Genomic DNA, 53422 nt, shown 5'->3' with positions numbered 1-53422 from the left:
CGATGACACCGTCACCGACTTCAACCCGAACGCCAGCGGCGAGCGTATCGACCTGGATGCGGCCACCGGCATCAGCAGCTTCAGCGACCTGATGAACAACCACACCAGCCAGACCTCCAAGGGCCTGCTGATTTCCGACAGCGACGGCGACACCCTGCTGCTCAGCGGCCTCACCGCGCAGGATCTGAGTTCAGGCGACTTCCTGTTCTGAACACCCCACCGGGCAAACGGAAAAGGGCGCGCCATCCGGCGCGCCCTTTTTCCGTCACCGGCACAGCCTCAATAGACCTTCGGCACATACAGCTCATCCGGCAGCACCTGGCGCTCATAGTCGGGCTTGTACTCCCGGTCAGGCAGCTCCACCTTTTCGCTTGGCACTTCCTCATAGGGGATCTTGGTCAAAAGATGCTCGATGCAGTTCAGCCGCTCCCGCTTCTTGTCGTTGCCCTCGACAATGAACCAGGGCGCCTCGGAGATATTGGTGCGCTCCAGCATCTCCTCCTTGGCCTTGGTGTACTGCTCCCAGCGGATCCGGCTCTCCAGGTCCATCGGTGACAGCTTCCACTGCTTCATCGGGTCATGGATGCGCATCATGAACCGCAGCTGCTGCTCCTCGTCGGTGATCGAGAACCAGTATTTCAGCAGGATGATGCCTGAGCGCACCAGCATCCGTTCAAATTCCGGAACGTCCTGAAAGAACTGCTCGACCTGATCCTCGGAAGCAAACTCCATCACCCGCTCGACGCCCGCGCGGTTGTACCAGGAGCGGTCGAACAGCACGATCTCGCCCCCTGCCGGCAGATGCGGCACATAGCGCTGGAAATACCACTGGCTCTGCTCGCGGCGGTTGGGTGCGGGCAGCGCCACCACCCGCGCCACCCGCGGGTCCAGCCGCTGGGTGATCCGCTTGATCACCCCGCCCTTGCCAGCAGCATCGCGGCCCTCGAACAGGATGCAGACCTTGGCGCCGGTATGCTGCACCCAGTCCTGCACCTTGATCAGCTCTGCCTGCAGCCGCAACAGATTGCGGAAATAGACCTGCCGGTCGAGCATCTCAGGGTGCTGCTCACGGTAGATCTTGCGGATCTCCTGGCTCAGCATCGGCTCGGAAAACTCGATTTCGATATCCTCGTCCAGCGTGTCCTGCAGCTCCGCTTCCAGCCAGTCGAGGGATGCGGTTTCAAATTCGCGGGTCACGGGCGGGCTCCTTCCGGTCAAGTTGTGCAATTGCTGCCTTCCAGCGGTGCCATGCGACGGTGTTATGCCACCCGCCCGCCTGCAGCTTTCTTTCAGGCAAGCGGAATTCCCGGGCGGGTTCAAGCGCAAAAGCCGCAAGGCCCCTGCACAACCGGCTGGAAACCCGGAGGAGGAGCGGATTATGTGCAAGCCATGAGCTTTGTTTTGACCACCCTGCCCCAGACCTGGCCCTGGCTGATCCTGATGGCGGCGCTTGCTGCCGGCTGGGCCGGGCGGCGCGGGCTGGGTTTTGCCCTGCTCGCAGTCTTTGCCGGAGCGGCAGTTGCGCTTGGGCATCTGGAGCCGCTGGCGCTGATGGCGCTGGCCACCGGCCTGCTGTTTGCCGCCTTCATCCCCCGCACCCGCGGCCCTGCGGGGCTGATCGGCCATGCGGTGCTGGTGCTGTGGTCTCTGGCGCTCGGTGCGCATCTGCTGCCGGGAGTGCAGAATCTGCTGATCCTCAGCCAGGTGCAGGCCGGCCCCGCCAGCGCGCCATATTCCCTGCATCTGAACCTGGACAAGCCGCTGGTGTTCTTCGCCCTGCTGCTGGCCTGGCCGGCGCTGTTGATGCGCAATGACCCGGCAGGCAGGCGCGCCTTGATCTCCGGCCTGCTCCTGCTCGCCGCCCCATTCCCGCTGGCCCTGCTGGCCGGTGCACTGCAACTGGAACCCAGCCTGCCGGACTGGACCCTGCTGTGGATGGCGTCAAACCTGCTGCTCACCTGCCTGGCCGAGGAAGCCTTCTTCCGCGGCTATATCCAGCAAGGCCTCAGCCGCCGCTTCGGGCCTGCCGCGGGTATCGCCTCCGCCAGCCTGCTGTTCGGCCTTGCCCACATCGGCGCCGGCCCCGCGGTGGCCGCATTCGCCGGCTTGCTGGGCCTTGCCTGCGGGCTGGGCTATTGGGGAACCGGCCGGTTCTACGTGCCTGTGCTGATGCACTTCGCCTTCAACCTCACCCACCTAGTGCTGTTCACCTACCCCGGTCCGGCCTGAATATGCGCCTCCCCGGTGCACAGGGGGTGCACAGGGGGTGCACGCAGGACACCCCCTGTGCAGGCTCAAACCGGCAGCGCCGTCGTCTTGAACACGGTGCGCAGCGCAAAGCTCGACTGCATCTGCGCCACCCCCGGCAGCCGCGCCAGATACTGGCGGTGGATGCGGGCGAAATCCTCGGTGTTCTCCGCCACCACCTTGAGGATGTAATCCGCCGTTCCCGCCATCAGGTGGCACTCCAGAACATCCGGGATCCGCGACACTGCCTTCTCGAAGGCATCCAGCACTTCATCTGCCTGGCCGGACAGGGTAATCTCCACAAAGACCGTTGTCGGAACCGCCATCTTGCGCGCATCCAGAAGCGCCACATAGTCGCGGATATACCCCTCCGCCTCCAGCCGTTGCACCCGCCGGTGGCAGGCCGAGGCGGACAGGTTCACCCGCTCTGACAGATCGGCGTTAGAGATGCGCCCTTGCTTTTGCAGTACCGATAGAATGCGACGATCTGTTTCGTCCAGCGACATTTTGCGAAGATCCTTGCTGTGTTCTGCCTGTATAGACGAAGAATCTTCGAAAGCCATGTTTTAATTCTGCTCAAAAAAGAAGCACATTTTGTCGCACCTCCCCCAAACTCGCAGGCAGAGAGTTTGGAGGAGATACTCACATGAAAATCGGCTGCCCCACCGAAATCAAACCCCAGGAATTCCGCGTCGGCATGACCCCGGATGCGGCACGCGAAGCCGTCAACAACGGCCATGACGTCGTCATCCAGAAAGGCGCCGGCCTGGGCGCCGGCTTCACCGACGAAGACTATGCGTCCGCCGGCGCCGTCATTCTGGACACCGCCGAGGAAATCTTTGCCACCGCCGACATGATCGTTAAGGTGAAGGAACCCCAGGCGGTTGAGCGCAAGATGCTGCGTGAAAACCAGCTGCTGTTCACCTATCTGCACCTGGCACCCGACCCGGAGCAGACCCACGACCTGCTGGAATCTGGTTGTACTGCAATTGCTTACGAGACCGTCACCGACGACCGCGGCGGCCTGCCGCTGCTGGCGCCGATGTCGGAAGTGGCCGGCCGCCTGGCCCCGCAGGTTGGCGCCTACACCCTGCAGAAGGCCAACGGCGGCCGCGGCGTTCTGATGGGCGGCGTGCCGGGCGTGGCCCCGGCCAAAGTGGTTGTGATCGGCGGCGGTGTTGTCGGCACCCACGCAGCCAAAGTGGCTGCAGGCATGGGCGCAGACGTCACCATTCTCGACCGTTCGCTGACCCGCCTGAAGTACCTGGACGACGTCTTTGGCCGCGAGTTCAAGAACCAGTACTCCACCGCCGGCGCCACGGCTGAGCTGGTGCGCGACGCCGACATGGTGATCGGCGCGGTTCTGATCCCGGGCGCCGCAGCGCCGAAGCTGGTGTCCCGCGCACAACTGTCCGAAATGAAGCCGGGCGCGGTGCTGGTGGACGTCGCCATCGACCAGGGCGGCTGCTTCGAGACCTCCCGCGCCACCACCCACGCCGAGCCGATCTATGAGGTCGACGGCATCATGCACTACTGCGTGGCCAACATGCCGGGCGCCGTGGCGCGCACCTCGACCCAGGCTCTGGGCAACGCCACCCTGCCCTTCATGCTGAACCTGGCCAACAAAGGCTGGCGCCAGGCCTGCGAGGACGACGCGCACCTGCTGAACGGCCTGAACGTGCACGCCGGCAAGCTGACCTACTACGCGGTTGGCGAAGCCCTGGGCCTCGACGTGCTGTCGCCGAAACTGGCACTGAAGCAGTAAACAACTGTTTTTAGAACAAAAAAGAAGCCCCGCCAAACGGCGGGGCTTTTTGGTTTTCAGGACCGGAACCGGGCCGGAACAGGCCGGTCAGGCCACCCCCAGATCCTCGGCCGGGCCAAAGAACTCATAGTGGATCCTGCCGATCTCGACCTGCGCATCCAGCAGCCCCTGGATCGCCATCGCCATGAAGCCCTTCGGCCCGCAGATGTAGTATTCCGAGACCGCGGTATTGGTATTGGCCGCCAGCCAGTCCGGGGTGATCCGCCCTTCCACATCAAAACTGCCGGCCTGGCGGTCCGCGTCGCTTGGCGTCTCGAAGAACACCACACTGCGTTTCGACAGGGACTTGCTGACACTGCCCATCGCAAGGGTGCTGCCGTTCTGCGTCGCATGCAGGTAGGTTGCGCTTTGGCCGTTGGCCGCCAGGGTTTCGAGCATGGCAACCATCGGTGTCAGCCCGACACCGGCAGATAGCAGCACAACCTCGGAACCCGCGGTGTCCTTGAGGAAAAACTCCCCGGCCGGTGCTGCCACCCGCAGAACCGTTCCGGCACCTGCCGTCTCATGCAGCCAGCCGCTGACCGCGCCGCCCGGCTCGCGCTTCACCGAAATCCGGTAATAGGCGCCGTTGGGCGCGCAGGAGATCGAGTAATTGCGCCGCGCCTTGCCGCTCTCCGGCAGATCGAAGTCGAACGAGAGATACTGCCCCGGCTTGTGCCGCAGCACCGGGCCGCCATCCGCCGGGCGCAGAACAAAGGACTTCACCGCGGCGCTTTCCTGGATGACCTCGGCGATCACGAAGTCGCGCCAGCCGTCCCAGCCGCCCTCTGCGGCAGCGATCTCCTGGTACATCCTGCTTTCCGCCGCGATCAGCAGATCGGCGAGGAACCAATAGGCCGCGCCCCAGGCGTCCAGCACCTCCTGGCTGGCAGCCCCGCCCAGAACCGCCTTGATGGCACCCAGCAGCGAAGTCGCCACATGGCTGTAATGCTCCGGCTTGATCTGCAGGCTCACGTGCTTGTTGACGATACGCTCCACCGCGCCGTTCAGCGCGTCCAGGTTATCAATGTTGCGGGCATAGGCGAGGATGGCATTGGCAAGGGCTGCATGCTGCGGAGAGCTGCCGCCCTGATGCGACTGGTTGAACAGCACGCGTATGTCTTCATCCGCCAGCAGCCGGTTGTACATCTCAGCAACAATCGCCGCACCGTGCTGCTCCAGCACCGGAACGGTTGCCGTCACCACAGCCTTGGTCTGATCCGACAGGGTTTGTGCCATTTTTGGTCGTCCTTTCAGGGTCTGCCTGCGCCGGAATCGGCGCTTAAACATTCATTTTAAGTGAATGTATTTCCTTTCCGCAGAAACATTCAATAGAAATGAATGTTAAATGCTGCTGCCGGGAGGCCGTGATGAAGCTCAACCTGAAGACCGACTATGCGCTCAGGGTTCTTATTTTGCTGGGCAGCCGCCCCGGCCGCCTGTTCGATATTGAGACATTGAGCCGCACCTATCAGCTGCCTGCCAGTTCGCTCATGAAAATCGTCAGCGAGCTGGTGCATCACGGGTTTATCCGCAGCACCCGCGGCCGCACCGGCGGTGTTGAGATCGGCAGGGACCCGTCGGACATCCGGGTTGGCGACGTGGTCCGGGCCATGGGCGAGCCGATGGAGATCGTGGACTGCTCAAGCTGCCTGATCGCCGGCCACTGCCGCCTGCAGGGCGTCTTGTGCGAAGCCGCCGAAGCCTTTGTTGCGGTCTTGATGAAATACCGGCTCAGCGACCTGATAGCCGCCCCGGCCCCGGTGCTGGCACCGGTTCTGGACGCAGACCCCGGCCTCAAGGCCCCCTGACCCGCAGCGCCAGGCCCGGGCCCCTCCTCCGGGAGTTGAGCCGCTGAGGTCCGATCTTTCCCCGCTGCGCCCTATTGCCACAGCCCGCGCTTTCCGGGACATTCGGGCGCATAGAAGAAATGGAGAGGGACAGCGGACATGGAACAGATGATGGAACAGGCAGGCGCCTATTGGCCCCTGATGGTGAGCGGCGCCAAGGCGCTGGCGGTCTTGATCCTGGGCTGGATCGCCACCGGCTGGATCAGCGGCATGGTGCGCAGCCGCATCAACAAGACACCGCAGATCGACCCGACGCTGGGCAATTTCGCCGCCAGTGTCATCCGCTGGGTGCTGCTGGCGGTGGTGCTGGTCGCGGTGCTGGGCATCTTCGGGATCGAGGCCACCAGCCTTGTGGCGATGCTGGGCGCCGCCACCCTGGCGATCGGCCTGGCGCTGCAGGGCACGCTCAGCGATCTGGCAGCGGGCTTCATGCTGATCCTGTTCCGCCCCTACAAGATCGGCCAGTATGTGGACATCGGCGGCACTGCCGGCACCGTGAAGGACCTGAACCTCTTTGTGACCGAGCTGGCGACGCCGGACAATGTGCAGATCATCGTGCCCAACGGTCAGGCCTGGGGCTCGATCATCACCAATTTCTCGCACCATACGACCCGCCGCGTCGATATGGTGTTCGGCATCGACTATGGCGACAGCGCCGATGCCGCCAAAGAGATCATCCTGGCCCAGGCCGCTGCCGATGCACGGGTGCTCAAGGATCCGGAGCCCTGGGTGCGGGTCACCAACCTGGGCGACAGCTCGGTCGATCTGACCGCCCGCGTCTGGTGCGATGCGGCGGATTACTGGGAAGTGAAATTCGCCCTGACCCAAGGCGTGAAAGAGGCGTTTGACGCCAAGGGTATTTCGATCCCCTACCCGCATGCGGTGGAGATCAAGAAAGAGGGCTGAGGCCCTCCCGCCCGTCTTCGGCCCTGGCAGGCCTCATCCCGTTGGGCCCGGCGCCCCGCCTGCGGCGGGGCGTTTCGGCTTGCCGCAGATGGGCCGTCAACGGGTCCGGGCGGCCTGCATTGCCCGCACCGCCGCATTGCGCGCCCTGGCCTCCCGCGCGCGGTCCTGCACCCGGTTCTCCTGCCGCTCCGGCGGGCGGCCTGACAGCACGGTCATCCCATCCAGATCGGTAAAGGCCCATTGCGCGGCCAGCAGCTGATAGGTCTTGAGATCCCAGCCCGATTCATCGGCAACAAAGCGCAGGCGCCAGGTGCCGCGGACCTTGACCGGCAGCCGCAGGCGCCGGATTTGCGCCATTGTGTCCCGGCCCGCCGCAGTCCGCACCCCTTGCGCATGGAGCTGCTTCATCCGCTCCACCAGCGCGGCCGCCTCCCGGGTGCGGCGGCCGGCAAAGACCACCTCGACCTCGGCCTCCGGCTTGACGATTCCCTTGACCACCAGGTCGCCGCGGCCGTTGCGGCTGAAAGCGGGCATCAGCTCCACCTCCACATCCCGCACCTCGCGCTTGAACAGCCCGGAATCCTCGTAGACCGGGGTGATTTGCGTTGCAGGTCTGCGCCGGTTTGCCATGTGAATTTCCAGGCCCGCTGCCGGAAACAGGGGCCATTGCCTTTTGTCGTGCGTTATCAGTTTTGGTAGCCCGCGCGCCGTTAACGAAGGGTTGAATTCAGCCCCGTCCGCAAAATTGCTGCAAAAATTCCTCCGCCCGCAGCCGGCGGGCTGCGGCCTTCCGCGGCGCCTGCCGCAGCCGGGCCCGCGCCGCGCGCCAGCGCGGCGCCACGCCCAACGCTGCACTGCGCTTCGCAAGAAGCGTCTTCAGGGGCGGGAGCACTTCCCCGCCGCCTTATCATCCGCCAACCGGGCGCACATGCACGGCTGAGGCGCCGCCCCGGTACTGCACCTCCTGGCGGAATACATAGCCCGCCTTCCCGGCCAGCTTCAGCGAGGCCGCGTTCTCCGGGTTGAGCAGGCAAAGCGTTTCCGGCCAGAGCCGCGCGTCATCCGCCCAGGCATGCGTCCGCAGCACCGCCTCTGCCGCGTATCCTTGCCCCTGCGCCCATGGCGCCAAGACCCAGCTGGCCTCCACCGCATCACCCAGCGCCGGTGCGCATTGCCGCGGTGTCACAAAGAACCCGGTCTCGCCCAGATACCGCCCGCTCTGCCGCTCGGTGATCACCCAGACGCCAAACCCCAGGGCCTGCCAATGGCCATGATGGAACAGCAGCTTGGCCCAGGCGCCCTCCGGCGTTTCCACCGAGGGCTGGATGTAGCGCACCGTCGCAGGCTCCGCCCACAGCGCCGCCACATCGGCAAAATCCTGCACCCGGTGCGGGCGCAGGATCAGCCGGTCCGTCTCCAGAACCGGAGGCGTCATCCCGGCAGCCTGCCGGTCAGCACGTAGTTGAGGATTTCCACCACCTGGCGCGGCTCCTCTGCCACCGCCAGCGCCGCCGCATGCACCTCTTTCAGGGCATGCTGGTGCTCCGGCGGGCTGAGGACGATGATCGACTTGCCCAGGGCGGCCGCATAACCCGCGTCAAAGGCCGCGTTCCACTGCTTGTATTTGTCGCCAAAGCGCACCACCACCACATCGGCATCGGCAATGCCTTTGCGGGTGCGGATCGCATTGACCATCGCGCCCTTGTGGTCGTGCCAGTACTTGTTCGCTTCCGCGCCCAGCACCGCCACACCGCAATCGTCGGACGCGTCATGATCGGTGACCGGCGCGTCAAAGCTCACCTCCAGCCCCTTGGACCTTTCGATGATCTGTTCCCGCCAATCGGTGTGAATCTCGCCCGAGAGATATACTTTCAATGCCACGTCGTGTCCTTTCCTGCGCCAGCCTCCGGGGCAGCCGCCAGGGCGGCGGCAACCTCTTCGTCGCTGGTTTGCGTAAAATCCCTGTAATGCGCGCCGACCGCCCAGAACTCGCTGGGGCTCAGCAGGCAGACCAGAGTATCTACCAGCGGGCGCAATTCGTCCACCGCTTCCGGCGGCGCCACCGGCACCGCCAGCACCACCTGCGCGGGCTTGCGCTCTTTCAGCCAGAAATGCGCCGCCATGAAGGTGGCGCCAGTGGCAATCCCGTCATCCACCACAATCACGGTGCGCCCCGTCAGTTCCACCTGCGGCCGCCCGCGCAGATAAAGCGCGCGGCGGGCGGCGTTTTCCTCCTGCGCCTGCCGCACCAGGGAGGCAAAATCCCCGGGCTTCATACCCGCCGCCTGCAACAGGGCGCCATTGAAAATGGGATTGCTGCCCTCGGCCAGGGCGCCTGCCGCCAGTTCGGGATTGGAGGGCATGCCGATCTTGCGCACCAGCAGCAGATCCATCGGCGCCTGCAGGGCCTGGGCAACCGGCAGCGCCACAGGTGCCCCGCCGCGCGGCAGCGCCAGCACCACGGGGTCATTCAGCGGCATCTCAGCCAGTTCCTTGGCCAGCTGAAGCCCGGCGCTGATCCGGTCTTCGAACATGTCAGCCTCCACCCCGTTACCTAGCGCAGACGGGGCAAAGGCAAAGGATCAAACCCGCCGCGCCACCAGATAGCGGCCGGGTGTGGAGGCCGGAAAATTACCGGCCTCGATGATCTCAAAGCCGGCCTTCTGCACTGCCGTCTCCAGCCTGCGGATGCCGATGAAGTCCACATAACTAGGCGCCTTGCCCGCCAGCCGCATCAGCGGGATGGCCGCCGAAAACACCCAGTATTTCCAGCTGCCCCGCATCTCGCCCAGGCAGGGCGTCTTGGAAATGAACAGCCCGCCGGGCTTCACCCGTTCTGCGGCACCGTCCAGAACTTCTGCCAAATCCGGCAGCAAATGCAGCAGGTTATGCGCCAGCAACACATCATACGGCCCCTCCGGCGCCGCGCTGGCGCTGCAACAGCGGAACTCGATATTGTTTGCACCCGCGTCCCAGGCGCGTTCGCGGCCAACCTCCAGCATCCTCTCCGACAGATCGGTCGCAGTTATCCTGGCCACGCTGCGCGCCAGTTCGATCGCGGTGGAGCCGGTGCCGCAGCCCAGTTCCAGCACGCTGTCTTCCGCGCCCAGGTATGAGCGGGTCCGCTCCAGCGTGTAGCGGTAGGCCTCCTCGTCGCGGATCTTCGACCTGGCGTATTTCGGGGCGATTTTGTTCCAGAAACGGGCGTCAGCACTCATCACGGCTCTCCTTGCTCGGGGCGACCCTATCCATGCAGGAACCACGGATAAATTGCCGAAATTCGCAAGAATGTTATACGTATTTGCATGAATAGCCCCGATTGGAACCACATCCGCGCCTTTCTCGCCACCGCTGAAACCGGCTCCCTGTCTGCCGCGGCGCGGCAGCTTGGCCTGACACAGCCAACGCTGTCGCGCCAGGTGGCAGCGCTCGAGGGCCAGCTCGGCGTGCTGCTGTTCGAACGCCTCGGCCGCGCCCTGGCGCTGACCGAGGCGGGGCATGAGCTGCTGGCCCACAGCCGCAGGATGGGCGAGGCGGCCGACGGGCTGGCCCTTGCGGCGACCGGCCAGGCGCAGACCATCGACGGGCTGGTGCGCATCACCGCCAGCGATGGCATCTCAGCCCATATCCTGCCCGGGGTGCTAGGCCGGCTGCGCCAGCAGGCGCCGCGGCTGCGGATTGAGATTGTTGCCGCGGACGACATCCGCGACCTGCAACGGCGCGAGGCTGACATCGCTGTCCGCCATGTCCGCCCGGAACAGCCGGACCTGATCGCCCGCAAGATGCAGGACACCACTGCCCGCTTCTATGCCGCCCGCAGCTATCTGGAGCGCCGCGGCACCCCCCGCTGCCGCGCCGACCTCAGCGCCCATGACTTCGTATCCTTCGGCGATATTCCCCAGTTCCTGGCCTACATGGAGCCGCTCGGCATCCGGCTGAGCGAAGAGAACTTCCCCGTCGGCTCAACCAGCGGCCTGGCGGCCTGGGAGCTGGTGCGGCAAGGGTTCGGCATCGTACCGATGCTGGACGCCATTGCCCGCAAAAACCCGGACGTGGAGCCGCTGGACCTCGAGGACCTGCCTGCGCTGGAGTTCCCCTTGTGGCTGGCCACCCACCGCGAGCTGCACACCAGCCGCCGCATCCGCCTGGTGTTCGACATTCTGGCAGACTACCTGACCGGGCTGAAGATGCGGTTCTAAACCGCCGCCGCAAACGATAATGGGCGGCCCCGGAACCGGGAGCCGCCCAAAAGTTTTCCTCAAAACTTTTGCCAAGGCTTTTCAAAAAGCCTTGGGCCAGCCGTTACCCGCGCAGAGTGCCGCCGGTTGCCTTGGTCACTTTGGCAATGATCTTCTCGCTCACCGCTTCGATGTCCTTTTCCTTCAGCGTCTTGTCGCTGGGCTGCAGCCGCACGGTGATCGCCAGCGATTTCTTGCCCTCGCCCAGGCTGCCGCCGATGAATTCGTCAAAGACGCGTACGTCTTCGATCAGCGCCTTGTCGGCACCGGCCGCGGCGTTGACCAGGGTCAGCGCTTCGACGCTGTCGTCAACCACAAAGGCAAAGTCCCGCTCCACCGCCTGCAGGTCGCTGATCGCCAGCGCCGGACGGGTGGCACCGGATTTGCGCGGCATCGGAATTTCATCCGGCCAGATGGTAAAGGCGACAGCGGCGCCCTTGATGCCCATCTCTTTCAGAACCTTCGGGTGCAGTTCGCCAAAGACACCGAGGGTCTTCTTCGGGCCCAGACAGATGCGGCCATGACGGCCCGGGTGCCACCAGGCAGCACCTTCGCGCAGCACCTGCACCTTGGCCGGCGCGCCGATGGCGGCCAGCACCGCCTCGATATCCGCCTTGGCGTCGTAAAGATCCACCGCGCGCGAAGCACCATGCACATCTTTCGGCCCGGTGCGCCCCACCAAGAGGCCCGCGATCTGGTTGACCTGCTCGCCCGGCTCTCCGCCGGTGAAGGCAGGGCCTGCCTCAAACAGCGCCAGGTCCATATAGCCACGCGCCTGGTTGCGGGCCGCAGCCTGCAACAGGCCTGCCAGCAGATCGGGGCGCATATGAGACATTTCCGAGGAAATCGGGTTGGCCAGCATGGTGGCATCATCGCCGCCGCCAAACAGCGCCGCCGAGGCCTTGTCGATGAAGCTGTAGCTCACCACCTCATTGTAGCCGAGGCTGGCGCAGGTGCGGCGGGCCATTTGCTGGCGGCGCTGCTGCGGCGTCATCACCGGCTTGGGGATGCCATCGGTCAGGCGCGGCAGCGGCTTGCCCTGCAGCTTGGTCAGCGAGGCGATCCGCGCGACCTCTTCTACCAGATCAGCCTCGCCCTGCACGTCCGGGCGCCAGCTCGGCACATGCGCCATATTGCCCTCCAGGCGGAAGCCCAGGCGGGTCAGGGTCTGGCGCTGGTCGCTTTCCGGGATCTCCATCCCCACCAGCGACTGCACCCGGTCGGCGTCCAGCTTGTAAGCGCGCGAATGATCCGGCACGTCGCCCGCAATCACCACTTCGGACGGCTCGCCGCCGCACAGATCCAGGATCATCTGGGTTGCCCGGTGCAGGCCCTCGATAGTGTACTCCGGATCCACACCGCGCTCAAACCGGTAGCGTGCATCCGAGTTGATCTTGAGAGCGCGGCCCGCCATGGCAATCTGCACGTGATCCCAGAACGCGCTCTCCAGGAACACATCCACGGTTTCCTCGGTGCAGCCGGTCTCTTCGCCGCCCATGATGCCGCCGATGCTCTCGGGGCCGTTGGCGTCGGAAATCACCATCTGGCCCGCGCCAAAGGTGTATTCCTTCTCGTCCAGCGCCTTCAGGGTCTCGCCGCCAGCCGCACGATGCACCCGCAGATCGCCGGACACCTTGGCCGCGTCAAACACATGCAGCGGCCGGTTCTGGTCGAAGGTGAAGAAGTTGGTGACATCCACCAGCGCCGAGATCGGGCGCAAGCCGATCGCCTTCAGCCGGTCCTGCAGCCACTGCGGGCTGGGGCCGTTTTTCACCCCCTTGATCAGGCGGCCTGCAAACAGCGGGCAGCCGTCCAGCGTGTCCGCGTCGATCGAAACCTTGATAGGGCTTTCGAAACCGCCCGGAATGGCTTCAAAGGCGCGGGTCTTGAGGGTGCCCAGGCCGCGCGCCGCCAGATCGCGGGCAATGCCGTAGACGCCCAGCGCATCGGGGCGGTTCGGGGTGATTGCGATTTCGATCACCGGATCGACCTTGGCCGGATCGTTCTCCGCCAGCCAATCCACGAAACTGTCGCCGACATTGCCCGAGGGCAGCTCGATGATGCCGTCATGCTCTTCGCTGAGCTCCAGCTCGCGCTCGGACGCCATCATGCCAAAGCTTTCCACGCCGCGGATCTTGCCGACGCCGATGGTGATGTCGAGGCCGGGGATATACATGCCCGGCTTGCAGACCACCACGGTGATGCCCTCACGCGCGTTCGGCGCGCCGCAGATGATCTGCAGCTCACCCTCGTCGGTGTCCACCTTGCAGACCCGCAGCTTGTCGGCATCCGGGTGCTTTTCGGCGTGTTTCACATAGCCGAGCTTGAAATCCTTCAGCGCATCCGCAGGGTTCACGACCCCTTCAACCTCAAGGCCCAGGTCGGTCAGGGCATCGGTGATTTCCTCGACGCTGGCGTTGGTGTCGAGGTGGTCTTTCAGCCAGGAAAGCGTGAATTTCATCGGTCAGAATCCGCCTGTAATCTCGGGTCCATTGGCGTGTAGCGGATTATCCCGCGGGGTGGAAGAGGCCGCTTGGCCAGCGCCGCCCCCGGCGTCAGCCGGAGGCCAGCAGGCCGGCCCAGTTTGCCAGTTCCCTGAGCCGGTTTTCCGGCGCCAGTTCCTGCGGCGAGGTCCCCAGCCGCACCGCAGCAGCCGCATCACGGTCCGCCACAGCGCAATCCTCGGCCATCCCGGCGTGGCCTGCAAAAATCCCGCGCGCCGACACATAGCCGCCAACGTCGCTGAGTTTGAGTTCCGGGTGGTATTGCGTGCCCCAGAACCGCACCCCGCCCTGCTCATAGGCCATCGCTTGCACCGGCGAATGCGCATTGCCTGCCAGCAGCACGGCCCCCTCGGGCAGCCGCTGCACCTCATCGCGGTGAACGCAGGGAACCGCCCAGCCATCCTGCCGCCCGGCCAGCATCGGATGGCCGCGGCCTGTATCTGTCATCTGCAAATTCCGCGCCATGCCCACTTCCATCCCGTTGGGCGAAGCCCCGACACCGCCGCCCAGCACCGTGCAGGCCAGCTGCAACCCGTTGCACGAGCCCCAGACCGGGCGGCCGCCCTCCAATGCCAGCGCCATCGCCGCCTGCAGCGGCGCGGCCTCCGGCGCATCGGCGGACCAGCTGACGCCAGAGCCGGTGAACACCATACCGTCGGCTGCGGCAAAAGCCTCCTTGGAAACAGCTCCGCCGTAGGGCGCAACCAGCCGGATCTCCGCCTGCGGCGCCAGCGCGGCAAAGCTGCGGACAAACCCGGCCGCAGCCGACTGCCCCGCCGACACCATTTCCGGCGTGTTGCTCTCAACGATCAGAATGACTGTCATGGCGCTCTGCCCCCTTGTTCCCTTCCAAAGGCCATGCAGCGCCAGCGCGGGCAGAAAAACGCGCCCAAAAGCGACATCCCTCAGGGATAAGAGGGCGCCAGCCCCAAAAGCTCATCCAGCTGCCGCCCGATCCAGCCATGCGGGATGAAATGGCCGCCGGGATGCGTGTCCAGCACCACCTGCCCGGCCGCACAATCGCGCCATTCCACCCGGCTGAGTTTCAGGAACTCCACCACCTGCCAGTCGCCTGCCCCCTGCCCCGCGCCGCAATCCAGCCGGGCGCGCCACAGCCCCATCGGCACGCTGTCCGCGCCCAAGGCATCGTTTGGAAACGGCATCACGGTGTCGCTCACCCCATGCACATGGCGCACCTCGCGCGGCGCCTCGGGACAGGTCTCCCCCGGCGGGAACGCCCCGGCAATCCCCAGCAGCGCCGCCACATGATTGCCGCTCTGGCAGGCATAACGCCAGGCCATGGCCGAGCCATAGGAATAGCCCGAGACGTAAATCTTCCCTGTATCAACCGGATAGCGCCTGGCCACATCCTCCAGCACCCGGTTGGTGAACGCCACATCCTGCGTGTCCGAGGTCCAGAAATCCCAGCTCTTGCGCCGCCCGTTCGGCGTCACCAGCAGCACCCCGCGCCGCCTGGTCGAGGCCCCCACCCGGTCGCTCCGCTGCGCATTGACCCCGGTCCGCGCCCAGCCATGGAAATGCAAGAGCACCGGAAGGGGCGTCACCCCGTCCCACCCCTCCGGCTCCATCACATGGTAGGAACGGCCCTCCAGCTCGCAGGGCGTCTCGCCATGGCAGTCAGAGGCCTGCCACGGCCCCATAGCGGCGGCGGAGGTGGCCCACAGAAGGGCGGCGGAAAGGGAAAGGACTGCTCGGATCATCTGCCCGAGACTAGCCAAGGAAGCCTGCGTGTCACGTCACATGTTTGTGGGGCAAAAGCCCCGCCATCGCCTGCCCGTGCGGGCGGTCTCTCGTGCAATGCACTGCCGACAGGCGATTGCGAGCAAGCGCCAAGAGGCAAGCGATGGCGCGGCGGCCTATCGGCCTTGTTCCGCGCTAGGGCCAATTTGGAAGGAAGTACTAATCCCCACGTGGCGCAACCGTTGTGTCCAATCACGGAGCATCGCGCCGGACCCGAGGGTGGGCGTATCGCGCCCGCCCTGGGGGGCGGGTCGGGCGCGATGCGGGGCTGCACCCCGCGGTTACTTTGCAATCAGTGCGGCCTCGCCAAGACTTAGTCCGCTTAGCCAGTTATCGCGTTCCCTAGCTTGGGAAATCAGAAAACATTCACACTCACATGCGCTTAGCCCAAACCTTCTGATGAGCATGCAGAAACATTGAAGCCAAAGGAGCTGCAATCAGAATGTAAGCAGCTCCGATCAACGCCGGTGCGTGCACAATCAGCAACCAGAATGGCACAACTGCACAAACCGGGATGGCGAAACCAATCCACCACGGGTTCCTTTCACAAAACGCAGTACACCAGTCATAGTACCGCGCCAGCCAGATCCCGATCAGGTACATTTACCGCGACAAACCGCCATGCAGCGCCGGCATGTCCAGGCTCTGGAAGCCGTAGTGGCGCAGCCAGCGCAGGTCGCTGTCGAAGAAGGCGCGCAGGTCGGGGATGCCGTATTTCAGCATGGCCAGACGGTCGATGCCGATGCCGAAGGCAAAGCCCTGATAGATCTCCGGGTCGATGCCCCCGGCCGCGATCACCTTGGGGTGCACCATGCCGGAGCCGAGGATTTCCATCCAGTCGTCGCCCTCGCCGATCTTCAGCGTGCCGCCTTCCCAGGAGCAGCGGATGTCCACCTCAGCCGACGGCTCGGTGAAGGGGAAATGCGAGGCGCGGAAGCGCAGCTCGACGTCGTCCACCTCAAAGAAGGATTTGACGAATTCCTCCAGCACCCACTTCAGGTTCGCCATCGAGATGTCCTTGTCCAGCGCCAGGCCTTCGACCTGGTGGAACATCGGCGTGTGGGTCTGGTCATAGTCGGCGCGGTAGACCCCGCCCGGACAGATAATGCGCAGCGGCGCGCCCATCTTCTCCATCGAGCGGATCTGCACCGGCGAGGTATGGGTGCGCAGCACATGCGGCGGCCGGTCGTCGCCTTCGGCACGGTGCATATAGAACGTGTCCATCTCGGCGCGCGCCGGGTGGTGGCCGGGGATGTTCAACGCATCGAAGTTGTACCAGTCGGTATCGATCCGCGGCCCTTCGGCAACCGAGAAGCCCAGCTCGGCAAAGATCGCGGTGATCTCTTCCTGCACCTGGCTGATCGGATGCAGCGAACCCTGGCGGGTGGGGCGCGACGGCAGAGTCACGTCCAGCCATTCGGTGCGCAGGCGCTCGTCCAGCGCGGCATCTTCCAGACCTGCCTTCTTGGCCGCCAGCGCTGAGTTGATCTCATCCTTCAGCCCGTTCAGCGCCGGGCCCGCCACCTGGCGCTCTTCCGGGGTCATCTTGCCCAGCTCGCGCATCTTCAGCGCCACTTCGCCCTTTTTGCCCACGGCAGCCACACGGATCGCCTCCAGCGCGGCTTCATCCGCAGCCTCCGCAATCTGACCCAGGTATTTGGCTTTAAGATCGTCCATGACGGCCCCTCGAATTGTGCTGACGCCCTGCTATCACAAGGGCCGCTGAAAGCAAGAGGGCCAAGGCGGATGCGCTGCTGGGTGTGTTGCAGGCGGCAAAGGAGTTTCGGCAAGCATAGTCTTGGGCAAAGACAGGACTTGGCCATGCTTGCCTAAACCAGCATTGCCTCCCAGTCTGAAGACACGGAACGGCTGAAGAATCCCGGAACGCTAACCCCAGATTCAATGGGTGGCATGCAGCGCTCCATAAGCGGAGTCCAGGCCCATTGCCCCTCCGTTTTCCCGATCAACCCTGCGTTCTTGCAAAGCTGCGCAAAGCCAGGGTCCAGCTCAACCACCGAAGACGCCACCGGCCCGTCCGGCCCCTCCAAACTGGCTGCGCCCCATTCATCCTGGGTTTCGCACCCAAAGAAGGCGTAGACCATGTATTCAAACTCTTCCGCTCCGAGAGTGCGGCTTTCCAGCAAGTGCTGCCGGATTTTGCCACACGGCACAGCCGCTTTGAAAAAAGCGGTTTCTCTGTGCCTGATGACTATCCCCAACTGCTCCAGCACCCAGGCCGCGCGGCTGTATGCTGCAACATTTGCCCAAATGAGCGCGCCAGCAAGGCCGCTGAACTGCGCGACGCCATCATACGCCCCGCTCTCGTTTTTCGCGCCCTCCTCGCCGGACACAATGTCCTTCCAGTCGTCAAAATCGAGCTGCGAGAAAAACCGCGTGAGCCTGAGCAACACATAACCTGCCATTTCAGCGGCAAGTTCAAACTGCGGTTCAGAAACCTGGTCTTTGTACATTTTCAGAGCCACCCGGAATTGAAATCTTCATCAGCTTGATACGCTGCCTGTCTTCAACTTCCTGATACCTGAGTATTTATCCGCTGCCCACAAAAGGCTCTGCGAATTCACCCCCGTGCCGGCGCAAACCGCTTGCGGTATTCACTCGGCGACAAGCCGACAATCCGCTGAAACAGCTTGCGGAAGGCGGAGACGTCCAAATACCCCGCCTCCATTGCTATGCTCTCTATGCTGGCGGTCGAGAGTTCCAGCCGCTCCCGCGCCTTGGCGACGCGCAACTGCTGCAGGTATTCCGAGGGCTTGTGACCCGACGCCGCCTGAAACCGGCGCAGAAAGGTGCGCTCCTCCAGCCCGGCGGCGGCGGCCATCTGCGGCACTGTCACCGGTTCAGGGTAATGCGCCTGCAGCCAGTGCTGCGCCTTCAGTACCTGGGCGTCGCCGTGGCCCAGGTCTGGGGCGAACAGGTTGTAATAGCTCTGCTCGCGCCCGCCCGGGTCGATCAGGAAGAACCGGGCCGTCTCCAGCATCACCGCCAGCCCCAGGAACCGCGCCACCAGCCGCAAGCCAAGGTCGGTCCAGGCCATCAGCCCGCCCGCGGTGATCACATCGCCATCGTCGATCAGCAGCCGTTCGGCCTGCAAGCGCACCTGCGGATAGGCCTGGGCAAAGGCCGGCGCCAAGGCCCAATGGGTGGTCGCCTGGCGCCCATCCAGCAATCCCGTCTCTGCCAGCGGAAAGGCCCCGGCGCAGATCGAGCAGACCAGCGCCCCGCCCCCGTGCTGGCGCGCCACCCAGGCTGAGACCGCGGCCAGCGCCGCCCCCTCCGGCCGCGGCCCCAGGCAGGGCGGCAGGATCACCGCGTCAAACCTGTCATCACCCTCGAAATCCTCGACAATCTCCACCCGCAGCCCACGCGCCGCCTGCGCCATCCCGCCGGCCGCCTGCAGCAGGTCCTGCAGCCCCAGCACCGCCGCCCGCTGCGCGCAAGGGTAGGCCGCCAGCCCGATCCGTATCTCTGTGCCCGATGCCATTTGTCCGATCCAACCCGCTTTATGTCATTTCCGCCAATCACATCTGGGCATGCCCCGGGCCTATACCAACCCCATGCTTACGGAAACGGAGACTCAAATGACCAAATCCGCATTGATCCTGATCGACATCCAGAACGACTATTTCCCCGGCGGCAAATGGGAACTGCACGGCATCGAGACCTCTGCCGCCAATGCCCGCCGCCTGCTGGACCAGGCCCGCGCCGACGGCCGGCTGGTGGTGCATGTGCATCACGAGTTCGCGTCACAAGACGCGCCTTTCTTTACCCCCGGCAGCGATGGCGCGCAGATCCACGCCTCGATGCAGCCCGCAGACGGCGAGCCCACCGTGCTGAAGCACCATGTGAATGCCTTCCGCGAAACCAGCCTGAAGCAGCTGCTGGACGAAAACGGCATCACCGATGTCACCATTGCTGGCGACATGAGCCACATGTGCATCGACGCCGCCGCCCGTGCCGCCGCCGACCATGGCTATGCGGTCACCGTGGTCGAGGATGCCTGCTCCTCCCGCGATCTGGAGTTCAACGGTGACACCATCGCCGCCGCAGACGTGCACAAGGCCTATATGTCGGCGCTTGGTTTCGCCTATGCCGCCATTGTGACCACCGATACCTATCTTGCCGCCTGATCCTGAACGAGACTGCCTGAATGACCACGCTTTACCACGCCCCGCTCACCTGCTCCCTCGCTGCCCGCTTTGCCGCCGCCGAGGGCGGGGTGCCGCTGAACATCACCTATCTGAACCTGCGCACCAAGGAGCTTGAGGCCGGCGGCTCGCTCTATGACGTGAACCCGCTGGGCCAGGTCTCGGTGCTGGAGCTGGAGGACGGCAGCCGCATCACCGAAACCGCCGCCGTGCTGATGTGGATCCAGTCGCAATCGCAGAACCCGGAGTTCCGGGTGGATCCGCAGCACCCGGACTATTTCCAGCTGCTGCGCTGGGCCAATTTCTGCGCCACGGAACTGCACAAGGGGCTGTTCCGGGTGGTGTTCTACCAAGAGGCCACCGACGACGTGAAGGACCGCGTCCGCGATCTCGCTCCGCTGCGCTTTCAGGTGCTGGAGGACCATCTGGCCGCCCGCCCCTACCTGCTGGGGGACCGTTTCACCGCGGCGGACGCCTATCTGGCCTGGTTCTTCGTGCTCTCCGGCAACGCCCGCCTGGACCACAGCACCTATCCCAGCCTCGAGGCCTACCGCCAGCGCGTCCTCTCCCGCCCGGCGCTGCAGGCGCTGATCGAAAGCGACCGCCGGAAGGACAAGCAGCTGGATCAGCAGATCATCCCTGACTGATGCGGCCCGTCCGGCCGCCGCCTCTTTGGCGGCCGGGCGCCTCCCAGGGCATTTGTGCCGCTAGTGCTGCTACCCGGCTTGAGCTTTTTGCAGCCCGCCTTCCGCACAGGAGGCGCGGCCGGGTTCAGGCCAAGCTGCAAATGCGCAAGGCGTCAAGAATTGCAGCGTGCATGTTGCGGCCTGCGACGGCATCGCCAATGCGGGCCAGATGAAACTGCCCGGACGGCTCAGTGTCCTTGAACGGGAACTTTCCCTGTATCAGCGCCGTGTGGTCGAGCTGCCCAAGGTTCCGCGAGTGCGGCTTCAGCGCGTGATAAAGCTCGTCTGCCGGGGTCAGGCCATGCTCGGCGACCACGTGATCGGCAACCCGTTCGGTGATTTCACCCGTCAGCACATGGCGCAGGCGGGCGCGCACCCGGTTCCCTTCCCGGGCAAGGGAGTGGAGTTCCTGCAAGCAGGTGAAGGTGACGCCTTTGGCCGCCAGATCGCGCAGGGCGACGGCTGAGGTTGTCGGGCCAAGATCATGCAACAGCGCCCGGTCGGGGGTCACCAGCCCGACCTTGTGACCGGCATCCGCAAGCGCGCTGGCCGTGACCGCGGCGGGGTGGTCGCCCACCTCGTCGAACAACAGCACCTCGCCCAACACACGGGCTTCTCCGGACAGGACCTCCCAGCTGGAAAGCGCCAGATCGCCGCCGGGAATGGACAATGGCCCGGGCCAGCCGCCGGTTGCAGCTATGACCAGATCCGGGGCCTCCGCGAGCACGTCACCGGCTTCGGCATAGGTGTTCAGGCGGATGTCCACGCCAAGGGCAGCCACCTCGGAAATCAGCCAGCCGGCAACGCCCCAGACCTGCCTGCGCACCGTGCCCTTGGCAGCCAGAACCAGCTGCCCTCCCAGCCGGTCCGACGCCTCGAACAGAACGACATCGTGGCCGCGCAAGGCGCTGACCCGCGCCGCTTCCAGCCCGCCGGGGCCGCCGCCTGCGACTACCACCTTCTTCCGGGTGCCGCTGGAGCGGATGACATGCGGCAAAACCTGCTCCCGCCCGGTGGCGGCATTGTGCCCGCATACGGCGGGCTTGCCCTGATTGACCCGGTCCACGCAATAGCCAAGGCCGACACAGGGGCGGATGCGGTCTTCCTCCCCGCGGGCCAGTTTCGCCACCAGATGGGGATCAGCCATCTGGGCGCGCGTCATGCCCACCAGATCAACATGGCCGCCGGACACCGCGTGGCGGGCGGTTGCAATGTCGGCGATGCCGCCCGCGTGCAGGACCGGCAGGCTGACGGCCGCGCGGATACGCCCGGCCACAGTGATATGCGGCGCGGCAGGCAGGCCCATCGGGCGCACCCATTCAGCAAGGCCCAGATCATCATAGGGCGCCCCGGCCAGGATGTTGAGCAGGTCGGCATGGCCGCTGTCCTCCAGCATCCGGGCGGCAGCGACGCAGTCCTCAGCGCTCAGCCCGCCCTCGGCCAGCTCATCGCCGGTGATGCGCATGGACAGGATGAACTCCGGGCCGGTTTCTGCCCGCACGGCCTCCAGGACCTGCAGGGTCAGGCGCATGCGGTTTTCCAGCGAGCCCCCATAGCTGTCGTTGCGCTGGTTGGTCAGGGGCGACAGAAACTGGCCCAGCAAATGCGAGTGGGACAGAAGCTCGATCCCATCGAATCCGCCTTGCTGACAGCGCCGCGCCGCGGCGGCAAAATCGCCGATCACCCGGTCGATGTCCTCTTGCTCCATCACTTTGGGAAAGGCCCGGTGCGCGCGTTCACGGACACCGGACGGCGCCAGAACCGGCAGCCAATGCCCGTCGTCCCAGGCGGTCCGGCGGCCCATATGGGTGATCTGGCACATGACGGCGGCCCCATGCGCATGAACCCCATCCGTAAGCTTGCGGAACCAGGGAATGATACTGTCGTCCCCGGCATAAAGCTGGCCGAATACTGAGGGGCTGTCGGGGGCGATATTGGTCGACCCTCCGATCATGGTAAGGGCGACACCGCCCTTGGCCTTCTCCTCGTGGTACAGCCGGTAGCGGTCCCGCGGGTGGCCGTCCTCGACATAATTGGGCGCATGGGAGGTGCTTACAATCCGGTTGCGCAGCGTCAGATGCTTGAGCTGAAACGGATCAAGTAGTTTGGCCACGGTTACGTCCCTTCAGTCCCAGCATCAGCTTGAAATCCTCCCCGTGCCGGACCCGTTTCAAGAACGGTTGAGGCGGGGTACCGAAAGAAGGCTAGGTTTGATGCCCGAAGGAGATTTCACTGCTACCGACACGGAGACACAAAAAGACGACCTGGCCCAGAGAAACCATTGCGGAAACCCCGCTGGCCGCTGACGGCGCCCTGATGCCCGCCGCACAGTCCGCCAAAGGCGGCAAGCCTGGCCGCCGCACAGCAGGCCCTGGGGCCAGAAATGCGGATTGCGCCGAAACCCGTCCTGCCCTCTCGCCGCCCCCTCAGCACCGCCAGGCCTCCTGCGGCAGCTTCAGCAGATACTGCTGCAGCCATTGCCCGGCCTGTCCCAGCACCCGCTGCGAGGTCCAGACCACGTCGATCCCCGCCAGCGCGTCGCTCTGCTGAAAGCCAAAGCGCAGCCGCACCAGGGCGCCGCTGGCCAGATGCGCCTTGACCGCAGGCAGCGGCAGCTCGGCCCAGCCCAGCCCCTGCACCAGCAGCGCCACAATCACATCCGGATTGCCTGCACGCCAGACCGAGGCGCTGTGCGCCTCGCCGATCAGCCATTCGGCCTCCTGCGAACGGCTTTGCAGCACCAGCTGCCGGTGCGCCCGCAGATCCCGGTGCGCCAGCGGCCCCCGCCCCGCCAAAGGATGCGCCTGCCCGCAGACCGGCACCACCACCGTGTGGCCGACGCCGCGGAACTGGAAGCCTTCGGGGTAGCTTTCCTGCTCGGTCATCAGCCCCAGATCGGCGCGCCCCTCCTTCAGCAGCCTGGCCGTCTCATTGGGGCCGGCCGGCAGAATCTCCAGCGCCACATGCGGGAAGGCTTCGGCAAAGCTGTGCAAAGCCTCCACCAGCGGCGTCATATTCAAACCCTGCTCCACCGCCAGGCACAGGCTGTCCTCCACCCCTTCCGCCATCGACGCAGCCTTGGCGGCAAACTCGCGGTGCCCCAGCAGGATGCCGCGCGCATGCGGCAGCATCTCGCGGCCCGCTTTCGTCAGCACGGGCGAGCGGCCGCTGCGGTCAAACAGCTGCAGCCCGCAATCGATCTCGAGGTTGGCAACCGCGGTGGAGACCGCCGACTGCACCTTGCCCATCCGCCGCGCCGCTGCCGAAAAGGATCCCAGCTCCGCCGCCAGCACAAAGGCCTGCAGGCTGTCAGGAGACATCACACCCCACCTATCGCAAAACCAGATACATACTGACTGGAACTACCACCAAACCCCGATAGAAAAAAGCCAAACACATTGACTCACCGATGGAGGCCCCAAGTGGCAGGCAACGTTGCAATGCGCTCAGCCAAGGACCGGCTGCGCTATACCGTCAGCTTCGAGATCCTGCTGATGGCGATCCTGGTGCCGGTTGGCGCCGCCTTCTTTGACAAGCCGCTCAGCGACATCGGCCTCTTGGGCGCGTTCCTGTCGGTCAAGGCGATGCTGCTGAACCTCCTCTACAACTGGATCTTCGACAAGGCGGATGCCAAGGCAGGCCGGGTCAGCAGCGAGCGCTCAACCCTTGGCCGGCTGCTGCATGCCACGGGGTTTGAGGCCACGCTGCTGGTCACCTCGCTGCCGGTCTATATCTGGTGGCTTGGCCTCAGCCTCTGGCAGGCGCTGGCAACCGATCTGACGGTCACCTCCTTTGTGGTGCTCTACACCTATGGTTTCACCCTTGCCTATGACCGGATGTTCCCGGTCCAGCACGCTCCGGCCTGACCGAAACAGGCGCGGCTGCCGGTTCTGTGCTATACTGGCGCTGCGCGGTTCAGCGCATCCCATACAGCAGCAAAACCGGAGGTGACAGCCATGGCACATGTGGATTGGTATATCGAAGGGCGAAGCTTCGGGAACTGCAATTGCAACTACGGCTGCCCCTGCCAGTTCGAGGATCTGCCCACACACGGCAACTGCACCGGGTTCGAGGTGATCCATATCGACAAGGGGCATTTCGGCGAAACCGATCTGGCCGGCACCCGCGCCGCTCTGCTTTATGCCTGGCCCGGCCCGATCTTCGAAGGCAAGGGTGCGCTGCAGGCGATCATCGGCGACCGCGCCACCGAAGCCCAGCGCGCGGCGCTGGAAACCGTGATGCTTGGCGGCGAAACCGATGAGGAAGCCACCCACTGGTGGGTGTTCCGCGCCATGTGCGACACCGTGCACGAGACTCTGGTCAAGCGGATCGACTATGAGGTCGACATCGAAAACCGCACCGCCAGGCTGGATATCGAAGGTCTGGTCACCTCAACCGGCCGCCCGATCCAGGCCCCGCACGGCGGCGGCCCGCACCGGGTCCGCATCGACATCCCCGGCGGCATCGAGTTCACCCTGGCCGAGATCGGCAGCGCCTCAACCAAGTCCACCGCCGCCATCAAGCTGGACCTGGACGACAGCTATGGCCAATGGGCCATCATCCGCCACGGGCCCCACGGAATTGCGGCCTGAGACCTGGTTCAGGCCTGCAGGCAAGCCGTAAAGACCGCGTGCTTTTCCTTGGTGAATACCCCGCCGGGCTGAACGCCTGCGGCCTCTTCCGGTGTCATGAACTTATACAAATCGCCCTTGATCACCGCCTGTTTCCAGCAGGTTTCAATCTTCGCCTTGGTAAGGCCGGCGGGCGCGGCCTGAAGCCGGGCGGTATAGGTTTCACTGCCCTGACTGCTTGCAGGCGCTGGCGCTGGCTGCGGCGGGGCAGTATACTTTTCGCGGTCAACGCTGCTTTGGCAGCCTGCCAGCAACACCGCGCTTGCGGCAAAAAACACCTTGAATTTCATGATCCTAATCCTGTTTTTCTCATTCATTCAGGCGCGCAGGTTAGACAAGAAAGAAGCCTAGCCGACACAACACCAACCTGTTTCGAGGCTGCACGCCCTGCGGCTGCAAGCAGAGATCTTCGACGGCGAGAGCCTGTAACCTGCCGGCGCGGCAGCCTATGCAGCTGATACGCCGGCCAAAACCATTCAGTTGGTGAGCTTGACCGCGGTGCCGCTGGCGTGCCGGCAGCCCCAGCTTAGCGGGCAAAGGACAACTTCTCCAATCTCTGCATTGATCACCGCATCCGCTCCCAGTTTCGCGGCCACAATTCGCAGCTTCTGTTCTGCGTCAGCAACAGTCGGCGCAGGGTGGAAAGCCGTGAGCTTGCCTACTGATGTATTAACGGTGCTGAGAACCTGGAACTGGCCGCCATTGATTGTATCACCGGGCACAAGCGTGACCTGATCCACCGGGGTTGCCGCAGTATGGGTAGCATCTTGCGACTGTTTTTCCAGCTGCGACGGGTAACTGAAATCGTCTCCGCAAGCCGTCAGCGCCAGAAATGGCAGGACAAGGAACATCATCTTCTTCATGAATGGTCTCCGCAGTTCATTTGCCGCCGCCGGGGCGCGGGCTAGAGGCCAATAAGCCCATCTGCACCGCCCGTTCAAGCAAAGGGAATGGCCGCCGCACCGGCATCATGTAAAAGTTGCGCAAAAACAACTCTAACCCCTTTACATGCGCCGCTGCATCATCGCCTGCAGCGCCCGGCGGCTGGCATAGCCCAGCTCATGCGCCATCCGTTCCATGTCCTCTCCCTGTGCAAGTGCCCGCAGGGCGATCTGGCAGCGCAGGCGCTCGCGCCACAGGCCAAAGCTCAGCCCCGTCTGCTGCGGAAAGCGGCGGGTGAAACTGCGGCGGCTCATCCCGGCCAGCGCCGCCCAGTGGTCCAGCGTCTGGCCGCTGCCGGGTTCCGCCATCAGCGCATCGCAGGCCCGGCGCAGCCGCGCATCCGGCGGATAAGGAAGTGCCAGCGGCGACTTTGGCGCCGCGCCCAGCTCGATCAGGATCAGCTGGCTCAGGTGATGCGCCCGCGGCGGCAGCGGCCAGGGGTTGTTCATACCGCAAAGCGCCGCGATCAGCCCCGCCAGCAGCGGCTCCACTATGACCGCCCGGCATTCCGACATTGCCCCAGCCCCAGCCTCGCCCGGGTGAACATACAGCGACTGCAGCTGCACCTCTCCCGCCATCCGGATCTCATGCACCATCCCCGCCGGAACGATCAGCCCCGATCCTGCAGGCACCGCCCAGCTGGTGCCGTCCGCCTCTGCCATCATCAATCCCGCCACCGCATAGACCAGCTGATGGCGCGGATGATCGTGCCAGGCAGAGACATAACCGTCCTGATAGGTCCGCGCATAAGACACGACCCCATGTGGCAGCTTTTGCACCGCATCGGATGAGGTTTCCCTCCGCCGGCGGATATCCGCAGTTTGGCCCATTTGCCCAAAAACTGGCCCCATTGCAACGAAAGGGCAAGCTAAAACGCAACCAAAAGGAGGCACACCCATGCAGACAATCACCAGCACCGACGCGCTTGACCAAATCTACGGGGCCCCGGTGCCGCAGTCGCTGACCAAGGTCGCAACCCGGCTGACCCCGCTCTACCAAGAGTGGATCAGCGCCGCCCGGTTCCTGGTGCTCTCCACCATCGGCCCCGAGGGCACCGACGCCAGCCCGCGCGGCGATGACGGCCCGGTGGTGCATATCGCCGACGACCGGACGCTCTGGCTGCCCGACTGGCGCGGCAACAACCGCATCGACAGCCTGCGCAACATCGTCCGCGACAGCCGTGTCAGCCTGATGTTCATGGTGCCCGGCTGCAACAACGTGGTGCGGGTGAACGGCACCGCCGTCCTGACCGCGGACGAAGGCCCGCGCGCGCATTTCGCCCGCAAGTCGCTGCTGCCCGCCACCGTCGCGGTGATCACGGTGGAAGAACTCTACTTCCAATGCGCCAAGGCGCTGATGCGTTCCCGCCTGTGGGACCCGGAGGCCGTCCGCCCCGCCGTCCCCACCGCAGGCCAGTTCCTGAAAGAGCAGGAGGCCGGGTTCGAGGCAGAGGCCTATGACGCGGGCTATGCGGATTACGCCAAAACACGGATGTGGTAAGGCGCCGCCCTGCGCCATTTTCCCAAACAATGATCTGCCGCAGCCCCCGCAGGGGCTGCGCGCAGCGAACAGCGCCTGGCAGGCATGCGCCGCCGGCTGCCGCCCCGGTCATTCCGCAGCAGTTTCCGGCCCCAAAACCGCGCGAATTTGCGGTTGCGCAAAGTCCGGCCTGCGCACCTGAGCAATACTCGGGCCAACCCCAGAGAAAGCGGGACAGCAGCACGGGTGCTCCCTTCCCGCATTGGGCTTCTTTTTCACAAACGCGCCGGCGCTGCCCGCCGCCTCCACCTCAAGAATTGGAGAACTGCATGGGAAAGCTCGTTAATCCAGGACTGATGCAAACCAGCCGCCGCAATGTGCTGCGCGGCTCGCTGCTTGCGGCTGCGGCTGCAGGCGTGGGCGGGGCCGCAGGCGCTGCCTCTACCCGGGTTCCGCGCCCCCCGGCGGTGAACATGCAAGGGTTGCCGCTGGTCAAGGCCGCAGCCAAGCAGGAGGCCGCCTCCAACGCCAAGCCGGCGGATCTGTCCGGCTACACCCGCGTCAAGCAGGAGCTGGTTGCCCCCCCCTTTGCACCTGTTCATGAGCAGGTGGCCACTGGCGGGCCCAAGATCATCGAAGTGACGATGGACACCACCGAGGTGCTGCTGACGGTGGATGAAGACACCGGCGCCGAGATCTGGGCGCTGACCTACAACGGATCGGTGCCGGGGCCGCTGATCATCGCCCACGAAGGCGACATGATCGAGCTGACCCTGCGCAACCCCGCCAACAGCATGATGGAGCATAACATCGACTTCCATGCCTCCACCGGCGCGCTTGGCGGCGGCGGGCTTACCCACGTCTTCCCGGGCGAGGAAACCGTGCTGCGCTGGAAGGCCACCAAGCCCGGCGTCTTCACCTATCACTGCGCGCCCGGCGGGGCGATGATCCCCTATCACGTCACCCACGGCATGAACGGCGCCGTCATGGTGCTGCCGCGCGACGGGCTGAAGGACGCCCAGGGCAATCCGCTGCGCTATGACAGCATCGCCTATATCGGCGAGCAGGACTTCTATCTGCCGATGGATGAGGACGGCAACTACAAGACCTATGAGACGGCCGGCGAGGACTATGCCGACAGCATCGAGGCGATGCGGACGCTGACCCCGACCCATTCGGTGTTCAACGGCTCTGTCGGCGCCCTGACCGGCGAAGGCGCGCTGAAGGCCAAGGTGGGCGACACCGTGCTGATGATCCACAACCAGGCCAACCGCGACACCCGCCCCCACCTGATCGGCGGCCATGGCGATTACGTCTGGGAGGCCGGATCCTTCACCGACGCGCCGCTGACGGGCCTGGAAACCTGGCTGTGCCGCGGCGGCAGCGCCATGGCGGCGATGTACACCTTCCGCCAGCCCGGGGTCTATGCCTACGTCAACCACAACCTGATCGAGGCCGCCCTGCTGGGTGCCGCCGCCCACTTTGTGGTCGACGGGCAATGGGACAACGAGCTGATGGAACAGGTCGTCGCGCCCCGGGAATTCGCAACCTGACGCATTGAAAGGAGCCGTAAAATGACCAGCGCCGCCCGCATCAAGATGACGATAGGAGCATTCATCGGGCTGGCGCTGGCCGCAAGCGGAGCCGCGGTGCTGAACCGCGGTTCCGGCGCCGGGGCACCGCCTCCGCCCGAGGCAGCCCCGGTCACCCTGGCCGGCGGCTATGTCCTGCATGTGCAGACGCATGAGGTCACGGTGGCCGAATGGAACCGCTGCCACATGGTCGGCGCCTGCACGCTCAGGGTGGCGGCTCGTCCGGGGATGGACCCGGCCGCCACCCCCGCCACCGGTCTCAGCTACCTGGATGTCGGCGAGTATCTGGCCTGGATACAAAAGGCCACCGGGCACCCCTACCGCCTGCCGACCCTGGCCGAATGGAACGAACTGGCCGCCGAAGTCATGCCGCCGGAACCGGAGCCGGTGTTCACCGATCCCTCCCTGACCTGGGCCTCTGCCTATCTGGTTGAGAACCTGCCCCGACGGACCTTGATGCCGACCGGCGCCTTCCAGACCACCAGCAGCGGCATCAGCGATCTGGACGGCAGCGTCTGGGAATGGACGCAGGACTGCTATACCGGCGGCGATCCGGAAAGCTGCGCGGCCTTCTATCTTGGCGGCGAGCACCTGTCCGTGATGTCCTATCTCATCCGCGATCCGGCCCGGGGCGGCTGTGCGGTCGGGTCCCCGCCGGCCCATTTGGGTTTCCGCCTGGTCAGCGACCGCCCCCTGTCCTGACCGCTTCTGGCTCTTTGCTGCAAGCAATGCCGGCACCCTGGGCCAGCCCCGCGCATTGCCATGCCAGGCTGTTCCAGACCGCTCCAACAGAAAAAGGCCGCTCCGGCAGGAGCGGCCTTTCCGAATTCCGGACCGGTCTGGCGCCTCAGGCTGCCAGCGCGTCCTGTGCCTGGCGGACGATCGCGCCGAAGGCTTCGGGCTCGTGCACGGCCAGGTCGGCCAGGACCTTGCGGTCCACTTCGATGCCGGCCAGGTTCAGGCCGTTGATGAAGCGGGAATAGGTCAGCGCTTCGTCATGCGAACGCACAGCGGCGTTGATCCGCTGGATCCACAGCGCGCGGAAGTTGCGCTTGCGGTTCTTACGGTCGCGGGTTGCGTACTGGTTGGCCTTGTCGACGGCCTGACGGGCAACCTTGAAGGTGTTCTTGCGGCGGCCGTAGTAACCTTTGGCTGCCTTGATGACCTTCTTGTGACGGGCGTGAGTTGTGGTACCACCTTTAACGCGGGACATATCTCAGATCTCCTCTTAGCGGTCGTAGGGCATGAAGCCCTTGACGATCTTTGCGTCCGGTGCGGACAGGGTGGTGGTGCCGCGGGCGTCGCGGATGAATTTCTTGTGGCGTTTGATCATGCCGTGGCGCTTGCCGGCCTGACCTGCGATGACCTTGCCAGTTGCGGTCACCTTGAAGCGCTTCTTGGCGCTCGACTTTGTCTTCATCTTGGGCATTTCCGTCTCCTTCAATGCGGGTTCGCTAGACGCGCAACTCGGCATGCCTCGACGGCCGGCCGCACGGAACAGAGCTGCCCTTTACGCAATGCTTGAAGGATGAGCAAGCGGATTCTCTACAGCAGGCGCCCGACGACCCGGAAAAACGCATCCGGGATCTCGCCCATCGAATATCCGCCCGGCTTGGCGATCACCGCATAGGCGACCAGCCCGATGGCAATCAGCACCGTCACCACCGACGCCCGCGGCGGCCGCCGCTCGCTCAGCGCCGACAGGACCGAGGGCACCGTGAAACCCGCGATCACCAGCCCCAGGATCAGCGCAAGATCCGTATCCATGAACCGCTTCCCTCGTTACCAGAAACACTCCGGTAAATGGTAGGGGGCGGCTGCGGGTTTTCAATTGCCCGGCAGCCGCATCCGCCGGGTGCCGCCGCGCCGCAGCGCGGGGTCAGCTCACTCCGGGTCGGTGCTGTAGATCAGCCGCTCGTCGCAGGGCGCGATGCGCAGGATGTTGGTGGTGCCCGGCACATTGAACGGCACGCCTGCGGTGACCACGATCTGATCGGCATCGCCGGCATAGCCGCCCGCGCGCGCGGCCCGCGCCGCGCTGACCACCGCGCCCTTGAAGCGGTCCAGTTCCGGCGTCATCACGCATTTGCAGCCCCAGCTGAGGCACAGCCGCCGCGCGGTGGAGCTGACCGGCGTCATCGCAATGATCGGCACGCCCGGACGCTCGCGCGCGGTCAGCAGCGCGGTGGTGCCGGACTGGGTGAAGCAGCAGATCGCCTTGATGTCGGTCTTCTCCGCAATCTCGCGCGCCGCCGCCACGATACCGTCGGCCACGGTGGTGCCCTTGGCCGAACGCGATGCGGTGATGATCTGCGTATAGGTCGGGTCCATCTCGACCTCGGTGGCCACCTTGTCCATGGTCTGAACCGCCTCGATGGGGTATTGGCCGGCCGCGCTTTCTGCGCTCAGCATGATGGCGTCGGTGCCTTCATAGATGGCGGTGGCCACATCCGAGACTTCGGCCCGCGTCGGCATCGGGCTTTCGATCATGCTCTCCAGCATCTGGGTGGCTACGATCACCGGCTTGGCAGCCGCGCGGCACTTGCGCACCAGCCGTTTCTGGATCGGCGGCACCGCTGCCACCGGCAGCTCCACCCCCAGATCGCCGCGCGCCACCATGATGCCGTCGGAGGCATCCAGAATGGCCTCGAAATCCTCTACCGCCTGCGGCTTCTCGATCTTCGACAGCACCGCAGCACGGCCATCGGCCAGCTGGCGCGCCTCGAACACGTCCTTGGCCCGCTGCACAAAGGACAGCGCCAGCCAGTCAACACCCAGCGCGCAGACAAACTCCAGGTCCGCCCGGTCCTTCTCCGACAGGGCTGCCAGCGGCAGCACCACGTCGGGCACATTCACCCCCTTGCGGTTCGAGATGGTGCCGCCGGTTTCCACCGTGCAATCGGCAAAGTCCGGACCGCAGTCATCCACCACCAGGCGGATCTTGCCGTCATTGACCAAAAGATGCGCACCTGGCTCCAGCGCCTGGAAAATCTCCGGATGCGGCAGGCACACGCGCGAGATATCGCCCTCCGCCTCATCCAGATCGAGGCGGAACTTGGCGCCTTCCTCCAGTTCCTCTTCGCCATTGGCAAAGACACCAACCCGCAATTTGGGACCTTGCAGGTCCGCCAGAATCGCAATCGGGCTGTCCAGATCCTGCTCCACTTGGCGGATGATCCGGTGCTTCTCGGCAATCTCAGGATGGCTGCCGTGCGACATGTTCAGGCGGAACACGTCGGCGCCCGCCTCATGCAGGGCGCGGATGGTCTCATAGGTCTCCGAAGCCGGCCCCAAAGTGGCGACAATCTTCACATTGCGCGAACGTTTCATTGGGGGTCTCTCCTCCGGCCCGAATTTCTGTTACCGCAAACAGCGCTTGAGGTGCTTATCCCCCAATTCCCATTCTGCCGCAACTCCCGTAAACAGCTTGCGGCAAAACATATCAGGCTCATGACATACACACCCTTTTTTGTTCACGGCGAAGACCGTCCCGCCCGCTGGCTGATCACCTGCGATCACGCAACCAACCACGTGCCGGAATTTGCCGGCGGCGGCGATCTTGGCCTCCCGCGCGAGGATATGGAGCGCCACATCGCCTATGACGTCGGCGCCTATGAGGTGTCGAAACTCTTGGGCGAGATGCTGGACGCGCCGGTGGTGGCCTCGAATTTCTCCCGCCTGGTGATCGACCCCAACCGCGGCGAGGACGACCCGACGCTTCTGATGAAGCTTTACGACGGCACCATCATCCCCGCCAACCGCCACGCGGGCGAGGCAGAGCTGAAACAGCGGCTGGAAGCCTGCTACCGCCCCTACCACCGGGCGCTGGCGCGGCTGGCGGAGCGGCCCCGCAGCGTGATCGTCTCGGTCCACAGCTTCACCCGCCAGCTGCGCGGCCGCAGCCCGCGCCCCTGGGAGATCGGCATTCTGTTCCCCAAGGGCGAGCAGTTCTCGCCCTTCGTGGTGGATGAACTGAACCGCCCCGGCGATCTCTGTGTCGGCGTCAATGAACCCTACACCGGCTACCTGCCCGGCGACGCGATCGAGACCCACGCCACCAAGCCAGGCCGCCCCAATACGCTGATCGAGCTGCGCAATGACCTGATTGCAGAGCACAAGGGCCAGCACGAATGGGCCGAACGCCTGGCCCAAGTCCTGCCCAAGGCCCTGGACGCCTCCGGGCTCTGATCCCGGGGGCGCCGGAATTCGGCGCGAATTCCGGCCAGGAAAAATCGATTTTTCCTGGCCGTTTTCCGTGCCGGAAAACGGCCGCGCGTTGCAGAACCGGCGGCGCAACCCCATATCTGTAACCGAAACGCGGCACAGATACGGGAAAGGAGCCATCATGGCCCAGGACACCCTCTCCGCCTTCTTCGGCTGGCTGACCATCCTGCACCTCGGCCTGTTCACCCTCTCTGCCATCCTGCTGATGCTGTTGCAGGATTGGGTGGCCCGGCTGCACGCCCGCATTTTCGGACTGGCGCCCGCGGATGCCAGCCTCAGCATCTACCGCTGGCTCGGCACCTACAAGATCGTGATCTTCGCCACCGCGCTGGGGCCGTGGCTGGCGCTGCAACTGATCTGAGCCCGCGCCCATTGCCCGCTCCCCTCCCGGCTGCTAGGCCTGCGGGGACGCAAGACAACTCCGGAGCCACCGCCATGGACAAGCAAACCGAGATCGAGATCCAGGCCGCCGCCTTCCGCCGCCTGCAGAAGCACCTGATGGAAGACCGCACCGACGTGCAGAACATCGACCTGATGAACATGGCCGGCTTCTGCCGCAACTGCCTGGCCCGCTGGTACCAGGAAGCCGCCAATGAGCGCGGTGTCGAAATGGACAAGAACGCGGCGCGCGAGGCTTATTACGGCATGACCATGGACGAGTGGAAAGCCAGCTACCAGACCGAGGCCAGCGCAGAGAAACAAGCGGCCTTTGAGGTCGCGTTCAAGGAGAACGTGACGGACAAGCAGTAGCCGCCGCCTTCCGCACAGGCCGCTGCGACCATAGGACAGCGGCAAAAATCACCGCCCCGCCTGCCATGGTCTGCAGGCTGGGCCGCTCGGCCAGGATCAGGAAAGCCAAGAGCGGCGCCAGCGGCGTCTCCAGCGCCGACAGCAGTGCCGTCTCGGCGGCAGGCAGCCGCCGCGCGCCCTCGCACAGGGTGACAGAGGCGACCGCAAAGACCAGTCCGAACAGCACCAGCACCGGCATCTCGCCCTGCGGCACCGCCATAACCGGCACGCAGGCCGCCGCTACCGGCAGCAGCAGCAGCGACGACACCGCATTGGGCAGCGCCGCCTTCGCGTCCGGCCACTTGCGGTAGGCGGTCATGATTCCCGCCATCATCAGCGTCATGAACAGTGCCAGCAGATCGCCCCTGAGGCTGCCGCCGGCCAGCCCGCCCTGCAGGATCAGGGCCACACCGCCCAGCGAGGCGGCGCTGGCCAGCAGAACCCGCCGCCTGGGCACCTCCCGCAGTGCCAGCCAGGCAAGCCCGGCGGCGGCAAAAGGTGCCGCCGCGTAAATCAGCGCCACATTGGCGACGCTGCTCAGCTTGAAGGCCGGAATGAAGGCGGCACTGCCCGCAGCCCCCATAACCGCAATCAGCAGCGAGCGGCGGCCGAAACTGCGCAGCTCTTCGGCAAGCTGCCCCCGCAGTGCCAGCCAGCCCAGGGTAAACCCCGCCGCCGCCAGCCCGCGCCAGAAGATCACAACCCAGGCCGCAGCCGTCACCGAGCGGGTAAAGATCCCGGCAGTGCTGAAAACTGCGGCCGAGACCGCGACCAGGGCGATGCCCGCCAGATGCGTTGTGTGATCAGGTGCAGTCATGCGTGCTCCCCCCAAACTGTCCCGGCCCCGATTACCACCGCGCTGCTGCCAGCAGAGTGTCAGCAATCAGGATTCGCCGAACCTTGCAGCGGCGAACCATGGCGTCGCGCCATCAACAATTTGAGGAAAATTCAATGATTATCCCGCCTCCCCGCACATTGCTCCGGAAAACCAGCACTGCCCGGCCATGAACCCGCCTGCTCTCTTTACTCCAGCCGCACGGCCGCTAGTCTCGCGATGATTGTATTCGGGGGGGGGGGTCCAGATGATGGGTTTGCTTGTGCTGACCGCAATGCTCGGGACAGCTTTTGTGATCGTTGACAATCAGGATGAAAAGGAGGCCGGGGCAGACAGCGAATTTGAAGTGGATGACACCATCAGGCTTCAGGAAGATGGCGGGACCTTTGAAGGCAGTTCAGAGGCCGAGCGGGTTCTCGGCGGCAGCGGCAGCGACCTGATCCGCGGCGGCGGCGGGAACGACACGCTGTCCGGCGGCGCTGGTGAGGAGGATTTCCTCTACGGCGGCAACGGCAACGACACCATCTATGGCGGCGGCGGAACTGACCGAGCCTTCGGCGGCAACGGGGACGACCGGGTGTTTCTGGGGTCCGGCGATGATTTCTACCTTGGTGAAGACCGGTTTGAACTGGATGAAAACGCAGGCGATGATTTTGTCCGGGGCGGCGGCGGCAATGACCTTCTCAACGACAGTTCCGGTTCCAACATCCTGTTCGGCGATACCGGGAACGATTACTTGCTGGCGGTGGATGACGGCGCAGCCGATGATCGGCATTCCTCTGACACCTTGAATGGCGGCATCGGCAATGACACTCTGACCGGGGACGACGGCGACCTGCTGACCGGCGGCAGCGGTGCCGATCTCTTCAGCGTCCAACACGCCTATGACGACGACCAAGGTGCAGTGATCATCGAGGATTTTGACACCGCAGAGGACGCGCTTGCCATTTCCCTGCAGTCAACAGATCTGGCAAGCGATCCGGAAACCGCCGGAGACCCGGCAGCCCGCTTCGACGCGGAGACTGGCGAAATCATCATTTCCGGCGGCGGCGAGACCCTGGCCATTCTGCGCGGCATGAGCCCGGAAGACCTGGACAACCTGGCATTCAGCGTCTTTGCCAGCTGAGAAGCGGAAGCTGTTCCGGCCCGGCACAGGGCTTTCCCGGACGGCAGCCGGGCTGGAACAGAGGCAAGGCGCCCCCCGGGCTTCCCGGGGCCGCATGAAACTCCGGTGGCGCTTCAAACCGCCGCCGGTGCGCTCCCGCGCCCGCGCGCAACTCCGGCCCAGGGCCGGACTTCCGGACGGCCTTGGGCGTGGCGCCGCGCATGGCGCGGCGCCACGCCCAACTGCAGGGAATGCATTTTCAATGCAGATCCGGCAGGCGGGAGCGCTCCACCTGCGGGGGCTGGCGCCGCGGCGCTGCGGACGGAGGCCGGGTGCCTCTGGCCGCTCTCAGGCCGCTCTCAGGCCATTCTCAGGCGGCTGCTCCCCGGCCGCCCTCAGGCCACCACGCCCTTGGCTTTCAGCGCCGCAAAGGCATCGGCGGCAATCCCGATCCCCTGCAGCACCCCGGCGCTGTCGGCGCCATGGGCGCGCGGCGCGTGATCCAGCGCCGGGCTGCCATGATCATAGGCAAAGCCCGCCACCGTCAGCCGCTGCCCCTCGACCTCCTGCACCACGCCGCGGGCCTGGTAATGCGGCTCGCCCAGGCTCTCCTCCAGCCTGCGCACCCGGGCGGCGGGCACGTGATGGGCATTCAGCAGATCCTCCCATTGCGCCGCGGTCCGGGTCTTCATCACCTCGGCCAGAATGTCCGCATCCCAGGTCCGCCGCCCGGCAATCCCTGCCCGCGGCGTGTTCTCAATCGCTTCCGCCTCCGCCGGGCGCCCAATGCTGCGCATCAGCCCCGCCATCTGCCGGTTGGTATAGGCGCCGATCATCAGCGTGCCATCGGCGGTTTCATAGGCCGCATAGCCGGCCAGCGACGGGTCCTGATTGCCATGCGGGCGCGGCCCGGTGCCGGTGGCCAGCGCCTGGCAGGTGCCGGAGTTCTGCAGCATCAGCGCCGCATCCGCCATCGCCACGTCAATCCGCCGCCCCTGCCCCGTCATGGCCCGCCCGTAGAGCGCCGCGGCAATGGCAAAGGCGGCCTGGGCGCCGGTGCCGTAATCCACCATCGCAGGCCCCACCCGCACCGGGTCCTGCCCGGCCTCGCCATTGGCCGCCATGATGCCGCTGAAAGCCTGGATCACCGTATCATAGGCGGGATGCTCCGCCTTTGGCCCCTGCTGCCCGAAGCCGCTGATTGCGCAATAGATCAGATCAGGCTTCAGCTCCGCCAGCCGCTCATACGTGAGCCCCAGCCGCTGCACCGCCGGCAGGGTGTAATTCAGCACCACCGCGTCTGCGCTCTGCACCAGGCGGGCAAAGATCTCCTTCCCTTCCGGCATGGCCAGATCCAGCGCCAGGCATTTCTTGCCCGCTCCCTGGGCCTGAAAGGCCAGCCCCATGCCCTGCGCATTCAGCTCCGGGTCGGCGCCCTCGCTTCGGGTCATGTCGGGCTGGCCGACCGGCTCGATCTTGATCACTTCTGCGCCCAGAACCGCCAGCTGGTAGGCTGCAAAGGGCCCGGCAAAGACATGTGTCAGGTCGAGAACCCGGACACCTTCAAATGGCCGCATGGATAAACCTCCCTGTTACAGCGAGGCTAGGAGCAATGGGCAAGGCTTACCGGTCCGTTTCCGCCATCGCCCGCGTCGTTTTCATGCGGCAGCAGAAGGGGCGCTGCCCCTCTTGGCCTAGCGGCCAATTCACCCCGGGGTATTTGCCCGATGTTGCATGTGCCCGCAGGCAAGGCTGCGCGAACCTGCAAAACTGCCTTGCTTGGCAGGTCTATGGCGCTAGTCTCCGCTTCGTTGTTACATCAAACAGATTTGAGGCCAGCATGCTTTGCAAGATCGGCAGCGTCGAAGTGTGGAGAATTCTTGAAATTCACGCGCCCTTCATGACGCCGGAAGACCTGTTCCCAACCGCAGGCCCGGACGCCGCAGCGGTCATCGAGGCTGAAGCACCCGGAAGCATCTGCACCCGGACCGGGCGGCTGATCCTGCCTATTCAGGGGTTTCTTCTGAAAACGCCCGCACACAACATTCTGGTCGATAGCTGCGTGGGCAATGGCAAGACGGTTCCCGGCCGGCTGGAGTGGCACCAGCGTTCAGACAACCGGTTCATGGCGGCACTGACCGCCGCCGGGATCGGCACCGGCGACATCGATTATGTGTTATGCACCCACCTTCACACCGATCACGTTGGCTGGAACACCCGGCTGGAGGACGGGCGCTGGGTGCCCACTTTCCCAAATGCCCGCTACGCAATGCCATCGGCGGACGAGGCATTCCAGCGCCAGGCCAGCAGCGATGTTTACACGGAAAGCGTGCTGCCGGTGGTGGAAGCCGGGCAGGTTGAGCTGGTTGAAGCCGGCCACATGCTGGGCGATCACGTGACGCTGATCCCGACTCCGGGGCACACACCCGGGCATGTTTCTGTCCTGATCCGCAGCGGTGGCCGCGAAGCGATCATTACCGGCGACGCGCTGCATTCTACGGCCCAGTGCCGCCATCCGGAGTGGCATTTCAAGTTCGACACCGATGCGAAACAAGCCGTCCATTCTCGCAAATGGCTTCTGGAAGAGGCCTCAGAGAAAGCCTGCACTGTGCTGGGCAGCCACTTCACTCTGCCTTCTTTGGGACGTGTAAAAGCAGACAAGAACGTCTTCCGCTGGGAGGAGTAGGACTAACGCCAGCCCTGCGCGGCCTTGTCGGAAAGAAAAAGGCCGCCCTCCACGGGCGGCCTTTGGATTTCAATCGGTGCTGGGCACTCAGATCGCCTTCTTGCGGCTTTCTTCCAGGTAGATCTCTCGCAGGCGCTTGGCGATCGGGCCCGGGGTGCCGTCGCCCAGGGTGACGCCGTCGATCTCCACCACCGGCATCACAAAGGCCGAAGCCGAAGTGGTGAAGGCTTCATCCGCCTCTTTTGCTTCATCGATGGTGAACAGGCGCTCTTCGATTTCCATCTGCGCTTCTTCCGCCAGACGCAGCACCGCGGCGCGGGTGATGCCATGCAGGATGTCGTTGCTGAGCGGACGGGTCACGATCTTGCCGTTTTTGACGTAGTAGGCGTTGTTGGAAGTGCCCTCGGTCACATACCCGTCCTCGATCAGCCAGGCGTCATCGCAGCCCGCTTTCTTGGCCATCATCTTGCCCATGGACGGATACAGCAGCTGCACGGTCTTGATGTCGCGGCGGCCCCAGCGGATGTCCTCGATCGAGATGATCTTGGCGCCCTTCTGCGCAGCGGGGCTGTCGGCCAGGCCAGGCTTGTTCTGGGTGAACAGCACCAGGCTCGGCGGGGTGTCCGCGGAGGGGAACACGAAATCCCGGTCGCCATCGGAGCCGCGGGAGACCTGCAGGTAGACCAGGCCTTCCTCGATGCCATTGAGCTCCACCAGCTTGCGGTGGATTTCCAGCAGCTCCTCCTTGGAGCAGGGCGAGGGCATGTCGAGTTCGTTCAGCGAGCGCTCCAGGCGCACGGCGTGGCCTTCGAAATCGATCAGCTTGCCGTCCAGGACCGAGGTCACCTCATAAACCGCATCGGCAAACAGGAAGCCGCGGTCGAAGATCGAGACCTTGGCTTCATTTTCCGGCAGGTATTCGCCATTCACATAAACGGTACGGGTCATTGTCTCTCTCCTCAGCCCCAAAGTTCAGCTGCAGGCGGGTGAACCCCGTCCTGGTCGAATGTCAAAGGTGTTGCGCGGTCTTCGGCCAGAAGCAGCGGCCCGTCAAGATCCGTAACCGCCGCACCCTGCGCCACAAGCGTCGCGGGCGCCATCGCCAGCGATGAGCCGACCATGCAGCCGACCATCACCTGATAGCCCTCGGCCAGCGCCTGCGCGCGCAGCTTCAGCGCCTCCGTGAGGCCGCCGGTTTTGTCCAGCTTGATGTTGACCACATCGTATTTGCCCTTGAGTTTCGGCAGGCTTTCACGGTCATGGCAGCTCTCATCCGCACAGACCGGCACCGGGCGCTCCATGCCGATGAGGGCGCTGTCCTCGCCCGCGGGCAAGGGCTGCTCCACCAGTTCCACGCCGAGGCGCACCAGATGCGGCGCCAGATCGGCATAGACCTCGGCCGACCAGCCTTCATTCGCGTCGATGATGATCTTGGCATCCGGCGCACCGGCGCGCACCGCTTCCAGGCGGGGCATGTCGTCAGGGGTGCCGAGCTTGATCTTCAGCAGCGGGCGGAAGGCGTTTTCCGCCGCTTGCTTTTGCATGTTTTCGGGCGTGTCGAGTGACAGCGTATAGGCGGTGATCTCCGCCTTGGGCTCCGGCAGGCCTGCCAGTTCCCAGACCCGCTTGCCGGCCTGCTTGGCCTCCAGATCCCACAGTGCGCAGTCAACTGCGTTGCGGGCGGCTCCGGCGGGCAGCAGCGACTGCAGCTCTTCGCGGGTGAAACCGGCGGGCAGGCCTTCGATCTCGGCGGTCACGCTCTCCAGCGTCTCGTTGTAGCGGGCATAAGGCACGCATTCGCCCCAGCCGGTGACGCCATCCTTCTCGACCTTGACGGTCAGCACCTTGGCCTCGGTGCGCGAGCCGCGCGAGATGGTGAACACCTGCGCCAGTTTGAATACGTCCGGGGTGACGGAGACCTGCATCGCCTGTTCCTTCCCTTGCAGCGGGCAGCCGCGCCCGCGGACCGGCCTGCGCCGCCCCGGAAGGGCTTCCCGCTCTTTCATCTTTCCAAAAATACTCCCGCCGGAGGCATCCCAGGGCGCACCTGAAAACCTCCGGCGGGAGCTGTTAGATCAGATTGCAGCCAGCGCGTCCACCAGGCGGCCTGCACCGTGGCGGTACGGGTCGACGGCGGGCAGGCCCATCTTCTCTTCGACCTCGGCCAGGTACTTGACCGCGTCGTCTTCGCTGAGGTGCTGGGTGTTCACCGAGATGCCGACGATCTGGCAGGCCGGGTTGGCGCGCTGCGCCAGCGGCAGGGCAACGTCGCGCAGCGATTCCAGGGTCGGCACGTCGTATTCCGGCAGGCCGCGCATATGGGTGCGGGTCGGCTCGTGGCACAGGATCAGCGCGTCCGGCTGGCCGCCGTGCACCAGCGCCATGGTGACGCCCGAGTAGGAAACGTGGAACAGCGAGCCCTGGCCTTCGATCAGGTCCCAGTGGTCTTCGTCATTGTCCGGGGTCAGGTACTCGATGGAGCCCGCCATGAAGTCGGCGATGACCGCGTCCAGCGGCACGCCGTGGCCGGTGATCAGGATGCCGGTCTGGCCGGTGGCGCGGAAGGTCGACTTCATGCCGCGCTTCTGCATCTCGTTGTCCATCGCCATGGCGGTGTACATCTTGCCGACCGAGCAGTCGGTGCCGACCGCCAGGCAGCGCTTGCCGGTACGCGGCTTGCCGTTGGCAATCGGGTAGCCGACGGTGGGGACGCGCACGTCGTGCAGGGTGCCGCCATGGGTCTGGGCCGCGGCCACCAGGTCGCCTTCGTCGCGCAGCAGGTTGTGCAGGCCGGAGGCCAGGTCATAGCCCATTTCCAGCGCTTCGATCAGGACTTCCTTCCAGGCCTCGGAGATCACGCCGCCGCGGTTGGCAACGCCGATCACCAGGGTCTTGGCGCCCGCTTCCTTGGCTTCGGCCAGGGTCATGTCCTTGATCCCCAGGTCGGCGCCGCAGCCCGGCAGGCGGATCTGGCCGACGGCGTGGTCAGGACGCCAGTCGCGGATGCCGATGGCAACCTTGGCGGCCAGCATGTCAGGCGCGTCGCCCAGGAACAGCAGATAAGGGGTCTCGATCATCGCGCTCATCCTTCGAGTTTAACAGGTCGCGCCAATGTCAGGGCAAATCTGCGCAAAGTCCTCTCGAAATCGCGCAAGAAAGTTACTCTGGCGCGATTTCCTTCGCAGGATTGATCAAACAGCCGCAGAATCTCCTGCGGGCTTGCTGCTTGCAGGTGTTTCCTCCTCCGGCAGCCATGATTCCGCCTGCAGCACCCCGGGCTGGGCCACGCCGATCACGCCCATCGCCTGCACCTCGCCGGTTTCCTCCGGTGCTGCCTCCTGCACCCGGCGGGCCATGGCAATCACCGCCACGCCGCTGCCGACAATCGCCAGCAAGAGCGGCAGCCCGCGCCCGTCCGCCATGCTGATCGCATTCGGACCCAAAAGCGTGCCCGCCAGCAGCCCGACGTTCAGCAGGAACACCATGGCGCCGCTGGCCGGCACGATCTGCGACGGCTTCAGCTGGTCGTTGGCATGGGCCGTCAGGATCGAATAGGCCGGGAAGGTGCCCATGGCGATCACCGCAAAGCCGATCACCGCCCGCGAGGGCGAGCTTTCCAGCGCCACCCAGGCGCTGGCCATGACGGTCAGCATACCCAGCCCGAACACCACATAGCGGCGGTCGGTATGGTCCGAGATCCAGCCCACCGGATATTGCACCAGCGCCCCGGCAATCAGCGCAACCACCAGCGCGCCCGAGGCCTCCGCCGCGCTAAATCCCATCGGCAGCAGATACAGCGGCAACGAGATGAAGGTGGCCGAGACCGCAACGCTCATCAGCAGGATCCCCATCACTGCCATCGGCGAGACGCGGTAAAGCCTGCGCACCGGCATCCGCTCGGGCGCGGTGTAATCCGGCGCCCGGTTGTCCGACAGCAAAAGCGGCACGATCGACAGCGAGATCAGGATCGACACCAGCCCGAACAAGAGATTGCCGCTGGGATCCGGAAAGCCCACCAGCGCGGTGCCCAGCGCCGGTCCCGCCAGCTGGATCACGAAATAGACCGACAGCACCTGCGCCCGGATCCGGTTTTCTGCCTTGGCGTTGAGCCAGCTTTCGGTGACCACATAAAGCCCCGGGAAACAGATGCCGCCCAGAAACCGCATCGCCGACCAGCTGTAGGGGTCGGTGGTCAGCAGGTGCACGATGGCGGCAATCGACACCAGCGAGGCCAGCGCAGAGAACACCCGGATATGGCCCACCTTCTCGACCATCTTCGGTGCCATCACCGTGCCCGCCAGCGCCCCCAGCGGGTAACAGGCCTGCATCACCGAAATGGTGAAATCGGAAAACCCCAGGCCATTGCCGCGGATCGTCAGCAGCGTCGCCAGCAGCCCGTTGGCCACCATCAGCATCAGCATGCCCAGAAACAGGGCCCAATTGTCGATCAATGCGCGTTTCATGAAGCTCCTTTTCCGCACGGGGTTCTCTGGCGCCCCATGTCCTGCCCCACCCCTAATCCCCGGCACACGCCGGTTTCGCGCGGGTTTGCGACATCGGGCGCCATGGGAGGCCGCAAACAGAATTGCCGCAACGCGGCGGAATTTGCCGCAAGTGCAAAATACACTTGCAAGTGCGTGCGCAATTTAATAACCCGAAGGGCGAAAATTCTGCAATTTCCTTACCCCGGGAGGTTTCCGCATGTCATTCCGCATCCAGCCCGCAGCCCCTGCGCGCCCCAACCGCTGCCAGCTGTTCGGCCCTGGCTCCAAGGTCAAGCTGTTCGAGAAGATGGCCGCCTCGGCCGCCGACGTCATCAACCTAGATCTCGAGGATTCGGTGGCCCCCACCGACAAGGACCAGGCCCGCGCCAATGTGATCGAGGCGATCAACAGCGTCGATTGGGGCAGCAAGTACCTGTCGGTGCGGATCAACGGGCTCGACACCCCCTATTGGTACCGCGACGTGGTGGACCTGCTGGAGCAGGCCGGAAACCGGCTTGACCAGATCATGATCCCCAAAGTGGGCTGCGCCGAGGATGTCTATGCCGTGGACGCGCTGGTCACCGCCATTGAGCGTGCCAAGGGCCGGACCAAGCCGATTTCCTTCGAGGTGATCATCGAATCGGCGGCGGGCATTGCCCATGCCGAGGACATCGCCAAATCCTCTCCGCGCCTCCAGGCAATGTCGCTGGGCGCGGCGGACTTTGCAGCTTCGATGGGCATGCAGACCACCGGCATCGGCGGCACTCAGGAAGACTACTACATGATCCGCGACGGCCAGAAGCACTGGTCCGATCCCTGGCACTGGGCCCAGGCCGCGATTGTCGCCGCCTGCCGCACCCATGGCATCCTGCCGGTCGACGGCCCGTTCGGCGATTTCTCTGACGAGGACGGCTATATCGCCCAGGCCAAACGCTCCGCGACCCTGGGCATGGTCGGCAAATGGGCGATCCACCCCAGCCAGATCGCGCTGGCCAACCAGGTCTTCACCCCGTCGGAGGAAGCAGTGCAGGAAGCCCGCGAGATCCTGGCGGCGATGGAAGAGGCCAAGGCCTCGGGCGCCGGTGCCACGGTGTACAAGGGCCGTCTGGTCGACATCGCCTCGATCAAGCAGGCCGAGGTGATTGTGGCGCAGGCCGAACTGATCGCGGGCAGCTGACGCCGGTCCGTGATCGAAGGGTTGAAGGGCGTCCCGATGGGGGCGCCCTTTTTGGTTTGAGGGAGAGGTTTCATGAGCAAAGCCACGTTACTGCACACCGCTGCAATGCATGCCGCAACCTTTGATGCGCTGGCGCCGGAGGCAGGCTTCCATCATCAGGTCCGCCCGGATTGGCTGGAGCGGGCGCAGAGCGGAATTGGTATTACTCTGCGCCGCGAGATCACTGAAGCAATCCAGGCAGCAGACGGCACCGTTCTGTGCTCCTGCACCACCATCGGCGAGGTGGCAGAAGAGGCCGGCGCCATCCGCATCGACTGGCCTATGATGCAAGAGGCCGCGCGCATTGGCGGGCCGGTGCTGATGGCCTATTGCCTGGACAGCACCGCGGAGCCCTCGGCAGCCCTGCTGCGCCGCGCTTTCGGAGATCAGAACCCGCAGCTCACCTGCCTGCACCTGGGACGGCACTGGCCGCTGTTTGAAGCAGGCGATAGCGGCGGCTTTGCGCAGGCCATTGCAGTGGATGTCCTGCAAACGCTGGAAGGGGGCGCCTTCGGCTGCGTAGTGCTGGCGCAGGCCTCGATGGCAAATGCGGCGGGGGCCATCCGCGCAAGCTCAGATGTGCCGGTGCTGGCCCCGCCAGAGCTGGCGGCAGCATATCTGCTCACGCAACGCTAGCTGCCCGGCCAAGGCCCCAGCCCCGCCGGTCTTGTCTATCTCTGTTTCAGTGTCCTGCGCGTCAAAGCTGTCAGGCGGTTAGGAATTGGCGGCGCCGCCAAAAGGCGGAGGCGGTACGGGCGTATCCGCCCGCGTGCTAAACGTTGTCTCTGCACGTCCCCATAGGGGAACCTGTTCCAAGGTGCCGGGGGTGTCAGGCCCGGCGGTGACCGCGATCGGGAAAGACTATGGGCCGAACAGCTTAAGATCGGGAAAGCGATGCGTGCGCCGGGTTCGCAACACCCGCAGCCGCACACCTGCCGCAACGGCCGCGCAAGGAGTATTTTTTGAAAGATGAAAACTGCTCCGTTTCATCTTTCCTCAAATACTCAAATCCCCGGCCGGCAAAGCCTCACGCCCGCATGTCCTTGGGCGAGCCCATCACCACATAGGTGGTGATTCCGGTGACATAAGGAGATGTGCCCAGTATGTCGGTGTGGAAGCGCTTGTAGCTGGGCAGGTCGGCGCATTCGACGCGCAGCAGGTATTCGATGGTGCCGGTGATGTTGTGGCATTCCACCACTTCCGGCGCGGCCTGCATGGCGCGTTCAAACGCAAGCTGCGCCTCCTTGGTGTGCTCGCCCAGGCCGACGCCGATGTAGGTGGTAAAGCCGTGCCCCATCTGCTCGCGGTCCAGCACCGCGCGGTAGCCGGTGATGACACCGCTGCGCTCCAGCTCCTGCACCCGGCGCAGGCAGGCCGATGGCGACAGCCCGACCCGCTCGGCCAGCTCCAGGTTGCTGATGCGGCCATCGCGGGAGAGCTCTTGCAATATCTGCTGGTTTATCCGGTCCGTTTTCGCCACTGATTGCGAAAATAGGCCGCAAACGCTGCAGAACGCAATTACATTTGGCGGGTTGCGCGCAATACTTTTGCGCATGACCTATGAACTCCTCACCGCGCTGGCGCTGTTTGCCTTTGTTTCCTCGATCACCCCGGGGCCGAACAACCTGATGCTGATGGCGTCCGGCGCCAATTTCGGCTTCCGCCGCACCATCCCGCATATGCTGGGGGTGGCGCTGGGATTTGTGTTCATGGTGCTGCTGGTCGGCGCAGGCCTGGTGCAGGTGTTTGACGCCTTCCCGGTCAGCTACACGGTGCTGAAGGCGGTGTCGGTGGTGTATCTCTTGTGGCTGGCCTGGAAGATCGCCCATGCCGCACCGGTGGAAGCCAAGGGCGGGGGCGGCACGCCGATGACTTTTCTGCAGGCGGCGGCGTTTCAATGGGTGAACCCCAAGGCCTGGGCAATGGCCCTGACTGCGATCAGCGCCTACACGCCGGATCAGACCCTGGCGGCGATCCTGCTGGTGGGCGCGGTCTTTGGCGCCATCAACCTGCCCTCGGTCGGCTCCTGGACAGTGCTGGGCCAGCAGATGGCGCGGTTCCTGACCAGCCGGCGGCGGCTCACCCTGTTCAACTGGACCATGGCAGCACTGCTGGTGGCCTCGCTCTATCCGGTGATCTGGCCGCAGTAGCGCGAAACGCCCGCCCGGCCCGAAGGGGCGGAGCGCCCACCCACCGCTGCGGGGCGGGCGCTCCGCCCCTTCGGGCCGGGCGGCGGTCCTTGCTTGGCGCCTACTTCAGAGGCAGGCAGATCTCGGTCAGCAGGTCTTCGGGCGCGGTGTCGCGCGGGTTGTTGAGATAGATCTCGAAACAGGGCTGGTCAGCAGGCTCTTCGCCCGACTGCGGCAGCCAGTTGCCGAACAGGCTGTGATAGGCGGCGTGGATGCCGGAGTACGGCCCCTTGTAGGTCAGCACCGCGGTCCGGCCGCCGGCCAGCTTCACCTCTTCCATGTCCTCTGGCAGCGGCCCGTCCGAGAACTCGGCACCGGCAAAGCTGCGCAGGTCCGCCTCGGTCACGGTTTCCGGGTTGTCGAAATAGACCCCGGCCACAACGCCCACCCGCGGCCACAGCCCGCGGCTTTCGCAGATGGCGCCGAAAGCCTCGAAGCTTTTGCCGATTTCATGGTAAGCACCCTGGTGCGGCAGGCCGGCCAGGCGGCGGGCGGGTTCAGAGCGGGTAATCACATCATGCATGGGGTAGGTTCCTGTTTTCAGATCGGGGTTGGGCAGCCGCAATTGCCCGGCGCGGCGGAAGGCCGCCGGGCTGCTGCCGTAGGCGTCAGAAAAAGCGCGGGAGAAGCTGCCCTGGCTGGGATAGCCCGCCTGGGACGCGATCTGTGCAATCGTCAGCCCGTCCTGCACCAGCCAGACCGCGGCCCGGTGCAGCCGGATGCGGCGCACAGCCTGGGCGCAGGTCTCGCCGGTCAGCGCCCGGAACACCCGGTGCCAGTGGAACCGCGACATCGCCGCCACATCCGCCAGCGTGTCCAGCGACAGGTCGCCGTCCAGATGGTCGTGGATATAGGCCAGAACGCGCAGGATCCGGTCTTCGTAGCTGGCGGCCATCGGCGGCGTCTCCTTTGTCTCTGCTGTCTCTGCTCTCAGGTGATGGCATGGGTGCAGATCACAAATCTTGCTGAGTTGCTGGAACATCAACTTCCCCGGCCATCAGCCCATCCGCCATTGCCCTCAGTTTGCGGGCTATCTCGTGAAACTCTGCCGGCAAGGGTTGAGGCGTAAAACTGGAGAAGGAGACTTGGCTGCTGCTGAACCTGTAGCTCAGCTTCCGGACGCTGTCCCAAATCCGCAGATCGCATTGCCACAGGTCAGGCTGCCCCCTGAGCTTGCACCAGGCGTGGATACGGAACCCGTCCGCTGTCAGGCCGCGAGTAACCAGATGAGTCCAGGCATTCTTTGCATTCTCCTTATAAAAGAATATCTCGGACGGCTCCGCCGCAACAGGCTCCGGGGCGGGCCATGCAGCCGGCTGAGAATAGGTGCTGACTTCCAGCCAGTTTGTTTTCTCAGATGGCAAACCCGAAGAACGTGCCTGCGCCGCGGCACCCCCGAACGTCCATCTGATGCTTCTCAGAACAAGCGGGACCGGATCGCTTTCGTCCAGACAAACCCTGACCGGACTTTCCGCAATGGGCTGCCGCTTGCCTTCCGCCAGCTGCAGTCTCTCTGCATTGTACTCCGGACCATCAACGGTTCGAACGGACAGCCACTGGGATACCGGCAAGGTAAAGGCCTTGCCTGCAAGCGACACAGGCAGATGATCAACATAACGGCAGGCTGCCTCCCGCTCCTTTGCCCGTTTTGCAACCTCCCCCGGCAGGAAGCTGCAATAGGCAACAAAGACGGCCACGCAAAAGGCCAATGCTGCGAGAACAACCTTGAAAAGAATTTGCTTGAAGAACTCAGCGAAAAGCATGTGTTCAGCTTTAGCCTGTGCACGGGAAACGGCCAAGCTGTCATGCACGCAGTTGCATCCGGCGTCTCCTGAGGCCATATAGCTGCAAACCTGCAGAGCAGAGGCGATATGACCCAGTATCTGGAATTCGAAAAACCGCTGGCCGAAATCGAAGGCAAGGCGGAGGAGCTGCGGGCGCTGGCGCGCGCGAACGAGGAAATGGATGTGGCAGACGAGGCCGCGGCGCTGGACGCCAAGGCGGCGCAGCTGCTGCAGGATCTCTATAAGGATCTGACCCCCTGGCGCAAATGCCAGGTGGCGCGCCATCCCGACCGGCCGCACTGCAAGGACTATATTGAGGCGCTGTTCACCGAATACACGCCGCTGGCCGGCGACCGGAACTTTGCCGATGACCTGGCGGTGATGGGCGGGCTTGCCCGTTTCAACGACCAGCCGGTGGTGGTGATCGGCCATGAGAAGGGCTCGGACACCAAATCGCGGATCGAGCGCAACTTTGGCATGGCGCGGCCCGAGGGCTACCGCAAGGCAATCCGCCTGATGGAGATGGCCAGCCGCTTCAAGCTGCCGGTGATCACCCTGGTGGACACCGCCGGCGCCTACCCCGGCAAAGGCGCCGAGGAACGCGGCCAGTCGGAGGCGATTGCCCGTTCGACCGAGATGTGCCTGCAGATCGGCGTGCCGCTGATCTCGGTGATCATCGGCGAAGGCGGTTCGGGCGGTGCGGTGGCCTTTGCCTCGGCCAACCGGGTGGCGATGCTGGAGCATTCGATCTATTCGGTGATTTCCCCTGAAGGCTGCGCCTCGATCCTGTGGAAGGATGCCGAGAAGATGCGCGAAGCGGCGGAAGCGCTGCGCCTCACTGCGCAGGACCTGCAGAAGCTGGGCGTGAACGACCGGGTGATCCCGGAGCCGATGGGCGGCGCCCACCGCGACGCCAAGGCGGCGATGGCGGCTGTTGGCGGCGCAATCCAGGAGATGCTGGACGAGCTGGCGGGCAAGGATGCCGCCGAGCTGGTCAAGGACCGGCGCCAGAAGTTCCTCGCCATCGGCTCCAAGGGGCTGGCGGCCTAAGGCAGCCCGCCCGCGCGGATCCGGGAGATGACTCCCTCCCGGTCTGCCTGCACTTTGTCACTGAAGCCGGTCATCGCATGGCCGGCTTTGTTGTATTTGGAGCTCCACAGGGCGATATCGGCCAGCACCGGCGCCAGGTCCCGGCCCTTTTGCGTGAGCGTGTAGAGATAGCTGCGGCCGTTCTCCGGGTCCTTGCTTTTGCTCAGGATCCCGGCCTCCTCCAGTTGTTTCAGCCGCTGCGCCAGGATGTTGGTCGAGATCCCCTCCCAGCCGTTCAGAAGCTCGCCATAGGTGCGCGCGCCCTTTACCGCCATGTCGCGGATCACCAGAAGGCTCCAGCGGTCGCCGAAGATTTCAAGCGCATAGGCCACCGGGCAGCCGGATTCGTATTTGCCGTTTTTGTCAGTCATGCGCTTTCGTAAGATTTTTACTTGCAAAACGCAAGTGTTCATGCAAGCCCTTAACTACTTGCAAAACGCAAGCTTTCAGACTGGAGCGACCATGACCAATAACCGAACCAACGCGGAGTTCCGCGGCCGATCCCGGCTGTCCCGCCGCCAGTTGCTGGCGGCCTCGGCCGGAGCGCTGCTGCTGCCTTCCCTCCCGCAAGCCAAGGAAACTGCCATGACACCGAAAGCCTTTGTCTATACCGAAGTTGCCATCTCGGTGCCGTTTGACCAGGTGCCCTGGCAGGAGATCAATGAGAGCATCCGGCAGCAGCCCGGCTTTCTGAACAAGACCTGGCTGTCAGGCCATGGCAGCGGCTCGCTAGGCGGTTTCTATGCCTTTGACAGCATCGGGAATGCCCGCAAATTCGTGACCGGCTATTTCCCGGGCGAAGCGCGCAGCTTCGGCGTGGCCCATACCACGCGGGTGTTTGATGCCGAAGCCACCGCCGCGGCCAGCCGCGATATGGGGGCGGTGCATTACGGCGGCAGGGCAACGGCGCCGGGCGCCTTTGTCTATACCGAGCTGCAACTCTCCGTGCCCTTTGACGAGGCGCCCTGGCAGGCGCGCAACAGGGCGCTGAAGATGCTGCCGGGACTGCAGAACAAGGTCTGGCTGAGCGGGCTGCAGACCCGGACGCTGGGCGGGTTCGACGCTTTTGACACGCTGGACAATGCGCTGGATTTTGCCGTGAACCTGTTCCCGGAAACCGCAGCCGGGCTTGGTTGCGCCTTTTACACAAGGGTGTTTGATGCGTCGCTCACCGAAGCGGCCAGCCGGGCAATGAACGCGCCTTATTATACCGGCAGCGGCGCCTGATCAGGCCCGCCGCCCGTCATGGGAGCGGAGCGGGCGGCGGCGGATACCCTCCCGCGCCCGCGCAACACCGGCTGGCGCCGGTGCCGCTGGCGGCCTTGGGCCAGGCTCAGCGCCTGCGCTGAGCCTGGCCCAACTGCAAAGGTCTGCCTGACAGGCAGGCCTGCGCAGGCGGGAGTGCCTGGCTGGCGGTTCAGACCCGAAGGTCGCTGACGGGCAGATAGCTGGAGGACTTCAGCTCCCGCAAGGACAGGCTGGACTTGATGCCGGACACTCCCGGCAGACGGCGCAGCACGGTTTCGACAAAGCGGCTGTAATCGTCCAGGTCGCGCGCCACCACTTGCAGCAGGAAATCCGCATCACCCGTAGTGTTGTGGCAGGCCAGCACATTGGGGCTGGCCTCGATCGCGCGCTGGAACCCGGCGGTGGTGGCGGCGTCATGCTCGGTGCAGCTGAGCTGGACAAAGGCCATAACTCCAAACCCCAGCGCACGGCGGTTCAGAACCGCCTGGTAGCCCTCGATGATCCCCTCCTCATTCAACCGCTTCAGCCGCCGCCAGCAGGGAGTCTCGCTGAGCGACAGCTGCTCTGCCAGCTTGGCGTTGGAGAGGCGGCCGTTCTTCTGGAGATGATCCAGAATCAAGGCATCTACTTTGTCGATATGCGCCACTTAGAAAGATACCTGCTTGATTCTGAGGTTATGAGAAAGATTACACCCCAAACCCGCCGAACCGAAGCAGGAAAAGAAATGCTCTCTTCCGCCTGGCCCTGCTAGAAAGGCCGGGCCCCGAAACCCGCAGAGGAAAACAACCCGATGAAAGCCGTCTTATACGAGAGCTTTGGCCAGGCGCCGCAGGTGAAGACCGTGGAGGACCCCGCGCCCGAGGCCCATGGCGTGGTGATCAAGGTGGAAGCCACCGGCGTCTGCCGCAGCGACTGGCATGGCTGGATGGGGCACGACCCGGACATCACCCTGCCGCATGTGCCGGGGCATGAGCTGGCCGGAACGGTGGCAGCCGCGGGCAAGGATGTCACGAAATGGAAAGCCGGCGACCGGGTGACGGTGCCTTTCGTGGGCGGCTGCGGCGCCTGCCCCGAGTGCCATGCAGGCCATCAGCAGGTCTGCCGCAGCCAGTTCCAGCCCGGCTTCACCCATTGGGGGTCGTTTGCCGAATATGTTTCGATCCATCAGGCGGATCTGAACCTGGTGGCGCTGCCCGAAGACATGGGTTTTGCCACCGCTGCCAGTCTTGGCTGCCGCTTTGCCACGTCCTTCCGGGCGGTGGCGGATCAAGGCAGGGTTTCCGGCGGCCAATGGGTGGCGGTGCACGGCTGCGGCGGCGTCGGGCTGTCGGCGGTGATGATCGCCAATGCCCTGGGGGCCAATGTGATCGCCATCGACATTGCGGAGGACAAGCTGGCGCTGGCCCGCGAACTGGGCGCGGCGGCAGCGGTCAATGCAAGCGCGGTTGCGGATGTGGCGGAGGCGGTGCAGGAGATCTCCCGCGGCGGTGCGCATGTGTCGCTGGATGCGCTGGGGCATCCGGTGACCTGCTTCAATTCGGTCAGCTCCCTGCGCAAGCGGGGCAAGCATGTGCAGGTGGGGCTGATGCTGGCGGACCACAGCACGCCGCAGGTGCCGATGGCGCGGGTGATCGCGGATGAGCTGGAAATCCTCGGCAGCCACGGCATGCAGGCGCACCGTTACGGGGCGATGCTGGACATGGTGCAATCTGGCAAGCTGGCGCCGGAGCGGCTGGTGGGCCGGAAGATCAGCCTGGAGGATTCTGTTGCGGCGCTGATGGAAATGGACCGCTTTCAATCCATCGGCGCAACCGTCATCACCCGGTTTTGAGCCCGCCGCCGCGCCCCGTCCGGGACGCGCAGCAGCAAGGAGGTGCTCCCGCGCCCGCGCAGCACCGGCTGAGGCCGGTGCCGCTGGCGGCCTTGGGCCAGGCTCGGCGCCTGCGCCGAGCCTGGCCCAACTGCGCGGGCAATTTTTCAAATTGGCCGGAGCAGGCGGGAGAGCCCTGCCCGTAGGCAGGATGAAAGGGGGGGGGCGGAGGCTGCCCGCGGGAACTTCTGCCGGAAACCCGGAGTTACCCTGCCAGCAGCCGCAGCCCCTGTGTCACATCCGAGCGCACCGCCAGCCGCAGGCCGGGCTCATCGCCCGCTTTCAGCGCCGCGATGATCAGGCGGTGGTTCTGCGGCGGATCGGTGCGGCGCAGCCGGCCATAGAGCGCGCGCATGGTGGGGCCGAGCTGCAGCCAGACCGTCTCTGCCATCGCCAGCATGGCCGGGGCCTGGGCGCGCAGGTAGAGGGTGCGGTGGAACTCCAGGTTGGTGCGGATATAGCCCACCGCATCGCGTTTGGAGACCATCTCTGCCACGGTGGCGTTGATCATCTGCAGCCGGTCGATCAGCGCCATATGGGCCCGCGGCAGGGCGCGGCTGGCCAGCTCCACCTCCAAAAGCGCGCGCAGCGCCGCCAGTTCCTCGATCCGCTCGTTGGTCAGTTCCGGCGTCGACACCCGGCCCGAGGAGGACAGGAACAGCGCGCCCTCCGCCGCCAGCCGCCGCACCGCCTCGCGGGCGGGGGTCATCGAGACCTCGAATTCGCGGCCGATGCCGCGCAGGGTGAGCGCGGCGCCGGGGGTGACCTCGCCATGCATGATGCGGGTGCGCAAGGCGCGGTAGACGCGGTCGTGGGCCGGGGCGGCAGCATCCTGGGAAGAGCGGGCAGTCAAATTCATCCCCTCATGTGATCACAAAGGCGCGGGAGGTCAAGCGGACAGATCCGCGCGTGTGATCACAGGCGGAAGGCGCGCGGCGGTTGCTTGGGTCAGGTCTGGGTCAGGCCCGGGGCAAGGACCCTAGGGCCGTCCCGGCAGCCCGGCGAGGCTGAGCCCGGTGCGCAAGCGCTGCTGCGCCGCTGCGGCCCCATGCGGGAACGCTCCCGCCGCCTGCTCCAGCGTCAGCCCTGCGGCTGCA

The 53422-nt window shown here is 64.9% G+C and carries 60 protein-coding genes (2 of these 60 only partly in view); 24 read left to right on the top strand and 36 right to left on the bottom strand.

The annotated features are described in order from the left end of the window. Positions 1-211 carry the final stretch of a CAP domain-containing protein gene (locus tag ACXAEH_RS19160; protein WP_475035047.1) on the top strand. 818 nt of this gene lie to the left of the window's left edge, so 211 of the gene's 1029 nt are visible here — the last part of the coding sequence; its start codon lies beyond the left edge, outside the window; its stop codon occupies positions 209-211. A 68-nt stretch (positions 212-279) separates the two neighbouring features. On the opposite strand, the gene ppk2 is transcribed toward ACXAEH_RS19160, so the two are convergent. Continuing rightward, a complete protein-coding gene (ppk2, locus tag ACXAEH_RS19155) occupies positions 280-1197 on the bottom strand; it encodes a polyphosphate kinase 2 (protein ID WP_475035045.1) in 918 nt (305 codons plus the stop codon). Positions 1198-1389: 192 nt separating this feature from the next. Between ppk2 and ACXAEH_RS19150 the strand changes: the two genes are divergently transcribed. Further along, positions 1390-2229 carry a lysostaphin resistance A-like protein gene (locus ACXAEH_RS19150; RefSeq protein WP_475035042.1) on the top strand — a complete coding sequence of 280 codons (840 nt, stop codon included), beginning with the start codon at positions 1390-1392 and terminating at the stop codon, positions 2227-2229. Positions 2230-2294: 65 nt separating this feature from the next. On the opposite strand, the gene ACXAEH_RS19145 is transcribed toward ACXAEH_RS19150, so the two are convergent. Then, a complete protein-coding gene (locus ACXAEH_RS19145) occupies positions 2295-2753 on the bottom strand; it encodes an Lrp/AsnC family transcriptional regulator (RefSeq protein ID WP_039124941.1) in 459 nt (152 codons plus the stop codon). Between the two features lie 140 nt (positions 2754-2893). Between ACXAEH_RS19145 and ald the strand changes: the two genes are divergently transcribed. Next, positions 2894-4012 (top strand): alanine dehydrogenase, encoded by a 1119-nt coding sequence (gene ald / locus ACXAEH_RS19140; RefSeq protein WP_475035040.1) that lies wholly within the window; start codon positions 2894-2896, stop codon positions 4010-4012. 87 nt (positions 4013-4099) lie between these two features. Here the strand turns inward: ald and hmpA are convergent, their stop codons facing one another. Continuing rightward, on the bottom strand, positions 4100-5290 hold the full coding sequence (hmpA, locus tag ACXAEH_RS19135) for an NO-inducible flavohemoprotein (RefSeq protein WP_475035038.1): 1191 nt from the start codon (positions 5288-5290) through the stop codon (positions 4100-4102). Between the two features lie 131 nt (positions 5291-5421). On the opposite strand from hmpA, the gene ACXAEH_RS19130 reads away from it, so the two are divergent. Both ACXAEH_RS19130 and ACXAEH_RS19125 read left to right on the top strand, forming a co-directional pair. Beyond that, entirely contained in the window at positions 5422-5862 is a 441-nt protein-coding gene (locus ACXAEH_RS19130) for an RrF2 family transcriptional regulator (protein WP_475035037.1), read from the top strand. A 138-nt stretch (positions 5863-6000) separates the two neighbouring features. Then, a complete protein-coding gene (locus ACXAEH_RS19125) occupies positions 6001-6807 on the top strand; it encodes a mechanosensitive ion channel family protein (protein WP_475035035.1) in 807 nt (268 codons plus the stop codon). A 96-nt stretch (positions 6808-6903) separates the two neighbouring features. Here ACXAEH_RS19125 and ACXAEH_RS19120 read toward each other — a convergent pair whose 3' ends face one another. The 5 genes from ACXAEH_RS19120 to ACXAEH_RS19100 all read right to left on the bottom strand — a co-directional run bounded on the left by ACXAEH_RS19120 (position 6904) and on the right by ACXAEH_RS19100 (position 10025). Beyond that, complete coding sequence (locus tag ACXAEH_RS19120) at positions 6904-7437, bottom strand: hypothetical protein (RefSeq protein ID WP_475035033.1); 534 nt, start codon at positions 7435-7437, stop codon at positions 6904-6906. A gap of 277 nt (positions 7438-7714) precedes the next feature. Then, on the bottom strand, positions 7715-8242 hold the full coding sequence (locus ACXAEH_RS19115) for a GNAT family N-acetyltransferase (RefSeq protein WP_475035031.1): 528 nt from the start codon (positions 8240-8242) through the stop codon (positions 7715-7717). Beyond that, positions 8239-8688, bottom strand: a complete 450-nt coding sequence (locus ACXAEH_RS19110; protein WP_475035029.1) for a YtoQ family protein — start codon at positions 8686-8688, stop codon at positions 8239-8241. Before ACXAEH_RS19110 ends, ACXAEH_RS19115 begins: the two co-directional genes overlap by 4 nt. Then, complete coding sequence (locus ACXAEH_RS19105; protein ID WP_475035027.1) at positions 8679-9341, bottom strand: phosphoribosyltransferase; 663 nt, start codon at positions 9339-9341, stop codon at positions 8679-8681. Before ACXAEH_RS19105 ends, ACXAEH_RS19110 begins: the two co-directional genes overlap by 10 nt. 48 nt (positions 9342-9389) lie before the next feature. Next, entirely contained in the window at positions 9390-10025 is a 636-nt protein-coding gene (locus ACXAEH_RS19100) for a class I SAM-dependent methyltransferase (RefSeq protein WP_475035025.1), read from the bottom strand. A gap of 87 nt (positions 10026-10112) precedes the next feature. Between ACXAEH_RS19100 and ACXAEH_RS19095 the strand changes: the two genes are divergently transcribed. After that, on the top strand, positions 10113-11006 hold the full coding sequence (locus ACXAEH_RS19095) for a LysR family transcriptional regulator (RefSeq protein WP_475035023.1): 894 nt from the start codon (positions 10113-10115) through the stop codon (positions 11004-11006). Between the two features lie 103 nt (positions 11007-11109). On the opposite strand, the gene pheT is transcribed toward ACXAEH_RS19095, so the two are convergent. The 6 genes from pheT to ACXAEH_RS19065 form a co-directional block, all read right to left on the bottom strand. Then, positions 11110-13506, bottom strand: coding sequence for a phenylalanine--tRNA ligase subunit beta (pheT, locus tag ACXAEH_RS19090; RefSeq protein WP_475035021.1), 2397 nt, complete (start codon positions 13504-13506; stop codon positions 11110-11112). Positions 13507-13600: 94 nt separating this feature from the next. Continuing rightward, positions 13601-14374: a type 1 glutamine amidotransferase gene (locus tag ACXAEH_RS19085; RefSeq protein WP_475035019.1), complete on the bottom strand. Its 774-nt coding sequence runs from the start codon at positions 14372-14374 to the stop codon at positions 13601-13603. Positions 14375-14454: 80 nt separating this feature from the next. Then, the gene (locus tag ACXAEH_RS19080; RefSeq protein ID WP_475035017.1) at positions 14455-15270 is read right to left on the bottom strand and encodes a CE1 family esterase; all 816 of its coding nucleotides are present in this window, start codon (positions 15268-15270) and stop codon (positions 14455-14457) included. 643 nt (positions 15271-15913) lie between these two features. Beyond that, a complete protein-coding gene (pheS, locus tag ACXAEH_RS19075; RefSeq protein WP_475035016.1) occupies positions 15914-16987 on the bottom strand; it encodes a phenylalanine--tRNA ligase subunit alpha in 1074 nt (357 codons plus the stop codon). Positions 16988-17139: 152 nt separating this feature from the next. Next, complete coding sequence (locus ACXAEH_RS19070; RefSeq protein WP_475035015.1) at positions 17140-17781, bottom strand: hypothetical protein; 642 nt, start codon at positions 17779-17781, stop codon at positions 17140-17142. 107 nt (positions 17782-17888) lie between these two features. Next, complete coding sequence (locus ACXAEH_RS19065) at positions 17889-18812, bottom strand: GlxA family transcriptional regulator (RefSeq protein WP_475035013.1); 924 nt, start codon at positions 18810-18812, stop codon at positions 17889-17891. 97 nt (positions 18813-18909) lie between these two features. On the opposite strand from ACXAEH_RS19065, the gene ACXAEH_RS19060 reads away from it, so the two are divergent. Both ACXAEH_RS19060 and ACXAEH_RS19055 read left to right on the top strand, forming a co-directional pair. After that, positions 18910-19458: a cysteine hydrolase family protein gene (locus ACXAEH_RS19060; RefSeq protein WP_475035011.1), complete on the top strand. Its 549-nt coding sequence runs from the start codon at positions 18910-18912 to the stop codon at positions 19456-19458. Positions 19459-19478: 20 nt separating this feature from the next. Then, the gene (locus ACXAEH_RS19055; RefSeq protein WP_475035010.1) at positions 19479-20123 is read left to right on the top strand and encodes a glutathione S-transferase family protein; all 645 of its coding nucleotides are present in this window, start codon (positions 19479-19481) and stop codon (positions 20121-20123) included. A gap of 124 nt (positions 20124-20247) precedes the next feature. On the opposite strand, the gene ACXAEH_RS19050 is transcribed toward ACXAEH_RS19055, so the two are convergent. Both ACXAEH_RS19050 and ACXAEH_RS19045 read right to left on the bottom strand, forming a co-directional pair. After that, entirely contained in the window at positions 20248-22275 is a 2028-nt protein-coding gene (locus tag ACXAEH_RS19050; protein WP_475035008.1) for an oxidoreductase, read from the bottom strand. A gap of 313 nt (positions 22276-22588) precedes the next feature. Continuing rightward, the gene (locus ACXAEH_RS19045; RefSeq protein ID WP_475035006.1) at positions 22589-23482 is read right to left on the bottom strand and encodes a LysR family transcriptional regulator; all 894 of its coding nucleotides are present in this window, start codon (positions 23480-23482) and stop codon (positions 22589-22591) included. A 102-nt stretch (positions 23483-23584) separates the two neighbouring features. Here ACXAEH_RS19045 and ACXAEH_RS19040 point away from each other — a divergent pair, with 102 nt between their 5' ends. Together ACXAEH_RS19040 and ACXAEH_RS19035 are read left to right on the top strand one after the other, a co-directional pair. Next, positions 23585-24028 carry a PACE efflux transporter gene (locus ACXAEH_RS19040; protein ID WP_475035005.1) on the top strand — a complete coding sequence of 148 codons (444 nt, stop codon included), beginning with the start codon at positions 23585-23587 and terminating at the stop codon, positions 24026-24028. A gap of 90 nt (positions 24029-24118) precedes the next feature. Next, entirely contained in the window at positions 24119-24754 is a 636-nt protein-coding gene (locus tag ACXAEH_RS19035) for a DUF1326 domain-containing protein (RefSeq protein WP_475035003.1), read from the top strand. A gap of 8 nt (positions 24755-24762) precedes the next feature. Here ACXAEH_RS19035 and ACXAEH_RS19030 read toward each other — a convergent pair whose 3' ends face one another. The 3 genes from ACXAEH_RS19030 to ACXAEH_RS19020 all read right to left on the bottom strand — a co-directional run bounded on the left by ACXAEH_RS19030 (position 24763) and on the right by ACXAEH_RS19020 (position 26514). Beyond that, the gene (locus ACXAEH_RS19030) at positions 24763-25083 is read right to left on the bottom strand and encodes a 50S ribosomal protein L20 (RefSeq protein ID WP_475035001.1); all 321 of its coding nucleotides are present in this window, start codon (positions 25081-25083) and stop codon (positions 24763-24765) included. Positions 25084-25269: 186 nt separating this feature from the next. Beyond that, on the bottom strand, positions 25270-25656 hold the full coding sequence (locus tag ACXAEH_RS19025) for a hypothetical protein (RefSeq protein WP_475034999.1): 387 nt from the start codon (positions 25654-25656) through the stop codon (positions 25270-25272). A gap of 141 nt (positions 25657-25797) precedes the next feature. Then, positions 25798-26514 carry an AraC family ligand binding domain-containing protein gene (locus ACXAEH_RS19020; protein WP_475034997.1) on the bottom strand — a complete coding sequence of 239 codons (717 nt, stop codon included), beginning with the start codon at positions 26512-26514 and terminating at the stop codon, positions 25798-25800. 118 nt (positions 26515-26632) lie between these two features. On the opposite strand from ACXAEH_RS19020, the gene ACXAEH_RS19015 reads away from it, so the two are divergent. The 3 genes from ACXAEH_RS19015 to ACXAEH_RS19005 all read left to right on the top strand — a co-directional run bounded on the left by ACXAEH_RS19015 (position 26633) and on the right by ACXAEH_RS19005 (position 29508). Beyond that, on the top strand, positions 26633-27235 hold the full coding sequence (locus ACXAEH_RS19015; RefSeq protein WP_475034995.1) for a pyridoxamine 5'-phosphate oxidase family protein: 603 nt from the start codon (positions 26633-26635) through the stop codon (positions 27233-27235). Between the two features lie 308 nt (positions 27236-27543). Further along, positions 27544-28767 (top strand): copper-containing nitrite reductase, encoded by a 1224-nt coding sequence (gene nirK / locus ACXAEH_RS19010; RefSeq protein ID WP_475034993.1) that lies wholly within the window; start codon positions 27544-27546, stop codon positions 28765-28767. A gap of 21 nt (positions 28768-28788) precedes the next feature. Further along, positions 28789-29508, top strand: a complete 720-nt coding sequence (locus ACXAEH_RS19005) for a formylglycine-generating enzyme family protein (protein WP_475034991.1) — start codon at positions 28789-28791, stop codon at positions 29506-29508. Positions 29509-29653: 145 nt separating this feature from the next. Here the strand turns inward: ACXAEH_RS19005 and rplT are convergent, their stop codons facing one another. The 4 genes from rplT to pyk form a co-directional block, all read right to left on the bottom strand. Beyond that, on the bottom strand, positions 29654-30019 hold the full coding sequence (rplT, locus tag ACXAEH_RS19000) for a 50S ribosomal protein L20 (protein ID WP_008206278.1): 366 nt from the start codon (positions 30017-30019) through the stop codon (positions 29654-29656). A 15-nt stretch (positions 30020-30034) separates the two neighbouring features. Further along, entirely contained in the window at positions 30035-30235 is a 201-nt protein-coding gene (rpmI, locus tag ACXAEH_RS18995) for a 50S ribosomal protein L35 (protein WP_039124893.1), read from the bottom strand. Between the two features lie 116 nt (positions 30236-30351). Then, entirely contained in the window at positions 30352-30573 is a 222-nt protein-coding gene (locus ACXAEH_RS18990) for a hypothetical protein (protein ID WP_475034989.1), read from the bottom strand. Between the two features lie 117 nt (positions 30574-30690). Then, the gene (gene pyk / locus ACXAEH_RS18985) at positions 30691-32136 is read right to left on the bottom strand and encodes a pyruvate kinase (RefSeq protein ID WP_475034988.1); all 1446 of its coding nucleotides are present in this window, start codon (positions 32134-32136) and stop codon (positions 30691-30693) included. Between the two features lie 120 nt (positions 32137-32256). Here pyk and ACXAEH_RS18980 point away from each other — a divergent pair, with 120 nt between their 5' ends. From ACXAEH_RS18980 to ACXAEH_RS18970, 3 genes are all read left to right on the top strand, one after another. Continuing rightward, the gene (locus ACXAEH_RS18980) at positions 32257-32994 is read left to right on the top strand and encodes an N-formylglutamate amidohydrolase (protein WP_475034987.1); all 738 of its coding nucleotides are present in this window, start codon (positions 32257-32259) and stop codon (positions 32992-32994) included. A gap of 157 nt (positions 32995-33151) precedes the next feature. Then, positions 33152-33391, top strand: coding sequence for a DUF6868 family protein (locus ACXAEH_RS18975; RefSeq protein ID WP_475034985.1), 240 nt, complete (start codon positions 33152-33154; stop codon positions 33389-33391). Between the two features lie 74 nt (positions 33392-33465). Continuing rightward, the gene (locus ACXAEH_RS18970) at positions 33466-33780 is read left to right on the top strand and encodes a DUF1244 domain-containing protein (protein WP_475034983.1); all 315 of its coding nucleotides are present in this window, start codon (positions 33466-33468) and stop codon (positions 33778-33780) included. Here ACXAEH_RS18970 and ACXAEH_RS18965 read toward each other — a convergent pair. Next, positions 33752-34636 (bottom strand): DMT family transporter, encoded by an 885-nt coding sequence (locus tag ACXAEH_RS18965; RefSeq protein WP_475034981.1) that lies wholly within the window; start codon positions 34634-34636, stop codon positions 33752-33754. The two genes, ACXAEH_RS18970 and ACXAEH_RS18965, sit on opposite strands and share 29 nt — an antisense overlap. A gap of 265 nt (positions 34637-34901) precedes the next feature. Between ACXAEH_RS18965 and ACXAEH_RS18960 the strand changes: the two genes are divergently transcribed. After that, complete coding sequence (locus ACXAEH_RS18960) at positions 34902-35780, top strand: calcium-binding protein (protein WP_475034979.1); 879 nt, start codon at positions 34902-34904, stop codon at positions 35778-35780. A 374-nt stretch (positions 35781-36154) separates the two neighbouring features. Here the strand turns inward: ACXAEH_RS18960 and ACXAEH_RS18955 are convergent, their stop codons facing one another. Next, entirely contained in the window at positions 36155-37336 is a 1182-nt protein-coding gene (locus ACXAEH_RS18955; protein WP_475034976.1) for a CaiB/BaiF CoA transferase family protein, read from the bottom strand. Between the two features lie 263 nt (positions 37337-37599). On the opposite strand from ACXAEH_RS18955, the gene ACXAEH_RS18950 reads away from it, so the two are divergent. Beyond that, entirely contained in the window at positions 37600-38445 is an 846-nt protein-coding gene (locus tag ACXAEH_RS18950; RefSeq protein WP_475034975.1) for an MBL fold metallo-hydrolase, read from the top strand. Positions 38446-38532: 87 nt separating this feature from the next. On the opposite strand, the gene ACXAEH_RS18945 is transcribed toward ACXAEH_RS18950, so the two are convergent. From ACXAEH_RS18945 to ACXAEH_RS18930, 4 genes are all read right to left on the bottom strand, one after another. Further along, on the bottom strand, positions 38533-39393 hold the full coding sequence (locus ACXAEH_RS18945) for a D-amino-acid transaminase (protein ID WP_475034973.1): 861 nt from the start codon (positions 39391-39393) through the stop codon (positions 38533-38535). Between the two features lie 11 nt (positions 39394-39404). Beyond that, positions 39405-40370, bottom strand: a complete 966-nt coding sequence (gene dgcA / locus ACXAEH_RS18940) for an N-acetyl-D-Glu racemase DgcA (protein ID WP_475034972.1) — start codon at positions 40368-40370, stop codon at positions 39405-39407. 150 nt (positions 40371-40520) lie between these two features. Continuing rightward, on the bottom strand, positions 40521-41522 hold the full coding sequence (gene dgcN / locus ACXAEH_RS18935; RefSeq protein ID WP_475034970.1) for an N-acetyltransferase DgcN: 1002 nt from the start codon (positions 41520-41522) through the stop codon (positions 40521-40523). A 114-nt stretch (positions 41523-41636) separates the two neighbouring features. Then, the gene (locus ACXAEH_RS18930) at positions 41637-42908 is read right to left on the bottom strand and encodes an MFS transporter (protein WP_475034967.1); all 1272 of its coding nucleotides are present in this window, start codon (positions 42906-42908) and stop codon (positions 41637-41639) included. A gap of 238 nt (positions 42909-43146) precedes the next feature. Between ACXAEH_RS18930 and ACXAEH_RS18925 the strand changes: the two genes are divergently transcribed. Together ACXAEH_RS18925 and ACXAEH_RS18920 are read left to right on the top strand one after the other, a co-directional pair. Then, complete coding sequence (locus tag ACXAEH_RS18925; RefSeq protein ID WP_475034965.1) at positions 43147-44106, top strand: L-malyl-CoA/beta-methylmalyl-CoA lyase; 960 nt, start codon at positions 43147-43149, stop codon at positions 44104-44106. Positions 44107-44178: 72 nt separating this feature from the next. Next, positions 44179-44781 carry a hypothetical protein gene (locus tag ACXAEH_RS18920; protein ID WP_475034963.1) on the top strand — a complete coding sequence of 201 codons (603 nt, stop codon included), beginning with the start codon at positions 44179-44181 and terminating at the stop codon, positions 44779-44781. A gap of 391 nt (positions 44782-45172) precedes the next feature. Here the strand turns inward: ACXAEH_RS18920 and ACXAEH_RS18915 are convergent, their stop codons facing one another. Continuing rightward, positions 45173-45625, bottom strand: a complete 453-nt coding sequence (locus ACXAEH_RS18915) for an Lrp/AsnC family transcriptional regulator (protein ID WP_475034961.1) — start codon at positions 45623-45625, stop codon at positions 45173-45175. Between the two features lie 73 nt (positions 45626-45698). On the opposite strand from ACXAEH_RS18915, the gene ACXAEH_RS18910 reads away from it, so the two are divergent. Beyond that, complete coding sequence (locus tag ACXAEH_RS18910; RefSeq protein WP_475034959.1) at positions 45699-46295, top strand: LysE family translocator; 597 nt, start codon at positions 45699-45701, stop codon at positions 46293-46295. A 100-nt stretch (positions 46296-46395) separates the two neighbouring features. Here the strand turns inward: ACXAEH_RS18910 and ACXAEH_RS18905 are convergent, their stop codons facing one another. Next, on the bottom strand, positions 46396-47229 hold the full coding sequence (locus tag ACXAEH_RS18905; RefSeq protein WP_475034958.1) for an AraC family transcriptional regulator: 834 nt from the start codon (positions 47227-47229) through the stop codon (positions 46396-46398). Positions 47230-47287: 58 nt separating this feature from the next. Continuing rightward, entirely contained in the window at positions 47288-48145 is an 858-nt protein-coding gene (locus tag ACXAEH_RS18900; RefSeq protein WP_475034956.1) for a hypothetical protein, read from the bottom strand. A gap of 60 nt (positions 48146-48205) precedes the next feature. On the opposite strand from ACXAEH_RS18900, the gene ACXAEH_RS18895 reads away from it, so the two are divergent. Further along, a complete protein-coding gene (locus ACXAEH_RS18895; RefSeq protein WP_475034954.1) occupies positions 48206-49168 on the top strand; it encodes an acetyl-CoA carboxylase carboxyltransferase subunit alpha in 963 nt (320 codons plus the stop codon). Here ACXAEH_RS18895 and ACXAEH_RS18890 read toward each other — a convergent pair. Further along, complete coding sequence (locus ACXAEH_RS18890) at positions 49165-49578, bottom strand: winged helix-turn-helix transcriptional regulator (RefSeq protein ID WP_475034951.1); 414 nt, start codon at positions 49576-49578, stop codon at positions 49165-49167. The two genes, ACXAEH_RS18895 and ACXAEH_RS18890, sit on opposite strands and share 4 nt — an antisense overlap. 91 nt (positions 49579-49669) lie before the next feature. On the opposite strand from ACXAEH_RS18890, the gene ACXAEH_RS18885 reads away from it, so the two are divergent. Then, the gene (locus ACXAEH_RS18885; protein ID WP_475034949.1) at positions 49670-50434 is read left to right on the top strand and encodes a YdhR family protein; all 765 of its coding nucleotides are present in this window, start codon (positions 49670-49672) and stop codon (positions 50432-50434) included. A gap of 190 nt (positions 50435-50624) precedes the next feature. On the opposite strand, the gene ACXAEH_RS18880 is transcribed toward ACXAEH_RS18885, so the two are convergent. Next, positions 50625-51101 carry an Lrp/AsnC family transcriptional regulator gene (locus tag ACXAEH_RS18880; protein ID WP_475034948.1) on the bottom strand — a complete coding sequence of 159 codons (477 nt, stop codon included), beginning with the start codon at positions 51099-51101 and terminating at the stop codon, positions 50625-50627. A gap of 144 nt (positions 51102-51245) precedes the next feature. Here ACXAEH_RS18880 and ACXAEH_RS18875 point away from each other — a divergent pair, with 144 nt between their 5' ends. Then, entirely contained in the window at positions 51246-52286 is a 1041-nt protein-coding gene (locus ACXAEH_RS18875; RefSeq protein ID WP_475034946.1) for a zinc-dependent alcohol dehydrogenase family protein, read from the top strand. A 244-nt stretch (positions 52287-52530) separates the two neighbouring features. Here ACXAEH_RS18875 and ACXAEH_RS18870 read toward each other — a convergent pair whose 3' ends face one another. Next, positions 52531-53184 (bottom strand): GntR family transcriptional regulator, encoded by a 654-nt coding sequence (locus tag ACXAEH_RS18870; protein ID WP_039160193.1) that lies wholly within the window; start codon positions 53182-53184, stop codon positions 52531-52533. Positions 53185-53304: 120 nt separating this feature from the next. Next, positions 53305-53422 carry the 3' portion of an adenylate/guanylate cyclase domain-containing protein gene (locus ACXAEH_RS18865; protein WP_475034945.1) on the bottom strand. Its footprint extends 1700 nt past the window's final position, so only the last 118 of its 1818 coding nucleotides appear in the window; the start codon falls outside the window, past its right edge — the gene reads right to left on this strand; the stop codon is at positions 53305-53307.

Source organism: Leisingera sp. ABM4_060 (assembly GCF_056158765.1).
This window is presented reverse-complemented; position numbering and strand designations above follow the sequence as displayed.

Excerpts from the sequence above, each read along its gene's own strand:
- ACXAEH_RS19150 (WP_475035042.1), top strand. The coding sequence starts at position 1,390 with ATGAGCTTTGTTTTGACCACCCTGCCCCAGACCTGGCCCTGGCTGATC.
- ACXAEH_RS19145 (WP_039124941.1), bottom strand. The coding sequence starts at position 2,753 with ATGTCGCTGGACGAAACAGATCGTCGCATTCTATCGGTACTGCAAAAG.
- ald (WP_475035040.1), top strand. The coding sequence starts at position 2,894 with ATGAAAATCGGCTGCCCCACCGAAATCAAACCCCAGGAATTCCGCGTC.
- hmpA (WP_475035038.1), bottom strand. The coding sequence starts at position 5,290 with ATGGCACAAACCCTGTCGGATCAGACCAAGGCTGTGGTGACGGCAACC.
- ACXAEH_RS19130 (WP_475035037.1), top strand. The coding sequence starts at position 5,422 with ATGAAGCTCAACCTGAAGACCGACTATGCGCTCAGGGTTCTTATTTTG.
- ACXAEH_RS19125 (WP_475035035.1), top strand. The coding sequence starts at position 6,001 with ATGGAACAGATGATGGAACAGGCAGGCGCCTATTGGCCCCTGATGGTG.
- ACXAEH_RS19120 (WP_475035033.1), bottom strand. The coding sequence starts at position 7,437 with ATGGCAAACCGGCGCAGACCTGCAACGCAAATCACCCCGGTCTACGAG.
- ACXAEH_RS19115 (WP_475035031.1), bottom strand. The coding sequence starts at position 8,242 with ATGACGCCTCCGGTTCTGGAGACGGACCGGCTGATCCTGCGCCCGCAC.
- ACXAEH_RS19105 (WP_475035027.1), bottom strand. The coding sequence starts at position 9,341 with ATGTTCGAAGACCGGATCAGCGCCGGGCTTCAGCTGGCCAAGGAACTG.
- ACXAEH_RS19100 (WP_475035025.1), bottom strand. The coding sequence starts at position 10,025 with ATGAGTGCTGACGCCCGTTTCTGGAACAAAATCGCCCCGAAATACGCC.
- ACXAEH_RS19095 (WP_475035023.1), top strand. The coding sequence starts at position 10,113 with ATGAATAGCCCCGATTGGAACCACATCCGCGCCTTTCTCGCCACCGCT.
- pheT (WP_475035021.1), bottom strand. The coding sequence starts at position 13,506 with ATGAAATTCACGCTTTCCTGGCTGAAAGACCACCTCGACACCAACGCC.
- ACXAEH_RS19085 (WP_475035019.1), bottom strand. The coding sequence starts at position 14,374 with ATGACAGTCATTCTGATCGTTGAGAGCAACACGCCGGAAATGGTGTCG.
- ACXAEH_RS19080 (WP_475035017.1), bottom strand. The coding sequence starts at position 15,270 with ATGATCCGAGCAGTCCTTTCCCTTTCCGCCGCCCTTCTGTGGGCCACC.
- pheS (WP_475035016.1), bottom strand. The coding sequence starts at position 16,987 with ATGGACGATCTTAAAGCCAAATACCTGGGTCAGATTGCGGAGGCTGCG.
- ACXAEH_RS19070 (WP_475035015.1), bottom strand. The coding sequence starts at position 17,781 with ATGTACAAAGACCAGGTTTCTGAACCGCAGTTTGAACTTGCCGCTGAA.
- ACXAEH_RS19065 (WP_475035013.1), bottom strand. The coding sequence starts at position 18,812 with ATGGCATCGGGCACAGAGATACGGATCGGGCTGGCGGCCTACCCTTGC.
- ACXAEH_RS19060 (WP_475035011.1), top strand. The coding sequence starts at position 18,910 with ATGACCAAATCCGCATTGATCCTGATCGACATCCAGAACGACTATTTC.
- ACXAEH_RS19055 (WP_475035010.1), top strand. The coding sequence starts at position 19,479 with ATGACCACGCTTTACCACGCCCCGCTCACCTGCTCCCTCGCTGCCCGC.
- ACXAEH_RS19045 (WP_475035006.1), bottom strand. The coding sequence starts at position 23,482 with ATGTCTCCTGACAGCCTGCAGGCCTTTGTGCTGGCGGCGGAGCTGGGA.
- ACXAEH_RS19035 (WP_475035003.1), top strand. The coding sequence starts at position 24,119 with ATGGCACATGTGGATTGGTATATCGAAGGGCGAAGCTTCGGGAACTGC.
- ACXAEH_RS19030 (WP_475035001.1), bottom strand. The coding sequence starts at position 25,083 with ATGAAATTCAAGGTGTTTTTTGCCGCAAGCGCGGTGTTGCTGGCAGGC.
- ACXAEH_RS19025 (WP_475034999.1), bottom strand. The coding sequence starts at position 25,656 with ATGAAGAAGATGATGTTCCTTGTCCTGCCATTTCTGGCGCTGACGGCT.
- ACXAEH_RS19015 (WP_475034995.1), top strand. The coding sequence starts at position 26,633 with ATGCAGACAATCACCAGCACCGACGCGCTTGACCAAATCTACGGGGCC.
- nirK (WP_475034993.1), top strand. The coding sequence starts at position 27,544 with ATGGGAAAGCTCGTTAATCCAGGACTGATGCAAACCAGCCGCCGCAAT.
- ACXAEH_RS19005 (WP_475034991.1), top strand. The coding sequence starts at position 28,789 with ATGACCAGCGCCGCCCGCATCAAGATGACGATAGGAGCATTCATCGGG.
- rplT (WP_008206278.1), bottom strand. The coding sequence starts at position 30,019 with ATGTCCCGCGTTAAAGGTGGTACCACAACTCACGCCCGTCACAAGAAG.
- rpmI (WP_039124893.1), bottom strand. The coding sequence starts at position 30,235 with ATGCCCAAGATGAAGACAAAGTCGAGCGCCAAGAAGCGCTTCAAGGTG.
- ACXAEH_RS18990 (WP_475034989.1), bottom strand. The coding sequence starts at position 30,573 with ATGGATACGGATCTTGCGCTGATCCTGGGGCTGGTGATCGCGGGTTTC.
- pyk (WP_475034988.1), bottom strand. The coding sequence starts at position 32,136 with ATGAAACGTTCGCGCAATGTGAAGATTGTCGCCACTTTGGGGCCGGCT.
- ACXAEH_RS18980 (WP_475034987.1), top strand. The coding sequence starts at position 32,257 with ATGACATACACACCCTTTTTTGTTCACGGCGAAGACCGTCCCGCCCGC.
- ACXAEH_RS18975 (WP_475034985.1), top strand. The coding sequence starts at position 33,152 with ATGGCCCAGGACACCCTCTCCGCCTTCTTCGGCTGGCTGACCATCCTG.
- ACXAEH_RS18970 (WP_475034983.1), top strand. The coding sequence starts at position 33,466 with ATGGACAAGCAAACCGAGATCGAGATCCAGGCCGCCGCCTTCCGCCGC.
- ACXAEH_RS18965 (WP_475034981.1), bottom strand. The coding sequence starts at position 34,636 with ATGACTGCACCTGATCACACAACGCATCTGGCGGGCATCGCCCTGGTC.
- ACXAEH_RS18960 (WP_475034979.1), top strand. The coding sequence starts at position 34,902 with ATGATGGGTTTGCTTGTGCTGACCGCAATGCTCGGGACAGCTTTTGTG.
- ACXAEH_RS18955 (WP_475034976.1), bottom strand. The coding sequence starts at position 37,336 with ATGCGGCCATTTGAAGGTGTCCGGGTTCTCGACCTGACACATGTCTTT.
- ACXAEH_RS18950 (WP_475034975.1), top strand. The coding sequence starts at position 37,600 with ATGCTTTGCAAGATCGGCAGCGTCGAAGTGTGGAGAATTCTTGAAATT.
- ACXAEH_RS18945 (WP_475034973.1), bottom strand. The coding sequence starts at position 39,393 with ATGACCCGTACCGTTTATGTGAATGGCGAATACCTGCCGGAAAATGAA.
- dgcA (WP_475034972.1), bottom strand. The coding sequence starts at position 40,370 with ATGCAGGTCTCCGTCACCCCGGACGTATTCAAACTGGCGCAGGTGTTC.
- dgcN (WP_475034970.1), bottom strand. The coding sequence starts at position 41,522 with ATGATCGAGACCCCTTATCTGCTGTTCCTGGGCGACGCGCCTGACATG.
- ACXAEH_RS18930 (WP_475034967.1), bottom strand. The coding sequence starts at position 42,908 with ATGAAACGCGCATTGATCGACAATTGGGCCCTGTTTCTGGGCATGCTG.
- ACXAEH_RS18925 (WP_475034965.1), top strand. The coding sequence starts at position 43,147 with ATGTCATTCCGCATCCAGCCCGCAGCCCCTGCGCGCCCCAACCGCTGC.
- ACXAEH_RS18920 (WP_475034963.1), top strand. The coding sequence starts at position 44,179 with ATGAGCAAAGCCACGTTACTGCACACCGCTGCAATGCATGCCGCAACC.
- ACXAEH_RS18910 (WP_475034959.1), top strand. The coding sequence starts at position 45,699 with ATGACCTATGAACTCCTCACCGCGCTGGCGCTGTTTGCCTTTGTTTCC.
- ACXAEH_RS18905 (WP_475034958.1), bottom strand. The coding sequence starts at position 47,229 with ATGGCCGCCAGCTACGAAGACCGGATCCTGCGCGTTCTGGCCTATATC.
- ACXAEH_RS18895 (WP_475034954.1), top strand. The coding sequence starts at position 48,206 with ATGACCCAGTATCTGGAATTCGAAAAACCGCTGGCCGAAATCGAAGGC.
- ACXAEH_RS18890 (WP_475034951.1), bottom strand. The coding sequence starts at position 49,578 with ATGACTGACAAAAACGGCAAATACGAATCCGGCTGCCCGGTGGCCTAT.
- ACXAEH_RS18885 (WP_475034949.1), top strand. The coding sequence starts at position 49,670 with ATGACCAATAACCGAACCAACGCGGAGTTCCGCGGCCGATCCCGGCTG.
- ACXAEH_RS18875 (WP_475034946.1), top strand. The coding sequence starts at position 51,246 with ATGAAAGCCGTCTTATACGAGAGCTTTGGCCAGGCGCCGCAGGTGAAG.
- ACXAEH_RS18870 (WP_039160193.1), bottom strand. The coding sequence starts at position 53,184 with ATGAATTTGACTGCCCGCTCTTCCCAGGATGCTGCCGCCCCGGCCCAC.